The 57,246-nt window shown below is 63.1% G+C and carries 50 protein-coding genes and 1 pseudogene (1 of these 51 only partly in view); 16 read left to right on the top strand and 35 right to left on the bottom strand.

Annotation, left to right across the window (positions count from 1 at the left end):
• Positions 1-891, bottom strand: partial view of an EamA family transporter gene (locus tag HGO92_RS20550; RefSeq protein ID WP_169998173.1) — the 5' portion only. It extends 57 nt beyond the left edge of the window; the window shows 891 of its 948 coding nt (coding positions 1-891); the start codon lies at positions 889-891; the stop codon falls past the left edge of the window.
• Positions 892-959: 68 nt separating this feature from the next.
• Here HGO92_RS20550 and HGO92_RS20545 point away from each other — a divergent pair, with 68 nt between their 5' ends.
• Positions 960-1,844 carry a LysR family transcriptional regulator gene (locus HGO92_RS20545; RefSeq protein ID WP_169998171.1) on the top strand — a complete coding sequence of 295 codons (885 nt, stop codon included), beginning with the start codon at positions 960-962 and terminating at the stop codon, positions 1,842-1,844.
• Here HGO92_RS20545 and HGO92_RS20540 read toward each other — a convergent pair.
• Positions 1,816-2,271: an Lrp/AsnC ligand binding domain-containing protein gene (locus HGO92_RS20540; RefSeq protein ID WP_169998170.1), complete on the bottom strand. Its 456-nt coding sequence runs from the start codon at positions 2,269-2,271 to the stop codon at positions 1,816-1,818. The genes HGO92_RS20545 and HGO92_RS20540 overlap by 29 nt on opposite strands.
• A 115-nt stretch (positions 2,272-2,386) precedes the next feature.
• On the opposite strand from HGO92_RS20540, the gene HGO92_RS20535 reads away from it, so the two are divergent.
• Positions 2,387-3,037 carry a LysE family translocator gene (locus HGO92_RS20535; protein ID WP_169998168.1) on the top strand — a complete coding sequence of 217 codons (651 nt, stop codon included), beginning with the start codon at positions 2,387-2,389 and terminating at the stop codon, positions 3,035-3,037.
• Positions 3,038-3,162: 125 nt separating this feature from the next.
• Positions 3,163-4,776, top strand: coding sequence for an AMP-binding protein (locus tag HGO92_RS20530; protein WP_169998166.1), 1,614 nt, complete (start codon positions 3,163-3,165; stop codon positions 4,774-4,776).
• Positions 4,777-4,824: 48 nt separating this feature from the next.
• Here HGO92_RS20530 and HGO92_RS20525 read toward each other — a convergent pair whose 3' ends face one another.
• Positions 4,825-5,373 (bottom strand): acyl-CoA thioesterase, encoded by a 549-nt coding sequence (locus HGO92_RS20525; protein WP_169998165.1) that lies wholly within the window; start codon positions 5,371-5,373, stop codon positions 4,825-4,827.
• A 112-nt stretch (positions 5,374-5,485) separates the two neighbouring features.
• On the opposite strand from HGO92_RS20525, the gene HGO92_RS20520 reads away from it, so the two are divergent.
• The gene (locus HGO92_RS20520; RefSeq protein ID WP_169998163.1) at positions 5,486-6,520 is read left to right on the top strand and encodes an NAD-dependent epimerase/dehydratase family protein; all 1,035 of its coding nucleotides are present in this window, start codon (positions 5,486-5,488) and stop codon (positions 6,518-6,520) included.
• Between the two features lie 44 nt (positions 6,521-6,564).
• Here the strand turns inward: HGO92_RS20520 and HGO92_RS20515 are convergent, their stop codons facing one another.
• Positions 6,565-8,259, bottom strand: coding sequence for a BCCT family transporter (locus HGO92_RS20515; protein WP_169998162.1), 1,695 nt, complete (start codon positions 8,257-8,259; stop codon positions 6,565-6,567).
• Between the two features lie 107 nt (positions 8,260-8,366).
• Between HGO92_RS20515 and HGO92_RS20510 the strand changes: the two genes are divergently transcribed.
• Complete coding sequence (locus tag HGO92_RS20510) at positions 8,367-8,975, top strand: cob(I)yrinic acid a,c-diamide adenosyltransferase (protein ID WP_169998160.1); 609 nt, start codon at positions 8,367-8,369, stop codon at positions 8,973-8,975.
• Here HGO92_RS20510 and HGO92_RS20505 read toward each other — a convergent pair.
• Genes HGO92_RS20505 through HGO92_RS20490 form a run of 4 tightly spaced genes read right to left on the bottom strand, consistent with a single transcriptional unit; the run spans position 8,972 to position 15,370 of the window.
• Positions 8,972-12,094 carry an alpha-mannosidase gene (locus tag HGO92_RS20505; protein ID WP_169998159.1) on the bottom strand — a complete coding sequence of 1,041 codons (3,123 nt, stop codon included), beginning with the start codon at positions 12,092-12,094 and terminating at the stop codon, positions 8,972-8,974. The genes HGO92_RS20510 and HGO92_RS20505 overlap by 4 nt on opposite strands.
• A 29-nt stretch (positions 12,095-12,123) precedes the next feature.
• On the bottom strand, positions 12,124-13,050 hold the full coding sequence (locus HGO92_RS20500) for a carbohydrate ABC transporter permease (RefSeq protein ID WP_169998157.1): 927 nt from the start codon (positions 13,048-13,050) through the stop codon (positions 12,124-12,126).
• Between the two features lie 3 nt (positions 13,051-13,053).
• Complete coding sequence (locus HGO92_RS20495) at positions 13,054-13,986, bottom strand: carbohydrate ABC transporter permease (protein ID WP_169998156.1); 933 nt, start codon at positions 13,984-13,986, stop codon at positions 13,054-13,056.
• Between the two features lie 4 nt (positions 13,987-13,990).
• Positions 13,991-15,370: an extracellular solute-binding protein gene (locus HGO92_RS20490; protein WP_169998154.1), complete on the bottom strand. Its 1,380-nt coding sequence runs from the start codon at positions 15,368-15,370 to the stop codon at positions 13,991-13,993.
• Positions 15,371-15,577: 207 nt separating this feature from the next.
• On the opposite strand from HGO92_RS20490, the gene HGO92_RS20485 reads away from it, so the two are divergent.
• The 6 genes from HGO92_RS20485 to HGO92_RS20460 all read left to right on the top strand — a co-directional run bounded on the left by HGO92_RS20485 (position 15,578) and on the right by HGO92_RS20460 (position 25,352).
• Positions 15,578-17,020, top strand: a complete 1,443-nt coding sequence (locus tag HGO92_RS20485) for a DUF3375 domain-containing protein (RefSeq protein ID WP_169998152.1) — start codon at positions 15,578-15,580, stop codon at positions 17,018-17,020.
• Positions 17,017-17,637, top strand: a complete 621-nt coding sequence (locus HGO92_RS20480; protein ID WP_169998151.1) for a DUF4194 domain-containing protein — start codon at positions 17,017-17,019, stop codon at positions 17,635-17,637. The genes HGO92_RS20485 and HGO92_RS20480 overlap by 4 nt, the downstream gene beginning before the upstream one ends.
• Positions 17,634-21,035 (top strand): ATP-binding protein, encoded by a 3,402-nt coding sequence (locus HGO92_RS20475; protein WP_169998149.1) that lies wholly within the window; start codon positions 17,634-17,636, stop codon positions 21,033-21,035. Before HGO92_RS20480 ends, HGO92_RS20475 begins: the two co-directional genes overlap by 4 nt.
• Positions 21,025-22,224: a Wadjet anti-phage system protein JetD domain-containing protein gene (locus tag HGO92_RS20470; RefSeq protein WP_169998148.1), complete on the top strand. Its 1,200-nt coding sequence runs from the start codon at positions 21,025-21,027 to the stop codon at positions 22,222-22,224. The genes HGO92_RS20475 and HGO92_RS20470 overlap by 11 nt, the downstream gene beginning before the upstream one ends.
• A gap of 143 nt (positions 22,225-22,367) precedes the next feature.
• Positions 22,368-23,882, top strand: coding sequence for a sodium/proline symporter PutP (putP, locus tag HGO92_RS20465; protein ID WP_169998147.1), 1,515 nt, complete (start codon positions 22,368-22,370; stop codon positions 23,880-23,882).
• 186 nt (positions 23,883-24,068) lie between these two features.
• On the top strand, positions 24,069-25,352 hold the full coding sequence (locus HGO92_RS20460; RefSeq protein ID WP_169998145.1) for an MFS transporter: 1,284 nt from the start codon (positions 24,069-24,071) through the stop codon (positions 25,350-25,352).
• 102 nt (positions 25,353-25,454) lie between these two features.
• Here HGO92_RS20460 and HGO92_RS20455 read toward each other — a convergent pair whose 3' ends face one another.
• The 3 genes from HGO92_RS20455 to HGO92_RS20445 all read right to left on the bottom strand — a co-directional run bounded on the left by HGO92_RS20455 (position 25,455) and on the right by HGO92_RS20445 (position 29,009).
• Positions 25,455-26,801, bottom strand: a complete 1,347-nt coding sequence (locus HGO92_RS20455) for an MFS transporter (protein WP_169998143.1) — start codon at positions 26,799-26,801, stop codon at positions 25,455-25,457.
• Between the two features lie 66 nt (positions 26,802-26,867).
• The gene (locus HGO92_RS20450; RefSeq protein WP_169998141.1) at positions 26,868-27,881 is read right to left on the bottom strand and encodes a PDR/VanB family oxidoreductase; all 1,014 of its coding nucleotides are present in this window, start codon (positions 27,879-27,881) and stop codon (positions 26,868-26,870) included.
• Between the two features lie 33 nt (positions 27,882-27,914).
• Positions 27,915-29,009: an aromatic ring-hydroxylating oxygenase subunit alpha gene (locus HGO92_RS20445; RefSeq protein ID WP_346769041.1), complete on the bottom strand. Its 1,095-nt coding sequence runs from the start codon at positions 29,007-29,009 to the stop codon at positions 27,915-27,917.
• Between the two features lie 197 nt (positions 29,010-29,206).
• On the opposite strand from HGO92_RS20445, the gene HGO92_RS20440 reads away from it, so the two are divergent.
• On the top strand, positions 29,207-29,818 hold the full coding sequence (locus tag HGO92_RS20440; RefSeq protein ID WP_169998139.1) for a helix-turn-helix transcriptional regulator: 612 nt from the start codon (positions 29,207-29,209) through the stop codon (positions 29,816-29,818).
• Between the two features lie 48 nt (positions 29,819-29,866).
• Here the strand turns inward: HGO92_RS20440 and HGO92_RS20435 are convergent, their stop codons facing one another.
• The 21 genes from HGO92_RS20435 to HGO92_RS20335 form a co-directional block, all read right to left on the bottom strand.
• Positions 29,867-31,423: an acyl-CoA synthetase gene (locus HGO92_RS20435; protein WP_169998137.1), complete on the bottom strand. Its 1,557-nt coding sequence runs from the start codon at positions 31,421-31,423 to the stop codon at positions 29,867-29,869.
• A gap of 233 nt (positions 31,424-31,656) precedes the next feature.
• Positions 31,657-32,652 carry a dihydroxyacetone kinase subunit DhaK gene (gene dhaK / locus HGO92_RS20430; protein ID WP_169998135.1) on the bottom strand — a complete coding sequence of 332 codons (996 nt, stop codon included), beginning with the start codon at positions 32,650-32,652 and terminating at the stop codon, positions 31,657-31,659.
• Between the two features lie 32 nt (positions 32,653-32,684).
• Positions 32,685-33,323, bottom strand: coding sequence for a dihydroxyacetone kinase subunit DhaL (gene dhaL / locus HGO92_RS20425; protein WP_169998133.1), 639 nt, complete (start codon positions 33,321-33,323; stop codon positions 32,685-32,687).
• Positions 33,320-34,105, bottom strand: a complete 786-nt coding sequence (locus HGO92_RS20420) for an HAD-IA family hydrolase (protein ID WP_169998131.1) — start codon at positions 34,103-34,105, stop codon at positions 33,320-33,322. Before HGO92_RS20420 ends, dhaL begins: the two co-directional genes overlap by 4 nt.
• A gap of 2 nt (positions 34,106-34,107) precedes the next feature.
• A complete protein-coding gene (locus HGO92_RS20415; RefSeq protein ID WP_169998129.1) occupies positions 34,108-34,968 on the bottom strand; it encodes a class II fructose-bisphosphate aldolase in 861 nt (286 codons plus the stop codon).
• A 59-nt stretch (positions 34,969-35,027) separates the two neighbouring features.
• Positions 35,028-35,969, bottom strand: coding sequence for an SDR family NAD(P)-dependent oxidoreductase (locus HGO92_RS20410; protein ID WP_169998127.1), 942 nt, complete (start codon positions 35,967-35,969; stop codon positions 35,028-35,030).
• Positions 35,970-35,979: 10 nt separating this feature from the next.
• Entirely contained in the window at positions 35,980-36,414 is a 435-nt protein-coding gene (locus HGO92_RS20405; protein WP_169998125.1) for an ester cyclase, read from the bottom strand.
• 36 nt (positions 36,415-36,450) lie between these two features.
• Entirely contained in the window at positions 36,451-36,993 is a 543-nt protein-coding gene (locus HGO92_RS20400) for a flavin reductase family protein (RefSeq protein ID WP_169998123.1), read from the bottom strand.
• Entirely contained in the window at positions 36,990-37,832 is an 843-nt protein-coding gene (locus HGO92_RS20395) for an SDR family oxidoreductase (RefSeq protein WP_169998122.1), read from the bottom strand. Before HGO92_RS20395 ends, HGO92_RS20400 begins: the two co-directional genes overlap by 4 nt.
• 84 nt (positions 37,833-37,916) lie before the next feature.
• A complete protein-coding gene (locus HGO92_RS20390; protein ID WP_169998120.1) occupies positions 37,917-39,626 on the bottom strand; it encodes an AAA-type ATPase lid domain-containing protein in 1,710 nt (569 codons plus the stop codon).
• A 183-nt stretch (positions 39,627-39,809) separates the two neighbouring features.
• Positions 39,810-40,901 carry an LLM class flavin-dependent oxidoreductase gene (locus tag HGO92_RS20385; protein ID WP_169998118.1) on the bottom strand — a complete coding sequence of 364 codons (1,092 nt, stop codon included), beginning with the start codon at positions 40,899-40,901 and terminating at the stop codon, positions 39,810-39,812.
• A gap of 229 nt (positions 40,902-41,130) precedes the next feature.
• A complete protein-coding gene (locus HGO92_RS20380) occupies positions 41,131-42,294 on the bottom strand; it encodes a branched-chain amino acid ABC transporter permease (RefSeq protein ID WP_169998116.1) in 1,164 nt (387 codons plus the stop codon).
• A 5-nt stretch (positions 42,295-42,299) separates the two neighbouring features.
• On the bottom strand, positions 42,300-43,205 hold the full coding sequence (locus tag HGO92_RS20375; protein WP_169998114.1) for an ABC transporter permease subunit: 906 nt from the start codon (positions 43,203-43,205) through the stop codon (positions 42,300-42,302).
• Positions 43,198-44,001: an ABC transporter ATP-binding protein gene (locus HGO92_RS20370; protein ID WP_169998113.1), complete on the bottom strand. Its 804-nt coding sequence runs from the start codon at positions 43,999-44,001 to the stop codon at positions 43,198-43,200. Before HGO92_RS20370 ends, HGO92_RS20375 begins: the two co-directional genes overlap by 8 nt.
• A complete protein-coding gene (locus tag HGO92_RS20365; RefSeq protein ID WP_240974818.1) occupies positions 44,001-44,828 on the bottom strand; it encodes an ABC transporter ATP-binding protein in 828 nt (275 codons plus the stop codon). Before HGO92_RS20365 ends, HGO92_RS20370 begins: the two co-directional genes overlap by 1 nt.
• Positions 44,829-44,865: 37 nt before the next feature.
• Positions 44,866-46,170 (bottom strand): ABC transporter substrate-binding protein, encoded by a 1,305-nt coding sequence (locus HGO92_RS20360; RefSeq protein ID WP_169998111.1) that lies wholly within the window; start codon positions 46,168-46,170, stop codon positions 44,866-44,868.
• 12 nt (positions 46,171-46,182) lie between these two features.
• The gene (locus HGO92_RS20355) at positions 46,183-47,901 is read right to left on the bottom strand and encodes a CocE/NonD family hydrolase (RefSeq protein ID WP_169998109.1); all 1,719 of its coding nucleotides are present in this window, start codon (positions 47,899-47,901) and stop codon (positions 46,183-46,185) included.
• 815 nt (positions 47,902-48,716) lie between these two features.
• Positions 48,717-49,697, bottom strand: coding sequence for an ABC transporter substrate-binding protein (locus HGO92_RS20350; protein WP_346769039.1), 981 nt, complete (start codon positions 49,695-49,697; stop codon positions 48,717-48,719).
• A gap of 154 nt (positions 49,698-49,851) precedes the next feature.
• Positions 49,852-51,492, bottom strand: a complete 1,641-nt coding sequence (locus HGO92_RS20345) for a thiamine pyrophosphate-binding protein (RefSeq protein WP_169998107.1) — start codon at positions 51,490-51,492, stop codon at positions 49,852-49,854.
• 26 nt (positions 51,493-51,518) lie between these two features.
• The gene (locus tag HGO92_RS20340) at positions 51,519-52,502 is read right to left on the bottom strand and encodes an ABC transporter substrate-binding protein (RefSeq protein ID WP_346769038.1); all 984 of its coding nucleotides are present in this window, start codon (positions 52,500-52,502) and stop codon (positions 51,519-51,521) included.
• 118 nt (positions 52,503-52,620) lie between these two features.
• On the bottom strand, positions 52,621-53,499 hold the full coding sequence (locus HGO92_RS20335; RefSeq protein WP_169998105.1) for a LysR family transcriptional regulator: 879 nt from the start codon (positions 53,497-53,499) through the stop codon (positions 52,621-52,623).
• A gap of 65 nt (positions 53,500-53,564) precedes the next feature.
• Between HGO92_RS20335 and HGO92_RS20330 the strand changes: the two genes are divergently transcribed.
• Positions 53,565-54,170 carry a flavin reductase family protein gene (locus HGO92_RS20330; protein WP_169998103.1) on the top strand — a complete coding sequence of 202 codons (606 nt, stop codon included), beginning with the start codon at positions 53,565-53,567 and terminating at the stop codon, positions 54,168-54,170.
• On the opposite strand, the gene HGO92_RS20325 is transcribed toward HGO92_RS20330, so the two are convergent.
• On the bottom strand, positions 54,167-54,388 hold the full coding sequence (locus HGO92_RS20325; protein WP_169998101.1) for a PLD nuclease N-terminal domain-containing protein: 222 nt from the start codon (positions 54,386-54,388) through the stop codon (positions 54,167-54,169). The two genes, HGO92_RS20330 and HGO92_RS20325, sit on opposite strands and share 4 nt — an antisense overlap.
• A gap of 79 nt (positions 54,389-54,467) precedes the next feature.
• Here HGO92_RS20325 and HGO92_RS20320 point away from each other — a divergent pair, with 79 nt between their 5' ends.
• Positions 54,468-54,806: an antibiotic biosynthesis monooxygenase family protein gene (locus HGO92_RS20320; protein ID WP_169998099.1), complete on the top strand. Its 339-nt coding sequence runs from the start codon at positions 54,468-54,470 to the stop codon at positions 54,804-54,806.
• A 20-nt stretch (positions 54,807-54,826) separates the two neighbouring features.
• On the opposite strand, the gene HGO92_RS20315 is transcribed toward HGO92_RS20320, so the two are convergent.
• Positions 54,827-55,540 (bottom strand): NUDIX hydrolase, encoded by a 714-nt coding sequence (locus HGO92_RS20315; protein WP_169998097.1) that lies wholly within the window; start codon positions 55,538-55,540, stop codon positions 54,827-54,829.
• Positions 55,541-55,645: 105 nt separating this feature from the next.
• On the opposite strand from HGO92_RS20315, the gene HGO92_RS20310 reads away from it, so the two are divergent.
• The gene (locus tag HGO92_RS20310) at positions 55,646-55,798 is read left to right on the top strand and encodes a hypothetical protein (protein ID WP_169998095.1); all 153 of its coding nucleotides are present in this window, start codon (positions 55,646-55,648) and stop codon (positions 55,796-55,798) included.
• Positions 55,799-55,860: 62 nt separating this feature from the next.
• On the opposite strand, the gene catA is transcribed toward HGO92_RS20310, so the two are convergent.
• The gene (gene catA / locus HGO92_RS20305) at positions 55,861-56,709 is read right to left on the bottom strand and encodes a catechol 1,2-dioxygenase (protein ID WP_169998093.1); all 849 of its coding nucleotides are present in this window, start codon (positions 56,707-56,709) and stop codon (positions 55,861-55,863) included.
• Positions 56,710-57,029: 320 nt separating this feature from the next.
• Here catA and HGO92_RS20300 point away from each other — a divergent pair.
• Positions 57,030-57,246, top strand: a pseudogene (locus HGO92_RS20300) (benzoate 1,2-dioxygenase large subunit); the annotation flags it as partial.

The following is a 57,246-nucleotide window of genomic DNA, read 5'->3' as shown; positions in this document are numbered from 1 at the left end:
GCCCTCCGCCTGCCTTACCGGAGCCGGATCATCTTTATCAGGACCACCGAGCAGCAGGACACTGACGTTGGCACAGACGATCAGCACGGTGCCGAGCCATTCGGTGGCTCCGAATGCCTGGCCCAGCAGGAGCATCCCGATCACCGCGGCGAAGACGGGGTTCACACTCATCAGCAGCCCGAAGACGTGGGCGGATATGTGACGCAAGGCGATGAGGTCGGCTACGTAGGGCACCGCGGATGCCATGACGCCGGCGCAGGCTGCACAGGCAATGGCGAAGAAGCTCGGCGGATTGTTCAGGAAGAGGACGATGCCCACCGGAACGAACAGCATCGCCGAGACTCCCGTCGCGGCCGCGGTTCCTTCGATGCCCGGAATGCGGTGTCCAATTGACCGATTCAGCAAAATGTACGATGCCCAGCTGCACGCGGCGACGAGCGCGAGCCCGATCCCAAGATAGTCGGTTGAGGGCTCGGGCCAGGTAATGATGACAACCCCGGCCCCGGCGAAAAGTGCGGCGATTGCGGTGCCAAAGTTCCGCGAGCTGAAGAGGGCAACAGCAAGCGGGCCGAGGAATTCGAGCGTAACGGCCAGGCCCAGGCCAATGCGCTCAATAGCGGAGTACAGGCTGAGGTTCATCGTCGCAAAAACCAGAGCCAGCAGCAGCACTGGCCACCATTGATGGCGCGTGAAACTCCGCAGGCGCGGCCGGACTGTGGGAAGCAGTATCGCCGCGGCGACAAACTGGCGGACCGCGACAACCCCAACCGCGCCGATCAGCGGAAAGCCGAAGGAGGCGACTGCCGCGCCGGTCTGGTTCGACAACGTGCTTCCGAGCAGGGTGAGCACGCCGGCCCACCCGCGCTTCCTCGTCCTGCCGTTTGCTTCCATGCGGCCATCGTGCCGCTACGGATGCGGATCAAGAAATGCACGACCCGGACGACTTATACACTGAGCGCATGAATGTTGAGATCCGGCACTTGCGCTGCCTGGTTGCGCTCGCCGAGACGGGTAGCTTTACCGATGCAGCCATCGAGCTCGGCGTCTCGCAAGCGTCCATCTCCCGCAATCTCGCCGGCCTCGAAGATGCGCTCGGCGTCCGGCTTGTCGACCGCACAACGCGTTCGCTGGAGCTGACTCCGGCCGGCGAGAAGACGCTGAATCAGGCACGCCGTCTCCTCTTGGTCCTCGACGACCTGGGACGGGACGCCCGGTCTGAAAATGCGGTGGTCCGGCTGGGTTATGCCTGGTCTGCCCTCGGGAAGCACACCGTCGAGTTTCAACGCAGGTGGGCGGATGCACATCCCCATACAGAGCTCCGGCTCATCCGCACCAACACTTCAACTGCAGGTCTGGCCGAAGGAGTCGCCGACCTGGCCATTCTCCGGCGGGAGCCCGACCCCGAGGCTTTCGGCATGGAGCGCATCGGCTTCGAGAAGCGCTATTGCGCGATGGCTTCGGACGACCCTTTGGTTTCACGCCGGACGGTTACCCTCGCCCAGATCGCCGAGGGCACCGTTGCGCTCGATACACGCACCGGCAGCACGAACCTTGCACTATGGCCGGCAGACGGGCAGCCCAAGTCCACTATCAGCATCCGCAACATCGATGACTGGCTGACGGTTATCAGCAGCGGCAAAGCGCGCGGCATCACCGCCGAGGCCACCATGCACCAGTACCGGCGGCCGGGGCTGGCCTATCGGCTGGTACGGGACGCCTCTGCGCTTCCGGTCTACGCCGCCTGGCCGAAGTCCCGCCCGCCCGGGGAAATGGCGGCCATCGTCAAGCTGCTGACCGAGCTGTACAGCCGCCCCGTCAGAGCGGCAGCCCCGCGCCGGCCTTGAGGTTTTTCATGACGATGGTGGAGGTCAGCTGCTCCAGAGCAGGCAGCGCGGAGAGCTCTTCATCGTAGAAGTGCTGGTAAGCGGACAGGTCCGCCGCGACTACCTTGAGCAGGTAATCGATGTCGCCAAACAGCCGCTCCGCTTCAATGATGTGCGGATTGTCGATAACCTGGCGCTCGAACTCCGCCAGCGTGGCACGGTCCACCTGGCGCAAAGTGACAAACACGATGGCTTCAAAACCCAGGCCGACGGCGGACGGCTCAATGTCCGCACGGTAGCCGCGGATCACCCCGGAAGACTCCAGCTCGCGCAGCCTACGGTGGCAGGGCGCCACCGTCAGCCCGATGTCACTGGCGAGCGCAGTGGCAGTCCTTCGCCCATCCTGCTGGAGACTGCGCAAAATACTTCTATCAATCTTGTCAACCACGCAAGAATCTTACTCCAGACCTGCAGTTCGGCAATAAAAAGGTGAGCACTTCTCACCGGATTTTTCATACGGTTATTCCAGTTAATCGGCCACCGCTTCGAGCAGGAGTTTCCCCATGGATCAGCAGCTGTTTTTCGGCTTCGCCGTTGTTGCCTTTACGCTGGCCTGCACCCCGGGAGCCGACTGGGCTTATTCGATTGCGGCCGGCCTTGGCCAGCGCAGTTTCGCCCCGGCAGTTGCGGGGCTGTGCAGCGGCTACGTGCTGCACACCATTCTGGTCGCCGCCGGGCTCGCTGCCCTCATCGCCAGCCAGCCGTCCCTCCTTGGCTGGCTGACGGTCGCCGGCGCCGTCTATCTCCTCTGGCTGGGAATCAGCACGGCCCGGAGTTGGCGCGCCGCCAGCTTCAGCAGCGGAGAGGCGGACAACCGGTCCAGCGCCACAGGCAGGGTGGCAACTTTCTTCCGCGGGATGGGGACCAGCGGGATCAATCCCAAAGGGCTGCTGCTCTATGTGGCGCTGGTGCCGCAGTTCGTCAGCCCGCAAGCGTCCCTGCCCGCATCGGTCCAGTCCGGCATCTTGGGGCTGTCCTTTGTCGCGGCTGCCGCACTCGTTTACACCCTGGTCGCCTTGGCGGCCAGGAAGCTGCTCGCCTCGCGTCCGGCCGCCGCCGGCCGGGTTACCTTGGCCAGCGGCACCATCATGATCGTCCTGGGCGCGGTCTTGCTGTGGGAGCAGGCCGGGCCCTTGCTGGCTTTCTTCGCCTAGCCGACGGCGCCTGCGCCGTGGCTGCGGCCACAAACGGACAGCCAGAGTCGCTAGCATGGAGCAAACCGGGTAACCAGCCCGTCTTGATCCCGATCAGGCCAAAGTCGTTCCGAACGGAGTCCTCCATGCCAGAGCCCGCCGCTGTGCCCCAGTTGACCGAACCGGTGAAACCAGCCGAGCTGCTCTGCGACCGGCACCCGGCGGCCGACACCGCGTTCACCGTGATCGAACCGGATTTGAGCTCGACGGACCTAAGCTACGGCTGGCTGAAGGACCGTTCGGAGCAGGCCGCGGCTGCCTTCGCCGCCCTGGGCGTGCAGCCGGGAGACCGGGTGGCGACGCTGATGGGCAAGAGTGCGGATCTGGTTGCCGTCCTCCTTGGCCTCTGGCGGCTGGGCGCCGTGCACGTTCCGCTGTTCACCGCGTTCGCCACGCCTGCCATCGAAGTGCGGCTGGCCCGCAGCGGTGCCGCCGTCGTCGTCGCCGACGCAGCGCAGTTGCAGAAGCTCGATGGCCTGCGGGACAAGCTCGGATTGCAGGTGATCGTGGCCGGCGCCGATCCCGAGACCGCAAATAACGACGGCGGCGCGGCGCACCTGGGCGCGTTGCTCGACGCCCAAGGCACGGGCTTCCCCGCCGTCGAACGCTCGCTCGATGATCCTCTGGTGGAGATCTTCACGTCCGGGACCACGGGCGAGCCCAAGGGCGTCCCGGTTCCGGTCAAGGCGTTGGAGACCTTCCACGCCTACCTGCATTACGGGCTGGACGTGCGCGAGGACGATGTCTTCTGGAACGTGGCCGATCCGGGCTGGGCCTACGGGTTGTACTACGGACTGCTGGCGCCGCTGTATGCCGGCCGGCGCAACCTCCTGCTCCGCAGTGGCTTCGACCCGGAACTGTGCTGGCAGATCCTGAGGGACTTCCGGGTGACCAACTTCGCTGCCGCCCCCACCATCTTCCGGTCCATGCGCGCCGCCCGGCCCGAGGGCATCGACGGCCTCGCCGTCCGCCGGGCCTCCAGCGCCGGCGAACCGCTGGATGCGGACACGATTGCCTGGTCCGCGAAATACTTCGGTGCGCCGGTCCGCGACCACTACGGGCAGACCGAGATGGGCATGTGCATCATCAACTGCTGGGAGGAATCAGCCGCGCGCGAGGTCCGGCCGGGGTCCATGGGCTTTGCCATGCCCGGCTACACGAGCACTGTGCTGGAGATGGACTCCGACGAGGCCGCGGCTCCCGGCGTGAAGGGTCGGGTGGCGCTGGATGTTCCGGCCAGCCCGTTGTTCTGGTTCAACGGCTACACCAACGATCCGGCCAAAACCGCTGGGCGGTTCAGCCCGGACGGCCGCTGGTACTACACCGGGGACACCGGGCAGCTGGACGAGGACGGCTACACCTATTTCTCCTCGCGCGACGACGACGTGATCATCATGGCCGGCTACCGGATCGGCCCGTTCGAGGTGGAATCCGTCCTCGCCACGCACCCGCTCGTGCAGGAAAGCGCCGTCATCGGCGTGCCGGACGAGCTCCGGGGCGAACGGCTGGAGGCCTACGTGGTGCTCCGGGATCCTTCGCGCGCCTCGGACGAACTGGAGGCCGAGCTGCAGCAGCTGGTCAAGCAGCAGTACGCTGCGCACGCCTACCCGCGGACAATCCACTTCGTCGATGAGCTGCCGAAAACCCCCAGCGGCAAGCTGCAGCGGTTCGTGCTCCGGGCCCAGCACGCCAAGGAATAGCAGCTGGCAGATTCCAAAGGTGCGCCCCGGCGTCGTCGTTAGCGGTCTTCACTTGAGCCAGGCGTGCGGCGCGGGGCGGCGGGTGCTGGGCAGTGAGTTGTTCAGCCGCCACTGGTGGATCCATTCGGGCAGGACCAGTTCCGACGGCGGCCGGCCGGTCTCGGCGAAGATTTCTTCGTTGCTGACCGGGCCCTGTTTGGAGACCAGGCGGGCACAGATGTAGGCGCGGGCGTAGATTTCGCCGCTGCTGACCATGCGCTGCTCGAAGAAGATGGCCCGCTCGTCGAAACCGATGATTTTCGATTCGATGGTGTATTTGGCGCCGAGGTTCAGGGGCTTGCGGAAGCTGATGGTCTCCCCGCCGACAATGGGGTTCCAGCCGTTGCGGCGCATTACGGCCCACATTCCGCTGCGGACCATCAGGTCGAACCGGCCCAGATCCATCAGCGAGAAGTACATCCCGTTGTTGATGTGCAGGGCCATGTCCACGTCAGTGGGGAGCACGCGCAGCGGCAGCGACGACGTGTCCCAGATGCCGAGTTTCGGCCGGCGGCGGGAGCGGAACAAATGGAAGAGGGTGCGCAGAATCAGATGCATGGACCACATGCTACCCGCTGGTAACTTAGCTGGCGCGGACGTGGCTGCGGCCCTGTTGCGCCGGCCGCGCTCCGCGTAGGGTAAGGGCATCTGATTCCAGAGGAGGGCCGCCATGCGCGTTGCCGTGATCGGGGCTACCGGGAACGTGGGAACCGCGCTGCTGCGCCGCATGCAGCGGGCGAGGGCAGCGGATCCGGACGGGCTGGAGATCGTGGGGATCGCCCGCCGCCTGCCGGAGCTGCCACGGGAACCGTACGACGGCGTGACCTGGCATTCCGTCGACGTCGCCTCGGACACGGCGCGCGAACGGCTGGCCGAGGCACTGACCGGCTGTGACGCCGTCGTGCATTTGGCCTGGGTGCTCCAGCCAAACCACGATGAACCGTTCATGCGCCGGATCAACGTGCACGGCACCGCCAACGCTCTGGCCGCGGCGGCTGAGGCAGGAGTGCGGCACTTTGTCTGCGCCTCGTCGCTCGCTGCCTACAGGCCCGCGGACAAGAGCCGGCCCGTGGATGAAAGCTGGCCGGCTCGCGGCATAGCCTCCTCGCACTACAGCCGGTTCAAGGGCGAGCAGGAGCTGCTGCTGGACGAATTCGAACGCCGGCACCTGGAGATGCTGGTGGCGCGGCTGCGGCCCGGCCTCATTTTCCAGCAAGACGCCGGAGCCCAGATCGGACGCTACTTCCTCGGCCCGCTGATCCCGAAGTTCTTCCTGGACAAGCTCCGGCTTCCGCTGCTGCCCATCCCCAAGGCGTTCAAGTTCCAGGTGGTCCATGCCGACGATATTGCCGATGCCTACTGGCGGGTGGTTGACCAGCGCGCCGGCGGCGCGTTCAATGTCGCGGCGGATCCGGTGTTTACGTCCGAACTGCTCGGCGGAATGCTCGGTGCCCGGCGGGTGCTGAACGTCCCGGTGGGACTGATCCGTGCCGCCGTCGGCCTCTCCTGGGCTGTGCGGCTGCAGGCCTCCGACCCAGGCTGGATCGACATGGCCCGGAACGCTCCCATCATGAAGACGGACCGGATCAGAACCGAGCTCGGTTGGACCCCGCGGTACAGCTCCATCGAAGCGCTGCAGTCGGTGCTCGACGGGCTTGCAGCCGGCCAGGGCGTTGCCGGTTCCCCGCCGCTGCACCCGCGGTAGGCACCCGCGGGTTCGGATGCCTACCGTTGCGCTGCCTTGCGAGGTTACTTGTCTGGTTCCCTCTTCGGCGGGCTGCCAACGGTGTCGATGGAGCCGGTGTCTACGGGCTGGGCAAACGGAACCGTACTCGGGACGGCAGTCGCACCGCGGACCGGGCCCATCCGGCGTTGCCGCAACGGGTCCTTTCGAAGGTCCGCATAGAGGGCGACGCACAGACCGATAATGATCAGCACAAACGGCGTGGCCGCCAAAATGGTGAAGGTCTGCAACGCACCCAGCCCGCCGACAAAGAGCAGGACCGCTGCCACGGCGCCGGTGAGGACCGCCCACATGATGACCAGCGGTTTCCAAGGTTCCTTCTTGCCCCGCGAGGACAACGTGCCAAGCACCAGGGAGCCGGCATCGGCGCCGCTGACGAAGAAGACTGCGGTCAGGACCATGACCACAATCGCCGCGCCGATAAAGAACGGGTACTGCTGCAGCAGCGCGAAGAATCCGGCGGCCTCGCTGCCGGTACCGGCAATATCCAGCCCGTTCAGCTGGGCGTTAATGCCGGCGCCGCCGAAGATGGTGAACCAGATGATGCTGACGGCGGTGGGAACCAGCAACACACCGAGGACAAATTCCTTGATGGTGCGGCCACGCGAGATCCGGGCGATGAAGGTGCCAACGAACGGCGTCCACGAAATCCACCAGGCCCAGTAGAAGATGGTCCAGCTGGCCAGCCAATCCCCGCCACCAAAGACAGCCGAATGGAAGCTCATCGACACCAGGCTGGATAGGTAGGTGCCAATGGAGTTAGGCAACAGGTCGAGAATGAACACCGTAGGCCCGACAACGAAAACGAACACCAGCAGGACGGCGGCAAGGATCATGTTGGTGTTACTCAGCCACTTGATGCCCCTGGACACCCCGCTGGCCGCGGAGAAGACCACGCCGACGGTCAGGACACAGATGATGATGATGGGCAGCGCGGCCCCGGGGTTTTCGTCGAACTCGCCCGTCCGCAGCAGCGTCAGTCCCGCGGCAATTTGCAGGGCGCCCAGCCCCAGCGAGGTGGCCGAACCGAATTTTGTGCAGATGATGGCGAGGATATCGATCGGCTTGCCCCAGCCCTTCTCAATCCGTTCCTTGCCCAGCAAGGAGTGGAACGGCGCGCTCATCAGGTTGCCGCGGCCCATCCGGTACGTGGAGTAGGCCAGCGCGAGTCCCACCACGGAATAGATGGCCCAGGGGTGCAGTCCCCAGTGGAACAAGGTGTAGGCCATGGCCGAGCTCGCGGCGCCCTCGGTGCCTGCTTCCGCCCCGACAAACGGCGGTGGCGAGGCGAGGTGGGTGACCGGTTCGTAGACACCGAAGAACATCAGGCCGATGCCCATGCCGGCGCTGAACATCATGGCGATCCAGGACAGCGTCGAGAATTCCGTTTCCTCGCCTTCGCGGGAGAGCGGTATGTTCCCGTACCGGCCGAACGCCAGGACCAGGGAGAAAGCGACAAATCCGGTGGCGCCCAAAATAAAGAGCCAGCCGAAGGTACTGGTGATCCAGCCGAGGGCCGCGCCGGCGGCCGCCTCAATGGCCTCTGTAAAAAAGATGCCGAGAATACAGACGGCGACGACGATCACCAGGGAGACGCCGAAAACAGTTTTGTCTATGCTGGCCCATCCATGGGCCGGAGTGTCGGAGACCGCATCACCTAATTGCGCTTCCGGCGATTTACCCGCTTGATGTTCACTCATGGAAACCCTCGCTGGTCCGTGTTGTTCTGCTTTGCTGCAACGGGACTAAGCCCTGTTCTACGCGTGCCACTTCTGCCCCGGAATCTATCGTTAGTATAGTTGCAGCCATGAACGAGCTAGGCTACATGCACAGCGGCGACTCCGGCCAAACGGACTTCGGCGGACATGGCACCATTCCCAAGACGGATTCGAGGGTCGTAGCGTACGCGGAGTGCGACGCGGCAAATGCGTCAATCGCCGTTGCTTTGGCGGGAGGTGCCCTGCCTCCGCACCTGGTGGCAACGCTGGTCAGCGTGCAGAATGACCTGTTTGATCTCGCCACGGACCTCAGCATCCCTACCGACAGCCCCACACCGGCCAAAGCCCGGATCATCCCCGGCCACATTGAGCGGATCGAGCGCGCAGTGGAACACTTCGAGCAGGAAGCCGCGGATTTGAGCGGCATGCTCCTGCCCGGCGGGACCCTGGCCGGGGCACTGCTGTACCAGGCCCGCTCGGTTGTCCGGCGCGCGGAGGTTGCCGTCTGGCGCGCCGTCGAGGAACACCCGGACACCGTTAACATCGACTGCGCCCGCTACATGAACCGCGTTTCCGGCCTGTTATTCGTGATGGCGCGCGGGGCCAACGCCGAACACGGCGACGTGATGTGGGTGCCGGAATCCTCCGTCTCGATGGCAGCCGAACCCACGGAAGAAACCGGCGGAGAAAGCCACTAGCGGCTGAACCGGAGAGTGGCCAGCTGGAAGGGCCGGAGCCGCACCTGGACTGCGGAGCCCAGGTCCTGGAGCCAGTCAGCCGGCACCCCGCGCTCCAGCAGATCCGTGGCGGCCACGCCGTCGTAATCGAAATCGGGCCGCAGCACTGCGTCGGCCCGGCCGCCGTGCGCCTCGTACAAGCGCACCACCACGTCGCCGCTGCGGTCTTCGGCCAGCTTGACCGCTTCGATGACCGCCGCCGGATTATCGACCGCGAACAGCGGCTCGATCCCGGCGTCCCCGGCATCGACATCCGCATCCGCATCCGCGCCGGACCCTAATCCGCCGGCGGTGCGCAGCGGCAGGTTCAGCCGGTACCCCTCCGCCACGGCTTCGGGTATCCCGGCGTTGGGCCGCAGCGACAACCGGAAGGACTGCCGTCCCTGGTCGGCCCCCGGATCGGGAAACAGCGGCGCGCGCAGCAGCGACGCGCGGACGGAGGTGTACGTCCCGGCACCGTCCGCGAGCGCGGCGCGGCCGATGTCATAGCCGTAGGTGGCGTCATTGGCGAGGGCCACGCCGTAACCGGGCTCGGTGACGTGGACCCAGCGGTGTGCCACCGTTTCAAAGCGGGCCGCGTCCCAGGACGTGTTGCTGTGGGTCGGCCGGTAGATATGGCCGAACTGGACTTCCGAGGCAGCACGCTCCGCGTGCACGTCCAGCGGGAACGCCAGTTTGAGCAGTTTCTGCTGCTCGTGCCAGTCCACTTCAATGCCAAGCTCGACGGCGGTTCCGTCCTGGCTCAGGCGGATTTGCTCGGTCAGGACGGAGTCCCCGAACGAATGCCTGATCCGCAACCCGGGCGTCCCGTCCGTCTCCAGCGGTTCCACGAAGTCCGCCTTGCGCAGCTCGGCCACGGTTGATTTGTAGTGCTCGTCGAGGTCCCACGCATCCCACTGGTTGGGCATGTCGCGGAAGACCTGGAACAGGTTGCCCGCCAGTCCGGCCGGCACCAGCTGCCGTCCGGCGCCGCGGTCCAGCAGCGAGGTGAGCAGTCCGGCGTCGTCGATTGTCAGTTCCAGCGTTTCACTGCGAAACGTCCACCCGCCCTCGCCGTGTTCCAACTGGACCGGCACAGGTTCTGTTGGTGTACCGCCGCCCAGCCCGGGCACCCCTGCCACCGCGTAAGGACCCGCGTTGACGCTGAGCGGGCCGCTGTCCGGATTGACGACGGCGGCGAGGGCCTCCGCGATCAGTCTTTCGAGCGTTTCGTCCACCTGGGCATAGTTGCGCTCGGCCTCCTGATGGACCCAGGCGATTGATGAGCCGGGCAGGATGTCATGGAACTGCTGCAACAGCACCGTCCGCCAGGCACGCTCCAGCTCGTCATAGGGGTACGGCATACCTTTGCGGATGGCGGCGGTGGTGGCCCAGAGCTCGGCCTCGCGCAGCAGATGCTCGCTGCGCCGGTTGCCCCGCTTGGTCCGCGCCTGCGACGTATAGGTCCCGCGATGGAATTCCAGATACAGCTCGCCCGAAAAGACTGGCGGCTCCGGGTACTCTGCCTCGGCCGCGCGGAAGAACGTTTCCGGACCGGAGAGCTGCACCCGCGGTGAACCCTCGAGATTTGCCGTCCGGTAGGCCGCCGCCAGCATCTCGCGGGTGGGCCCGCCGCCGCCATCGCCCCAGCCGAAGGGCAGCAGCGAGGTGTTGGCTGGGCCCTTTTCACGGTAATTCCGCTGGGCATGGGCCAATTGTGCCGCGGAGATGTCCGAGCTGTACGTGTCCGCAGGTGGAAAGTGTGTGAAGACCCGCGTGCCGTCGATCCCTTCCCACTGGAATGTGTGGTGCGGGAAGCGGTTGGTGTCGTTCCAGGAGATCTTCTGTGTCAGGAACCAGCGGGAGCCGGCGGCCTTGACGATCTGCGGCAGTGCGCCGGAGTAGCCGAAGGAATCCGGCAGCCACACGTCCAGCGGTTCCACCTCGAAGTTCTCCAGAAAGAAGCGCTTGCCGGCCACGAACTGCCGGGCCAGCGCCTCCCCGCCGGACATGTTGGTGTCCGGTTCTACCCACATGCCGCCGGCCGGCACAAAGCGGCCGCCACGCACCGCTGCGGCAACCCGCTCGAACAATTCCGGATAGTGCTCCTTCAGCCAGGCGTACTGCTGGGCCGACGAGGCGGTGAAGACGAAGCCCGGGTGCTCCTCGATCAGGTCCAGCACGTTGGAAAATGTCCGGGCCACTTTGCGCACGGTCTCCCGCACAGGCCAGAGCCAGGCGCAGTCGATGTGGGCATGGCCGACCGCATGGACCCGGTGCGCGCTGGCATACGCCGGGGCCTTGAGCGCTTCGGCCAGGCAAGCCCTCGCTGCCGGGGCGGTCGAGGCGAGGTCCTGCGGATCGGCGGCATTGAGCGCCCGTTCCAATGCCCGCAGGATCTCATGCCGGCGCGGCAGGTCCTCGGGCAGTTCGCGCATCAGGCCGTCCAGCGTCCGGAAGTCCTGCATCAGTTCCCATACCTGCACATCCAGCAGTGCCAGATCCGCCCGGGCCAGCACGTTCTGCGGCTCGCTCCCGGCGGTGGCCTTGTCCCCCAGCGGCGTGGGTGCGAAGAGGAATCCGTCCGCGACGTTGGGATTGGACGCCGCCTCCACATAAAACTCGATCCTGCCATCAGATCCAGGGGCCAGCGGGACATGCATGTTCAGCGGTTCAACGCCCTTGATGATGCTGCCGTCCGGGCGATAGGCCATCCCTTCGGCCTGGAAGCCGGGCAGCAGGGAGGTACAGCCGAGGTCGATCACCGCCTCCAGCCGCGCGGCGCCATCGCCCTCTCCCGCCGGCAACCCAACGGAACCTTCCTCGCCGAGGCGGGCGCCGCCGTCGTACTTTCCGGTCCAATCCGCGGGAACCTCGCCGGTGAACCGGAACCAGGTGGTCCCCCACGGCAGCCCCCAGTGCCGGCCCACGGCAAAGGGCTCGAACTCCTGCAGCATCGCCTCCGTGCAGGGGACCGGCTCGTCCGGGCAGGCCCACGCCTCGACCAGCAGCGGCACAGCCTCCCGGTAGAGCTGCGCTGCGAGCCGCTCCGTCATGAACCGTTGGATCCGCGCCTCGACCAGTAACCGGTTGTCGTGCATGAATGCTCCTTAAGGACTATTGCGACGAACTACCCCTTCATCGCACCGGCCATGGCGAACGAGCCGCCGATGCCGCGCGCGACCAGCACGTAAAGCAGGATCACGGGAATCGAATAAAGAATGGAAAATGCGGCAAGCTGTCCGTACGCCACGGTGCCATACTGGCCGAAGAAGCGGAAGATGCTCACGGCGGCGGGCTGCTTGCCGGAGGAGAGCAGCAGAATGAACGGCACAAAGAAGTTCCCCCAGGCCTGGATGAAGACGAAAATGAACACCACGGCCAGTCCCGGTCGCATCAGTGGCACCACCACATGGGCGAGCGCCTTCATCGAGGACGCGCCGTCCATCCAGGCGGCTTCCTCCAGGCTGATGGGGACCGAATCCATGAAATTCTTGGTCATCCAGATGGCCATCGGCAGGAATGTTGCGGCCATAAAAAACGTGGTGGCCGGCAACGAGTCCAGCAGGTTCAGCTGCACAAACAGGCTGTAGACCGGAACCATGATCGCGGTGATGGGCAGACAGGTGCCGAACAGCACCGCATAGAGGAACGGTTTGTTGAAGCGCAACTGGTACCGGGACAGCGGGTATGCCGCCAGCACGGCCGCAACCACGGTGAGGGCGGCGGCCCCGGCCGAGAGCAGCAGACTGTTCAGCAGCGGCACAAACGCCAGTTCCGGGGTCAGCACCGCCGCGAAGTTATCCAGTGTGAAGGTCTTCGGCAGCTCGGTGGTGTAGCCGGCCTCGGGGTCCAGCGACGCCAGCACCAGCCAGCTCAGCGGGATCAGGAAACACAGCCCCAGCAGGATCAGCACCGCATTGGCCAGAGTTTTTGACGCTGACCTGCGGGCGGAGGAAACGGACAAGCCGGGGCGCGGCCGCCGTCCCGGGGCAGGGACGGACGAAGTAGCGGCCGCAGTTGCGGGCGCAGGTGTTGCTGCTGGTGTCGGGGACATTGCTCACTTCTCCTTCAGCAGACGGATGTACACCACGGAGAACACCGCACCGATCAGGATCATCACGACGGCGATTGCCGTGCCGTAGCCGATGTTGCTGTACCGGAAGGCTTCCTCGTAGGCCATGACCGGCAGCGTGGCACTGCGCCGGGACGGCCCGCCCGCGGTCATCACGTAGATCAGGGTGAAGACCGCCAGGGTCTGCAGGGTGATCAGCATCAGGTTCGTGGCGATGCTGCGCCGGATCATCGGCAGCGTAATGTACCAGAGCCGCAGCGCCCCGCCGGCGCCGTCGATCATCGCCGACTCGCTGATTTCCTGCGGCACATCGTTCAGCGCCGCCTGGTAGACCATCATGGAGAACGCGGTTCCCCGCCAGATATTGGCCAGGATAATTGCCAGCATGGGGTGTTCGAAGAGCCAGTCCACCGGTGCGATTCCGACGGTGGCCGTCAACTGGTTGAGGGTGCCTTCGCGGAAGAAAAAGGCGTAGGCAACGAAGGCGGCTACGATTTCCGGCAGCACCCACGCCGCCACCACGCAGACGCCGACGACGGCGGCAATCGCCTTGGTTGCCTTGTTCATCAGCAGGGCGGTTCCGAGGCCGAGAAGGTTCTGCCCCACGATGGCCGAGGCAAACACAAACAGCACGGTCAGCCACAGGGACTGCGGAAAGTTCGGGTCGCGGAACAGGTCGGCGTAGTTTTCGAACCCGATGAACTGCGGGTCCTTGGCATTTTTGCCCGTCAGCGCGGCATTGGTGAACGACCCGTAGATGGAGAAGATGATCGGCCCAGCCAGGAAAATCCCCAGCAGTGCGATCGCCGGGGCCAGGGGCAGCAGCTTCAGCCATAGCGCACCGGTCCTGCCGCTGTTCCCGTGCCCCGGTCCGGCGCCCGGCCGGAGCGCGGGCCGGGTGCTGGTCCCGGCGGTCATGCGGTCACTCTTCGACGACGTTTTCAGCTCCAACGATGTCCCGCACGGCAGCGTCATAGTCCGCCGCGGCTTCCTCCGGCGTGCGCTCCCCGGTGATGACTGCTTCCGTCGCCTGCTGCGCCGCCGTCGAAATTTCCGGGTAGTCGCTGGTGGCGGGGCGGTAATGCGTCACGTCCACCACTTCGGAGACGTCAGCCACGAACGGGTTCGACTCCAGGTACGTTGGGTCGTCGGCGATGTCGGAACGGACGGCGATCTGTGAGTTGTCCACCGTATACTTCAACAGGTTTTCCTGGTTCATCGCCGTCTTGAGGAACTCAAAAGCCAGGTCCGGGTTCTGGGAGTTGGCTCCGATGGCCAGTGTCCAACCGCCTGACATGCTGACCGCGCCGGGCTCCTGGCCGTTCTGTGTGGGGAACGGCGCCACACCCATCACGTCACCGTAGTCGGCCCATTCAAACATGCCTCCCTCCTGCCAGAAACTCGGCGAATAGGAGCCCTCGACCACACCGCCCATCCTGTCCTCGGGCAGGTACTCGCCAAACACCGCCTGCCAGATGTTCGGATCCAGCGCCTGTGCCGGGGTCAGAGCCAGTTCCTCGTCATAGAGCGTCTTCAGGAAGGCCAGCGAATCCACAAAGCCCTGCGAACCGACCACCCATTTCTGCTGGTCCTCGTTGTAAAGCTGGCTGTCCGTGCCGTACAACAGTTCGTAGAAACTCTGCATGACAGTGCCCTCGCCGGTGCCCGTCCCGGCATACATGTTGAAGGGGACAACGTCCGGCTGGGACACCTTGATCTGGCGTGCGGCCGCCAGGATGTCCTCCCAGGTCTTCGGCGCCCATGGCACTTCCACCCCTGCGGCCTCCAAGACCTTCTTGTTGTACCAGATCACCCGGGTGTCGGTGCCGAGCGGGACTGCGTAAGTGGCGCCGTCGTCTGCCACGCCCGCCGCTTTCGCGCCCTCGTTGAAGCGCTCCCAGTCCGGCCATTCAGCGAGGTAGGGATCAAGGTTGAGCAGATACCCGGCGTCGACGTCGGATCGCACCTTGAACGTATCTTCGTAGAACACGTCCGGTGCGGTATCCGGCGAGCGCTGCGAGAGCGCCAGCCGGGTAGCGTAATCCTCATCGCTGCCCTCAACAGGCTCCAGTTGGACAGTGACGTTTTCGTTTCCGGCTTCGAATTGGGTCTTGACGTCCTGCATCAAAGTGTCCAGGGGCGAACCTTCACCCGACTTCTGGTACACGATGCGCAACGTGGCCTCATCGCCAGCGCCCGCATCCCCTCCCCCGCCACCGGCAGAACAGCCGGTCAACACCAGCAGGCCGGCTGCAATCAGTGACAGCGATGATTTTACGGAGGTGCTCCTGGTGCCACGCATGGTTCTCCTTTGATCCGCAGGCTCGATGCCGGTCACGATCTCAAGGGCAGCGAAGCCTGATGCGCACGATGGCTCGATGCTACCTCCATCGAATGGAGTAACCAATGGCTGGGTCCGAAACGTGATCTGGGCTGGCGGACGGGCAAAGTGTCGGCGGCAGCACGTAGCATTGTCCCAGCACTCAACGCTTCGAACCCTGGGGACCGCATGGACTACTACGCGCTCAACTCGCTGCGTGAAAACCACGCAGGCTGGGCCCTGCTGCGCGCCCAGAATGCCCCGCTGGCCCTGGCCTTTTTCATCGCCGCCTTCACTGGACCGAACCAGCGCAACATCGGCCGCCAGGCACTGATCGATACCTTGGACGACGTCCTTTTCGGGCTCCGCGATTCCCTGGGCGAGGACAAGTTTCCCCGCCCGGCGGCCGAGTACCTGGACGACTGGGCCGCGCCGGAAAAAGCCTGGCTGCGAAAGTACTATATCGCTGGCCAGGATGAGCCGGTCTATGATCTGACCGCCACCGCCGAGGATGTTGTCCGCTGGGTGGAGAACCTCCGCGGCCGCGATTTTGTGGCCACGCAGTCCCGGCTGACCGGCATCTTCCAGCTGCTCAAGACTCTGGTCCAGGAATCCGAAACGGATCCGGAAGTGCGGCTGGCGGAACTGCAGAAGCAGCGGGACGGGATCGACGCCGAAATGCAGCGGATCCGGGATGGCCACATCAAGGTGATGAGCGGCCCCGAGGCGCTGGACCACTTCCAGCAGCTGACCGCCCTGGCCAAGGATCTGCTCGCCGACTTCCGCGAGGTAGAGCAGAACTTCCGCTCGCTGGACCGGCAGGTCCGCGAACAGATCGCAACCTGGGACGGCACCCAGGGCGAACTGCTGGAGTCCATCTTCGCCAACCAACAGGACATTTCCGGGTCCATCCAGGGCCGGACTTTCCAAGGTTTCTGGGACTACCTCATGTCGCCCCAGCTCCGGACCGAGCTGCAGGACCTGCTGGAACGTGCCATGCAGATCGAGGCGCTCGCCCGGCTGGACAATATCGACACGGTCGCTAATCTGCACCGCGACTGGCTCCCCGCCGTCGAGCAGACCCAGGCGACAGTCCGCCAGCTCTCGCAGCAGATGCGCCGCCTGCTCGATGACAAGGTGTTCCTCGAAAACAAGCGGATCATGCAGCTGATCCGCAGCATCGAGGGCAATGCGCTGGCCGTGCGCAACCAGCCGCCGTCCGGCACCTTTATCGAGGTCGATGCGCAAGCCGTTGATGTGGTGCTGCCGTTCGAGCGCCCGCTCTACGAACCGAGCACGCGAGTGCAACTGGACGACGAGGTTTTCACGGCCGAGGATGCCGAGGTGGATTCCGGCGCGCTCTTCGAGCAGTTCCACGTGGACAAGGAGCGGCTGCAGGACAATATCGCCATGGTGCTGGAAGAGTCGGGGCAGGCCACCTTGGCGGATGTTGCCGATGCCTTCCCGCTCAGCCAGGGCCTGGCCGAAATCGTCGCCTACTTCCAGCTGGCCTCGGATTCCCCGTGGGCGAGCATCAACCCGGAAACCAGTCAGCAATTGTCCTGGACGTTGCCCGACGGCAGCATCCGCGAGGCAACAGTTGAACAGATCATCTTTGTGAGGCCTACATGACCGCTGAATCCAACGAAACGGGCCGGACCCACCCGGAGGAACTTCCCGCCGTCGTCAGCAAACTCTTCAAGGGCGTGGTGTACGCCGAATCGGATGAGAAGATCTGGCAGTCGCTGCTGCCGCTGGCCTCCCATGTCCGGGACTACGTGGCGGTGCTGGGCCTGGATCTGGTCCTGGACGAGTCCGAAGGCTATGCCTTTCTGACCTCGCGCCAGGACGTGGATGCGGCCCTTCCGCGGCTGGTTCCGCGCCGCCAGCTGACCTTCAACGTCAGCCTGCTGCTGGCCCTGCTGCGGGCGCGGCTGGCCGAGTTCGACCAGCAGACCGGCGAAACGCGCCTCATCATGACGGACCAGGACATTGCGGACATGGTCTCGGTGTTCCTGCCCGAGTCCAGCAACGAGGCCCGCATCCTGGACCAGCTGGCCTCGAACATCAAGAAAGTGGTGGATCTGGGCTTCCTGCGCAAACTCCGCGGCCAGAACGGCACGTACGAAGTGGCGCGCATCCTCAAGGCCTACGTGGACGCCCAGTGGCTGGAGGAATTCGACGCCCGGCTAGCGGACTACCGCGCCTCGTTGGACGGCTCGCCCCACGCCGAAAGGAACAGCGCATGACCGCCGAACTGCAGACCAGCCTGTTCAATCTCGAAGACCTCAACAACGACGGCGGCAAGCCGGCCCCGGGGTTCCGCCTGCACCGCTTGGAACTGCTCAACTGGGGCACGTTCCACCAGGGCGTGCGCACTTTCCGGTTGGGCGGAGAGAACAGCCTGCTGACCGGCGACATCGGCTCGGGCAAGTCCACGGTGGTGGATGCGATCACTACCCTGTTGCTGCCGGCGAACCGGATCGAATACAACAAGGCCGCCGGCGCGCAGAAGAAAGAGCGCAGCCTGATGTCCTATGTCCGCGGCTTCCACAAGAGCGCTCGCAGCGGCACGGGAGATCATTCCAAACCCGTAGCACTGCGCGGGCCGGGCTCCTATTCGGTGGTGCTCGGCGTCTTCCACAACGAGTTCCTGGGCAAGTCCGTCACGCTGGCCATCACTCTCTGGGCCACGCAGGAGGCAGGCCAGCCCAACCGTTTCTATTCCTTGGCCGAAGGTGAGCAGACCATCGTCGCGGACTTCGCGGACTTCGGCAAGGATCCGGCCAAGCTCAAGAAGAAGCTGCGTGCCGCCGGCGTCACCGTCCACGATTCCTTCGACCCCTACGCGGCTGCCTTCAAACGGCAGTTCGGCATCACGAGTAGCCAGGCCATGGATCTGTTCCACCGGACGGTCTCCATGAAGCAGGTGGAGAACATCACGCATTTCGTCCGCACCAACATGCTGGAAGAAGACAATGTAGGCTCCCGGATCAAGAATCTGATCCACCACTTCGATGACCTGAAGAAGGCCCATGACGCGGTGCTGCGGGCCAAGGACCAGATCCTGCTGCTCACCCCCATCCGCGACGGTGCCGCCAAACATGCCGAACTCGAAGAACGGGACCGGCGCGGCCGGGCGCAGCGGGACCAGCTGCACCCATGGTTCACCGCGCAGAAACTCGACCTGAGCCTGGAGCACCAGCAGGAGCTGGCCCGCACGGGCACCCGGCTTGAGGAAGAGGGACATAAGCTCGCCGCCGAGGTGACCCGGCTCCGGCACGAGCTGGCCGGAATCCAGGAGGACATCCGTACCAACGGCGGTGGCCGGCTCGCAGCGATCGACGCCGAAATCACGCGGCTGGAAGCGGAGTCCCGGGCGCAGCGGGCACGCTTCGAGAACTACTCGCGTGCCGCCGAAGCGCTCGGGCTCAAGGTCCCCGAAGACCGGGTCCTGTTCGACGGCAACGCGGCGCAGCTGGACGGCGTCGAGCGGCAGCTGGCCACGCGGGCCGGCGAACTGCAGGAACAGCGCACGGATCTGTCCAAAAAGCGGGACGCCGGCATGGTCCGCGCCGAGGACCTGAGGGCGGAACTCAAGAGCCTGCAGTCACGGCAGAACCTCCTGCCCCGGCCGCAGCTTGAGCTCCGGCGCCGACTTTGCGAAGGCACCGGCATTCCCGATTCGGCCCTGCCCTTCGCTGGGGAACTACTTCGGCTGCGCGACGGTGAGTCGGCGTGGGAGGGTGCCGCGGAGCGGACCCTGCACGGCTTCGCACTGTCCCTGCTGGTACCTGCGGAACACTACGCTGCCGTGAGCGGCTGGGTGGACGCGAACAATCTGCGGGCCCGGCTGGTGTACCTCAAAGTTGGCCAAGCACCTGTGATCCAGACCGCAGAGCCGGGCACCCTGGCGTCGAAAATCAGCATCAAGCCAGGCACACCGTTCCGCGAGTTCCTGCTCAACGACCTGAATCACCGCTACAACCACATGTGCTGCGAATCGCTGGAGGATTTCCGCCGCTTCCCGAAGGCGCTGACCATCAACGGCCAGCTCAAGGGTGGCCGCGGCCGGCACGAGAAGGATGACAGGCGGGACCTGCAGGATCGGCGGAACTACGTGCTGGGCTGGGACAACCACGCCAAGATCAGCCGGTTCCACACCGAGCTGGAGGAAGCCCAGGGGCAGATCCGCAGCGCCGACACCGGGCTCACCAAAGTCGACGCGGCGCTCGGAGAGCTGGGCCAGCAACAGCAGCAGCTCGGCACTGTCCGCGGCGTCAAGGAATTCGCCGAGCTCAGCTGGCAGCTCACGGCACGCCGGATCGAAGAGCTTAAGACGGAAAAAGCTGCACTCGAGGCCGCCAACGATGTGCTCCAGCAGCTTGCTGCCCGCGAGCGGGAAACCAGCGAACGGCTGGAGAAGCAGGACAAGAAGTCCAACGACCTGAAAGAGCGCATCGGGGCCAACAAGCACGCCGCCAAAGACATAGCCGAGGCGATCACCGAATGCCGGTCCATCCTGGCCGAGACACCGCTGACCAACGACGCCGGTCTGCTGGCCGAGTTGGAAAAGCTCGCCTCCGCTGCCCTCGGCGGCGAGGCAACACTGACTTACAAAAACACCGACCGCACCGAAAGCACCGTGCGTTCCGGCCTCACCGATACCATCGACGCCCTAAACAAACAGATCGCCCGTTCCGCCGAACGCACGGTTGGGCTGATGCAGGCGTTCCGCAACAAGTATCCGAACGAAACCACGGAGATCGACGCCGCCCTGGATGCCGCGGGCGAGTACAACCGGCTGCTGGACCAACTGGTCAGCAATGACCTGCCGCGGTTCGAGGAGCATTTCAAGGAATCGCTGAACCAGAACACCATCCATGAGGTGGTCGCCTTCAACGCCTTTCTCGAATCCCGGCGGCAGGACATCATGAGCCGCATCGGGGAGATCAACCGCTCCCTGGCCACCATCGAGTACAACCCGGGCCGGCACATCCAGCTGGAACACCAGAACACCACGGACGCGGACGTGCGCGAATTCGGCATCGACCTGCGTGCCTGTTCCGAAGGCACGCTCGGCAATGATGACCAGTACTCGGAGCAGAAGTTCCTGCAGGTGGAAAAGCTGGTGAACCGCTTCCGCGGCCGGGAGGGGCTGACCAGCCTGGACGAACGCTGGACCGCGAAGGTGACCGACGTGCGGAACTGGTTCACCTTCTCCGCCTCCGAGAAATGGACCGAGACCGGCGAAGAGCACGAGCATTTCACGGACTCCGGCGGCAAATCCGGCGGCCAGAAGGAAAAGCTGGCCTACACCATCCTTGCGGCGGCACTGGCCTTCCAGTTCGGGCTTGGCTCCGCGCTCAAGGCCGGCGCGCAGTCGGGGAGCAACCGGAGTTTCCGCTTCGTGGTCATCGACGAAGCATTCGGCCGCGGCTCGGACGAGTCCGCCCGCTACGGCCTGGAACTGTTCCGGCGGATGCAGCTCCAGCTGCTCATCGTCACGCCATTGCAGAAGATCCATGTCATCGAACCGCACGTCTCCAATGTGGGTTTTGTGGCCAACCCGAACGGGGACGATTCCCAGCTGCGGAACATGACCATCCAGGAGTACCGCGAGGAACGCGAGCGCCGTGCCGGCTGATGCCTCTGCCCGTTGGACATCGCTCGATGATCTGCGGGCTGCTTCGCAAAAGGCCTGGCACAAAGGTTCCCTGCTGCGGGAGTTGCTGCTGCCCACGGAAGCCTATCCCCGCCGTCGTGCATTGAAACACCCCAGCGCCACCGAACTGCGGGACGAGTACACTGCCGCACGCGGCTGGGCTGCCGCACTGTATGCCGGCCTGTCCGGCTTGGCCGTGGAAACGGCCACAGTGGGCCGGACTACCGTTGGCGCCAACAGTGTTCCGGCCGCCGTGGTGTTCGAGACGGCGCAGGACGAGATCGATTTCATCGGCAAGCGGCGCCAAGCCGGCCGTTTTCTGGGACTCGCGGCGCAGCTCGCCGACCTGGAACCAGCCCTCCAGCAGTGGGCAGCCAAACGGCCGATTGCGCTGCTCGAGCTCGACACGGCGGCGCTGACGGCGGCGAAAGTTGCCCTCTGGCTCCGCGATCATCCGCAGCCGGGCATCTACCTACGCCAGCTCAGCCTGCCCGGAGTCCACACGAAGTTCATCGAGAACCACCGGCGGACCATTGACGAGATGGTGTCCGTTCTTCGTCCCGCTGCTGTTCCCGGCGGCGATGCTGCGGATCCCGCCGGCCCCGTCCCGGGAGCCCGGTTCGCCGCGCGGCACGGCTTCCTGTCCGCACCGGAGCTGGTGCGCTTCCGGATGCTTGACCCGCACCTGCCCCTGCTCGGCGCCGCCCGGGATCTGACCGTCACCGCTGCCGCGTTCGCCACGCTCAACCTTCCCGTCCGGACCGTGATCGTGACCGAAAACCAGGTCAACTTCCTCGCGCTGCCCGAGCGGCCCGGTACCTTGGCGCTGTTTGGCGGCGGCTACGGTTTCTCCTCCCTCAGCGAGGCCGGCTGGCTCCGGGATTGCGAAGTGCTCTACTGGGGAGACCTGGATACCCACGGCTTCCGGATCCTGGACCAGCTGCGGTCCAACCATCCGCATGTCCGCAGCGTCATGATGGATTTGGAGACGCTGCTGGCACACAAGGAATTCTGGGGCACCGAAACCAAGCCCTCGCGGGCGGTCTTGACCCGGTTGTCCCCTGACGAGGCTGAGGTTTACGCCGCGCTGGGCAACCACACGTATGGGACCGCAATGCGGCTGGAACAGGAGCACATCCAGTGGGAATGGGCGCGGGACCGGCTGACCTGACGAAACTTTCGGCGTAGGGTGGCACGTATTGGGAGCGGACGCTGGACAAGCTGCCGGGTCATCGTTATTGGCGTCACATGCAGGTCGCTGGAATACTGGACAGGCTCACTCAACCCCACCCGGTCACCCCGGAAGGACACCTCGTGAACGACCAGATATATCAGATCATCGCCATGGCGCTGTACATGGCAGGGATGCTTGCGATCGGGTGGTGGGCCTTCCGGCGCACCGACGACCTGGACGACTACATGCTCGCGGGCCGCGGCCTGCATCCGGGGGTGGCGGCCCTGAGCGCCGGTGCTTCCGATATGTCCGGCTGGCTCCTGATGGGTCTGCCCGGCGCCCTCTACGTGGGCGGCCTGTTCGAGGCCTGGATCGCCATCGGCCTGACCATCGGAGCCTGGCTGAACTGGAAGTTCGTCGCTCCGCGGCTGCGCGCCTACACCGAGGTCTCCAACAACTCGATCACGGTGCCGAGCTTCTTTGATAACCGGCTCAAAGACAAGACCCACATCCTCCGGGTCGCCTCCGGCGTCATCATCCTGGCGTTCTTCACCTTCTACGTCTCCTCGGGCATGGTGGCCGGCGGCGTGTTCTTCGAGGCGTCCTTCGGCTCCAGCTACCTGACCGGCATGCTGCTTGTCGGCGGCGTCACCGTGCTGTACACGCTCTTCGGCGGCTTCATGGGCGCAACGTTCACGGATGTTGCGCAGGGCATCCTGATGTTCCTGGCCCTACTGATCGTCCCGATTGTGGGTGTTTTCGCCACCGGCGGCATCGGCGCAACCTTCGACTCGATCCGCGAGGTGGATCCGTCCTTCCTGAGCCTGTTCGCCGGCGGTACGCTCGTGGCCGGCATCTCGGCTGCCGCATGGGGGCTGGGCTACTTCGGCCAGCCGCACATCATTGTCCGCTTCATGGCGATGCGCTCGGCCGCCGATGCCAAGGCCGGCCGCCGCATCGGCATCGGCTGGATGATCCTCACCGTACTTGGCGCCGTCGCAACGGCCCTCGTCGGCATCGCCTACTTCCAGCAGAACCCGGACGCTACGCTGGCGGATCCGGAATCCGTGTTCCTGGATCTGGCCCAGATCCTCTTCCACCCATTCATCGCCGGCATGGTGCTCGCTGCCGTCCTGGCCGCGGTCATGAGTACCCTCTCGTCCCAGCTGATTGTCTGCTCGTCTGCGCTGGTCGAGGATCTGTACAAGATCATCAGCAAGAAGCAGGCCTCGGCCAAAGCACAGGTGATGCTGGGCCGGATGGGCGTGCTGGTCGTCTCCCTCATCGCCATGGCCCTGGCCTGGAGCCAGAACGATACGATCCTTGGATTGGTGGCCTTCGCCTGGGCCGGCTTCGGCGCATCCTTCGGCCCGACCGTCATCCTCTCGCTCTACTGGCGCAAGCTCACCATGCCCGGCGCCCTTGCCGGTATGGTCGCCGGTGCGGTTACAGTCTTCTGGTGGGGCAATTCGGCGCTGACGGAGACCATGTATGAGATCGTTCCAGGATTCATCCTGAACGTGATCGTTGCGGTGGTGGTCAGCCTGATGACCTACAAGCCCAATGCCGAGATCGAAGCGGAATTCGACGAAGCCGTGGTCCGCGCCAATGCGCCGGCGCCGGCGCCCGCGCCCGTGACCGCTACAGAGAGATAACCGTGGCGGCCGGCCGCTCCCGCTGAAACGGCTGCCGGCGTCTGAACCACAGCAAATGTCCGACGGCGGCACTCACCAAAGTGCCGCCGTCGGACGTTGTTTTCCACCAAACGACCAAAAGTGATTTGATTTTCCCAATCACTTAGGCGGATACTGGTACTTCCGCTCAACCATCCGAGGAACACCATGTCCGTGCCGCGCGCGCTGCGCCCCTTTGCACACCACAACTACCGCGTGCTGATCGCCGCCCTGGCGATCTCCATTTTCGGCACCGGCATGTGGGCCGTCGCCATGGTGTACCAGGTCATCCACCTGGGCGGCGGACCGGCCGAGCTGTCCATCGTGGCCACCTGTTCCAGCGTCGGTTTGCTGGCTTTTGTGCTGCTGGGCGGCATCGCGGCCGACCGGCTGCCGCGGCGCCGGCTCATCCTGGCCGTGGAGGCGGCCAACCTCACCGCCATCGGCGCGGTCAGCTTTTTGGCGCTCACAGACCAGCTGCAGCTGTGGCATCTGGCTGCCGCCGCCTTCCTGCTGGGTGTTGGCGCGGCGTTCTACTTCCCGGCCTACTCGGCGATCCTGCCGCGGATCCTGCCAGCGGAGGACCTGCTGGCAGCCAACGGTATGGAAGGAACCATCCGCCCGCTGCTGCAGCAGGCCGCCGGTCCGGCCGCCGCGGGCATGGTGGTGGCGGCATTCTCGCCTGCGGCCGCGATCGGTTGGATCAGCTTCTGCCACCTCGCGGCCCTGGTGATCCTGTGCTTCCTCGGCGCCGAACCCGTGCCGGAGGGCGGAGCCGTCACGCCGGCGAAGGGTTCCGTCCTGTCGGACCTGCGGGAAGGGGTCGCCTACACGGTCAAGACACCCTGGCTGCTGTGGACACTGCTGTGGGCCGTGGTCGCGACGCTCATTTTCATCGGGCCGATCGAGGTGCTGCTGCCCTTCGCCGTGGCCGCGCAACTCGACGGCGACGCCAGCACCTTCGGCTTCCTCCTGGGCATCTTCGGAGCAGGCGGGGCTGCTGGCGCCATCGTGACGGCCTCCCTGCCGCTCCCCCGCCGCTACCTGAGCGTGATGATCATGATGTGGGGTGCCGGCATCATGCCGCTGGCCATCCTCGGCTTGACCGACAGCTTCTGGGTCATGGCCGCCGCGTTGTTCGTCATGGGTGCCACCGGCAGCGCGGGCATGGTGATCTGGGGAACCCTGCTCCAGCGCCGCGTCCCGTCCCACCTGCTCGGCCGCATCTCCAGCCTGGACTTCTTCGTCTCGCTGGCGCTGATGCCGGTGTCCATGGCGCTGGCCGGCCCGCTGGGCGAGATCATTCCGATCTGGCTGATCTTCCTGCTGGTCGGGCTGGCGTCGCCGGTGCTGTCCGTGATCGCGATTGCCTGCGGCCGGCTGCTGCGGAACGAGATCGAGCACCCGCTGGAACGGACGCTGGCAACGGCAGACCAAGCGGCGGAAGCCTAGCCGGCCCGCCCACTACCAATAACGACGACGGCGGCCCCTTACCTGGGGTGCGGAGAAGCCTGGACTTCGCGCGCCAAGGTGGGGACCGCCGTCGTTGTTTGCCTATTTGGCGGAGGCATCCGTCAGTACTGAACTGGTAGCGCTGCTCTCGCGGACCGGCCCGAGCATGCGGACCGCGACGGCGGCAACGAGGACCACCGCGCCGACGCCCAGGTACAGCTGGACTGGGCTCCAGTCGGCGTCCAGCAGGGATCCGGTGATCATCGGGGCAACGATGGCGCCGATGCGCCCGATGCCGATCGCCCAGCCCACGCCGGTGCTGCGGGTTTCGGTGGCGTAGAGTGCCGGCGTGACCGTGTAGAGGCCGGCGATGCAGCCGTTGATGAGCATGCCGACGCCCACACCGGTAATGAACGCGAGCATCAGGATGCCTGCGGAGCTGATGAACAGCACCATCGACACCGCCGAGAGCACGGCGAAGCAGATGAACACGCCGCGGCTGCTCCATTTGGTAGCCAGCACACCGTACAGGATGGAGCCGAAGGTGCCGCCGAGGGTCAGCATCAGGCCGCCCACCACGCCCTGCTCGGTGGTCATGCCGGCTTCGACCAGCAGGCGCGGTGTCCAGCTGTTCACGAAGTAGAAACCGAACATCGTGGCGAAGAATGCCAGCCAGATCAGCAGCGTGGTGCGGCGGTGCGCCGGGGCCAGCAGGTCGCCGACCTTGTTGCGTCCCTTCGCCTGTCCCGCGGCTCCGTGGGCATCGCCGAGGCCCGTGACCGCAGGTTGGCCGATGCGGCGGGCGATCCGGTTCAGCCGCTCCACCACCTTGCGTGGGCGCCGGGTCAGCAGGAAGTCCACGGACTCCGGCAGCAGAACGGCCAGCAGCACCAGCGCGGCCGCGGTGGCAATGCCGCCGAAAACAAAGACCGAACGCCAACCGTAGCTGCCTTGCAGCGACACTGCAGCCATGCCGCCCAGCGTTGCGCCGACGCCGTAGCCAGCGGTATAGATGCCGATGCCCAAACCGCGCCACCGGTCCGAGGAGTATTCGCTCGCAATGACGTTGGTGCAGGCCAGGATGCCGCCGACGCCAAGGCCCGTGACCACCCGCCACAGCGCCAGTTCGACGGCGGAGTTCGCCAGCGCTGACAGGAACATGCCGGCCGCCGCCAGGGCCAGCGAAACCAGGATCATCGGACGGCGACCTACGACGTCGGCAAACGGTGCCAGCACCAGGGAGCCGATGGCCATGCCTACCAGCCCCGCACTCAGCAGCAGGCCAAGTTCGGTGCCGCTGAGGCCGAAATCGTTGGTCACGCTGGTGGCGGTGAAGGCCATGGCCATGACGTCGAAGCCGTCGAGTGCGTTCAGCAGGACGCACAGTCCGATGATCAGCCACTGGTAAGGAGACATGGCTGATTTATTGATCCGCTCGCGCAGTTCCATTTAATACTGTCTTTCTCGAAATAGTCCCGAAATTGAGGGGCGTCCCGCTGTTGCCAGCGGCTTGGGTCAGGAGACTTCGATGGTCACGACTGCCGGTCCCCGGTGCGGGTCGGCGTCCGATTTGGCGCCGGTCTTGGAGGTGACGGCGCGGGAGACGCAGCAGCACATCTTTGCCGCTGCGTGCTGCTGGCGTTCGGAGTAGAACACGTCGCGGTGGTCCACGGCGCCGTCCAGTTCCAGGATCCTCACCTCGCACAATCCGCATTCGCCCTTGCGGCAGTCGAACATCATGTCCACGCCGGCGTCTTCCAGGGTCTCCAGCATGGAGCGGCCCTGGCCGACCTTGGCTTCGACGCCGAGCCGCGGGATCCGGACGATGAACTCTTCCGGGTCGTACCAGCCGGAGTTGCCGAAGGTTTCGTAGCGCAGGTCCGGCAGGTTCAGCTCCCGCTCGGTCCAGGCGCGGCGGACAACGTCCATCAGCCGGATGGGACCGCACATGTACAGTTCGGTCTCCAGATCTGCCGAGGCGACCAGTTCGTCCACCTTGAGCGAGGTGCCTTCGTCATCGACGTGGACCACCAGGTTGTCGCCGTGCAGCTCCTGCAGCTCGGGCAGGTACGCCATCGCTGCGCGGTTCCGCCCGGCGTAGACGAATGTGTAGTCGGCCTTCAGGTTCTTCAGCACGCGGGCCATGTTGATCATGGCCGTGATGCCGATGCCGCCGGCCAGCAGGATGTAGCGTTCGGCGCCCACGCGGAGCGGGAAGTTCTGCAGCGGCTGGGTGATCTCCAGGGTGTCGCCCGGCTTCAGCGTGTGCATGAAGAGCGACCCCCCGCGGGACTGCGGGGCCTTCATCACGCTGATGGCCAGGCGTTTGCCGTCTTCGCTGGACTCGACAACGGAGTAGGATCGCTTGTCCTGTTCGCCGTCGATCATGACCTTCAGATCCACGTGCGAACCCGGCTCCGCCTTCTTCGGCGCGGAGGGCTCCAGTACGATGCGCTGGATGTCGGTAGCGATGGACTGGGTCTCGATAACTGTTGCCTGCTGCCAGACCTCGACGTTTGTTGCTGCCATTAGTTCATAACCTGTCTCACGTGTGGCTGGCCCCTACGCGGTGGGAACCAGGCGTCCTTCGGCTTCCAGCATGCGTTCGATCAGGCGGCGCACCCACATGCCACCGGCGTCGATGTTGAGGTTGTAGAACTCGTAGTCCGGGTTGGCATCGATGGCCGCCTGCTGGGCCTTGAGCATTTCCTCGTCTTCGCCGAAGACCCCGTGGACGCCGTTGCGCAGCTGGGTGGTGATCAGCTGGCTCTCCAGCCGGTAGTTGCGCATGAACGCCCAGAAGTAGTGGCAGGAGCGGTCCGTCTCCGGCGTGATGGTGTTCATGACAAAGCCGTTGACGCCCTGGCTGCGGTCGCCTTCCGGCGCGCCGGTGCCGGCCTTGGCCACGCCGACGTCGATGTTAATGGTGGACGGGGCTTGGAACGTGATGATCTGCCAGCGGTCCACCTTGCCCTCGAACCCGGGGAACTTGTCCCGCATGTTCTTCAGCCAGAACGGCGGCGCATCGATATTGTGCATCCAGCGGGAGACCGTAACGGTGCTGCCGTCGTGGGTGACCTCGAAGTCGGATTCGCTGAGCTCTTCCTGGCCGATCGAGGAGGAGTGCACAAACTCCTCGTGCGTCAGGTCCATGAGGTTGTCCAGCACCAGTTGGTAGTTGCAGTCGGCGTGGATGGTTTCGCCGTCGCCGGCCCACTCTTCGGAGGACATCTGGTGCATGTCCGGCACCAGATCCGGATCGGCCTTGGTGGGATCGCCCAACCAGACCCAGACATAGCGGTAGCGCTCCACCACCGGGAAGGACGGCACGGTGGCGCTGGGGTTGATAGTTTCCTGGGCGGGCATGGACACGCAGCGGCCAGCCGAGTTGTAGACGATACCGTGGTACGGGCACTGGATCCCGTCCTTGCCCATGGTCTTGCCCATGGACAGCGGGGCCAGGCGATGCCAGCAGGCGTCGGCCAGCGCTACAGCCTTGCCGTCTTCGGTGCGGTACAGCGCAAGCGGACGGTTGGCGACGCGGCGGGACATGGGCTTGCGGGTCACTTCGTGGTCCCAGGCCGCAACGTACCAGGCGTTGAGCGGATGGCCCAGGACTTTGTTGGTCGTGGAACTGGTGGACTGCACTGCGGTCACGGTGATTCCTTCCGGTCACCGGACACTTCCATCTGCTATGACAGAAGGTACCCGGAATTGAGTAAGTACAAGTTGAGTAAGAGTGGGGCGGCGCTACCTGGCTGATTCATCTATCTATGCGCATAGGTAGTGCCGTGGCACACAGCATATCTATGGATATAGTGGTTTGCAACACACCGACGAGAAAAGGTTGATGCGTGAGTCTTCGCTACGCCCTGCTGGCGCTGCTGACAGTTGAGCCGATGACCGGCTACGACCTATACAAGGAATTCGAATCGTCGGTCGGCCATGTCTGGCATGCACCGGATTCGCAGATCTACCCGGAACTGCGGCGGATGGAGAAGGACGGGCTGCTCGAAGGCGAGGAAATCACCTGGGGCCAGCGCGGCAAGAAGCGGCAGTACCACATCACCGAAGCTGGCGTGGAGGCTTTCCGGACCTGGATGAACGGAACTCTGGACTATGCGCGGGTCCGGGATCCCGCGCACCTTAAGGCCGCGTATCTGGAGTGGGCGGCGCCGGAGGCGGCCCGGGAGCAGATGCTGGCGCACATCCGGCACCACACGGAGTTGCTGCGGCAGTGGCACGACAAAGTGCGCGAAATCGAAGAAGGTGGAAGCCCCATGCTCAACCGGCGCCTGGCCAAGGCCCCGGTGGAGCAGCGCCGCAAGACAGCGGCCTTCAAGAAGTTCACCTACGAGGGCTTGATAGCGCGAGCCGAGCAGGAAATCGCCTGGGCCAACCGCGGCCTGGCCCTGATCGACGAGCTGTACGCGGAGCCGGAGACAGCGGACTCAGGGAAAAGCTGACCCTGCCGCCCGGCAGGATCAGCATTCCCTACTGCGCCCCGGATGGAATCAGCCAGAGAACTGCTTGCGCAGGTCCGCCTTGCGGATCTTGCCGCTGGCCGTGCGCGGCAGGTCCTCCACGATCACCACCCTCTTGGGAATCTTATAGCGGGCCAGCCGGTCCCGCAGATGATTCTGGACATCCTCTTCCGACAGGGTGAAACCGTCGCGGACCGTCACGATGGCCTTGGGCACCTCGCCCCACTTCGGATCCGGAACGCCGATCACCGCGACACTGCTGACCGCCTCGAGCTCGACAATGATCTGCTCAACCTCAGCGGGGTAGATGTTCTCGCCGCCGGAAATGATCATGTCCTTCAGCCGGTCCGAAATGAACAGGTACCCCTCGTCATCCACATAGCCCATGTCCCCGGACTTAAACCAGACGTCATCGGCATAGCTCTCCGCCGTGGCATCCGGCCGGTTCCAGTACTCCTTAATCACGTTCGGTCCGGAAATCTGGATCTCGCCGACCTCGCGGGCGGGCAGGACTGCACCGACCGGATCCACAATGCGGATGTCGCTGAAGAAGTGCGGCAGACCTGCGGATCCGGCTTTTTCTCGTGACTTGTTGGGCGCGAGGCTCGTGGCTCCCGGCGCGGTCTCCGTCATGCCGTAGCCACCGGAGAAGGACAGGCCGCGGGATTCATAGGCCTCCAGCACCCGCATCGGCACCGCGGAGCCGCCGCAGGTCAGCTTCTGCAGCGAACTGATGTCCGTCTTGTCCCAGTCCGGATGCTCGCAGAGCAGCTGGTAGGTGGTGGGTACACCGCTGATGCTCGTCGCCTTGTATTTTTCGATCAGCTGCAGGGTCCGGCCCGGTTCGAACTTGGGCTCCAGGACCACCGTGGCCCCCTTGAGCAGCGCCGGCAGCACTCCCATGCCGAGCGAGGCCACGTGGAACATCGGGGCGATCATCAGGGCCACATCCGTGCTGGCCATGTCGTAGTCCACCAGAACATTGAAGCTGTTCCACGTCATGTTGCCGTGCGTCAGCAGGGCGCCCTTGGGCCGGCCCGTTGTCCCCGAGGTGTAAAGAATCATCGCCGCGTCATCCAGCGAGACGTCCACATCGCGGTGCTCATCGGAGCCCGAAGCAATGGCGTCTTCAAAAAGCTCGACGGCGTCACCAGACTCGATCTCGTCGTCCGGCGACACGGCGGCCCGCCCGTCATCGACGACCAGCCGGTGCGTCACTGCCGTTTCCCTGCCTCCGCGGACGGCAAGACCCTCAAGCGTGCACGCGTGGACCAGGATCCTGCTGCCGGAATCCTGCAGGGCAAACTGGATCTCCGGCGGTGCCAGGCGCGTGTTCAGCGGGACGAAAATCGCTCCCAGGGTTCCGCAGGCGAAGAACGTCTCGAGGAAGGCCGCATGGTTTTCGCCCAGGTAGGCCACCCGGTCACCCTTCGTAATACCTCGGTCGGCGAAGGCACTGGCAAGGCGGTCCACGCGAAGCGCAAAGTCGTCATACGTCAGCTGGCCCGCACTGCTGATGATGGCGGTTTTACCCGCGGACTTAACGCGGCGCTTGTGAATCCATGAACCCAACCCTTGGTTGTGCATCCTTACACGTACCCTTCGTGATGTTCCGGCACCCGGAAGACTTCCCTCAGCCAACAGATCCCGTGAGCACAGCCGCAGGGAACACTCTAAGGTAGATACATTTAGTTGAAAAAGTCAATAGTTGCAAAAGCGATGGGTGAGGCAGTCCGGGTGTGCCGGACTGCCGGTCCACAAGAGAAGCGGACCGGCACCAACGCACCTCAGATTGCGAGCGCGGCAGCCATCCGGGGCTGCTACAAGATCCGCGCCGCGATCTCAGCCGGGGCCGCAAGCAATTCCTGGATCTCGTCGTCAAGCTGGACCAGAGTGACAGATGCGCCGGCCATATCCAGGGAAGTGCAGTACTCGCCCACATAGCTGCGCGCAACGGTAATGCCCCGGGCAGCCAGCCGCTCATGGGCCCGGCCGTACAGGACGTAGAGTTCACTGATCGGGGTCCCTCCGAGGCCATTGATCATCAATGCCACTCGGTCTCCGCGGGAGAAAGGCAGGTCCATGACCACGCTGTCCAGCAGCTCGTCCACAATCTCGTTGGCGGACGTGAGCGGCGCCCGCCGACGGCCTGGTTCACCGTGAATTCCGACGCCCATCTCAATTTCCGATTCGCCGAGCTCGAACAACGGCGTCCCCTTGGCCGGGGGCGTGCAGGCGGTGAGTGCGGCGCCCATGGTGCGGGTGCGTGCGTTGACCTTTTCGCCGATGCGGATCAGCTCGTCCAAGTCTGCACCGGCCTCGGCAGCGGCACCTACAGCCTTCATGACGAAGAAATTTCCGGCGACACCGCGGCGCCCTACAGTGAACGTCGAATCCTCAACGGCGACGTCGTCGTTGATGAACAATGTCTTCACCTTGATGCCGTCCGCTTCGGCCATTTCCTGCGCCATCTCGAATGCCATCTTGTCGCCGGTGTAATTATTGACCAGCAGCAGCACACCTTTCGATGAGGCCAGGGTCTTGGTCGTTTCGTAAACATAGTGTGCGGGAGGTGCCGCGAAGACGTCACCCGGGCATGCGCCGTCGAGCATGCCCTTCCCCACCGTCATCACGTGGGCGGGCTCATGGCCGGAGCCGGAGCCCTGGATGATAGTGACCTTGTCCTCCCGCGGTGCATCCTTGCGCATGATGAGGTTGTACTCCGGTATATAGGCGAGCGTCTCGGGATTGGCTAGCGCGATGCCTTTGAGCATCTCAGGAACGAAATCTTTGGGGTCATTGACAAACCTTTTCATGCTTGCTCCACTTCCTTGTGATGGTTGCTTACCTAACGTGCAGGCAACTCGGCGTTGATGCGTTCGAGGATGATCGCCACGGCCATGGCGCCGGCGTCGGGGGAACCGATGCTGCGTTCTCCGCTGTAGCTCGCCCGTCCGCGCCTGGCCACCATCGAGCTGGTCGCTTCAGCGGCACTGCGGGCCGTCTTCGCTGCTTTTTCGATGGCTGCTGCTATTCCGGCACCTTCTGCGTTAGCCTGCTCCAGCGCGTCGGCCAGGGGCACCAGGGCGTCCAGCAGCGTTTTCTCCCCGACCTCCGCACCGCCCCGTGCCTTAATTCCCTCCACCGCGGCGCGGAGCATGGCAACAGCATCAGCGCCGTTGACTGCTTCTTTACCCTTGACCACGGAGGCTGCCCGCAGGAACGCGGTTCCCCAGATCGGACCGGAGGTACCTCCGATACGTGCTGAAATCACCATGGCGACCCGCTGCACGAATGTTCCAATGTCGGTGCGGTCATAGCTCTCCCAGTCCTGCAGCACAATTTCGAAACCGCGGGCCAGTGAGTAGCCGAAATCCCCATCCCCGACAACGGCGTCAAGGTCACAGAATTCCTGTTCGCTGTCGACAGCGGTCTGGGCAATGGTTTTGACGATGAATTCGGTGTCGATGAAACTCTGGGTTGTCATGGTGCTTTCACCTCCGAGGCGGCCAGGATTGACCTAAAGTTTTCAAGGGTTACTTCGCCGTGTGGCTGAAGGCGAAGCGGGTCATGCAGGGCTTCGGCAGGTTCATCCCGGTCGCCAAGGGACGAGACCACCAGGGCTGCGCCGTCGAAATTTTCAGCGGCCGTGTAGCTGCTGACGGTCACCACGGTCTTCAGGCCGGCGGCCAGTGCCGCGCGGAGACCGTTTCCACTGTCTTCGACCACAATCACCTCATCAGGGGCCACATCCAGATCCGAAAGGGCGTGTTCGTAGATGTCCGGAGCAGGCTTCTTCCGCGGCACAATATCCCCCGCGTAGACTTTGAAATTCGCTGCCCGCTCGGTGCCAACTACATGTGCCAGCACGGCACGGACCGACGCTTCTGCAGATGTCGAAGCGACAGCCAACTGCCATCCCGCGGCGAGCGCTTCATCGATTACCCGCACAACGCCCGGCCGCCCCGGCATCAGTCCGTCCTGAACGGCACGAGTGTAATGGGACGTTTTGGATTTGTGCCAGGCAGCCAGCACTTCCTTCTGCCCTGCGTCGTCCGCTGGTAGTCCGTTGGCTGCGACAAACTCTTCGGTGAGCAGGCTGGCCATTCGCTCCTTGCCGCCCCCAATGCGCAGCTTGAGTGCATAGTCCGCTTCGCTCCATCTGACTGGCAGCTCGAACTCCTCGAACGTCCGGTTGAACGCCGGCAGGTGGCCGAAGCGTTCCGTATCGGCTAGAACACCGTCGCAGTCGAAGATTAGAGCAGGCACGGTCACCACGCCTTTCCGGCGCTGCCGAACTGTTTGGCCAGTCCGATGGTCATGTCCCTGACATCGCCACTGACCTTTTTGAACAACGACGGAGGATCCCACTTATCCGCTTGTTCGGCAGCTTTGAGGAACTCCAGGTTCGAACGCATGTACTCTACCTTCAGGGCCGTAGAGATGTTGACCTTTGCGCAGCCGCGGGAGATGAGGTCGTTGAAATGCTCATCGGACAGGCCGCTGCCGCCATGCAGGGCGATCGGCACCGGCTGCGCGTGCACGATGTCACTCACCCGCTCGAAATCCAGCACCGGTTCCCGCTTGTACTTGCCATGAGCGTTGCCGATGGCTGGCGCGAAGACATCCACGCCAGTCCGGCGGATGAAGTCCAGCGCTACCTCCAGCGGCTGCCTTGCCGCCTCATCATCGGAGCCGATGCCGTCTTCAACACCAGTGATGGACTCGATCTCCCCCTCTACATGGGCGCCGAACTTTCGCGCCTCTGCGACAACTTCGATGGTCTGCCGCAGATTCTCCTCCACGGGCAGTTCGGAAGCATCAAAAAGCACGGAATTCCAGCCCCGCTCCAGGCACTCGGTAATGACCGCGCGGTCCGGGCAATGGTCCAGGTGCAGCGTCACTGGTACCTCAATCCCGGCGGTCATCGCTTCCCACATCTTGAACAGCACCGCGGAACCGATCGATTTGACGGTTTTCACTGAGGTCTGGACGATCACCGGCGAGTTCGCCTCAACCGCACCGGCCAGCACCGCTTCCAGCGTGAGGTCATTGAAAATGTTGATCGCGGGGACGCCGTAGCGTTCCTCGAACGCTACGGCCACGATTTCTTTGAGTGGCACAACAGCCATGAAAACTCCCTTGATTGGTCAAATGGCACAGCGGCGGGGCGAGTTGCATCCCTTTCACCTCAGTTGGCTAGAGCCGCGCTCCCTGTTGAGGCAGCTTCGTGGGCTGCCTTGCTCCGGGCAGCCTTTGCCCGGTACTCCGCAAAGGCCCGGGCGCGTTGGTCGGCGCCTTCCCTGTCACTGTCCAGATCAGCAAAGGCATCCAAGATCGTGTTGAAGTGCGCCTGGATGCCCTCCTTCGTCTCGGGATAGGGAAGGACATACAGCTCGTCATTCTCGATAGCACGCTTGACATGCTGGGCAAGCACCACGGGATCCATACCGCCGCTGTACAGCTGATGCTGCAGTTCAATGAATTCCTCGTCTGAACGGAATCCGCTGTTTTTGGCCAGATGCTCTGGGCGGGTCTGCTGCGCATGGGCAATATTGGAGCGGATGCTCGCCGGACACAGGACGGACGCGCCTATGCCGTATTTGGGTAGCGCCAGGGCGTAGCTTTCCATCAGGTTGAAAACCGCCGCCTTCGTCGCTGCGTATATTGCCGCCGTCGGGCTTCCCTCGAAACCGGCCATGGAGGACGTTGTTACGATGTGCCCGTCCCGGCCGCTGGCGATCATCCGTGGCAGGAAAGTCTGGATGCCGTTGATGACTCCGTTGAGGTTAACCCCGAAGATCCAGTCGAAGTCCTCGTAAGTGGCATTTTCCAACGGACCGAAGCTGTTAACTCCGGCGGTGTTGAACAGCAGTTGCGGCGGGCCGCCGAAAACCGAGTCCACCTCGTCAGCCGCTTCCGCGTAGGCTGCACGGTCCGAGATATCCAACCGGATGGTGTGGGCTTCAATGCCTTCCTCGCGCAGCCTGACTGCAGCGTCGTCGAGTGCGTCCTGCCTTATATCCGCTATGGCGATTCGGCACCCTGCTTGTCCGAAGACCTGCGCTTGGCCAAAGCCTGCGCCGGAAGCGCCGCCGGTAATGAACGCAACTTTCCCCTTGAATTCTTTCAACAGAATGCTCCTATCGGTCCAACGGAATGATGCCAAGGTCGTGCAGCAGGCTCGCCTTGTTCCACGATGCCCACTCTTCGGCGACCATGCCGTCCTGAAAGCGGCACATCACCATGCCTCGGGCGATGACCGGCCGCTTGGTGGCGCGCACGCCGAGGTATTCACCCAGATGTGTTCCGGTGGCTTCCCACCGGTAAGCCACTTTGTCCCCTTGCGCGATGATGTCGAACTGCATGCGTTTCAGATCAGGAAATCCGATGTACAAACGGCGTAGCCCTTCGCGCAACCGCTCTTTGTCGTAGTCGCCCTTGTCACCGTGGCGCACGAAGTCTGAGGTGTAGTACTTATCCAGGGACTCCAGCGCGCCCTCCGGTCCGTTGTGGTCTAGAACCAGCAGCAGCTGCTCCCGGTTGCTGTCTTCGATGCTGTTCTGGGTAATGCTCATGGGTAAACTCCTCGTTGATTCCGCTTCGATGAGAGGCTAGAGAACTGGCTCCAGCAGGGCGCCGTCAAAGAACTTCCCTGCCTGATAGACCAGCGGGGCCTTCTGTGCTGAAGCAGCTTCTACAACCTGGCCGATAAAGATCGTGTGCGAGTAGGCCGGAATCTTGTACTTGACTTCAAGTTCGAAATGCCCGGCCACGCCGTTGAGAACAGGCACAGCCAACTCGCTCAGCGTCCAGTCCAGTTCAGCGAATTTGTCACCACCGGATTTGGCGAAGGTAGCAGCCACATTCATCTGGTCAGCCGCAAGGATATTGATGCCGATGTACTCGCTCTCGAAGACCGCCGGATAGGACCGAGATGACTCGTTGACGCAGACCAGAACCAGAGGCGGCTCCAGCGAAATGCTGGAAAAGGCGTTCACGGCCAGACCGTACGGTTTTCCCCCGACGGCAGCGGTCACCACCGTGACACCGGTGGGATACTGGCGGTGCACTGCCCGGACCCGGTTGCTGAGTTCCATGGCGGCATCAGTCGCGGTCTGGGCTTGCGTCTGCGGTTCGCTGGTCGCGTTCGTCATGGTTTGTTTCCTTCCGTGGAAAACTGTTCAGGCGTTTTGCAGGGCGGGAAACCCTGCTGGATGCGGGTGTGCCGGTCAGCTACCTGGGGCAGCCACTCGGCGTGCGTTGCAGTGAAGGTTGCGTTGCTTCGAATGGCGTCGAGGACGATCTGACCAACAGCCTCTGGTTCCAGAAACCGGAAGTTTTTGCCGTTGTCTGCTATGTCGACGTCGTAGAGCGAGCTGTTCCCGGCCGCCGGCCTGGTCCGCAGGCTATTCATGATGTTGGTCCGCACCGGACCCGGAATAAGTGCGGTTGCACGTACGACGGAATTCCTCTGTTCCAACTCTTTGTCGAGCACTTCGGTAAGGCCCAGCACGCCGGCCTTGGCCGCCACGTAGGCGCCTAGGTTCGGCGGCGGCGCAACTACCGACATCGAGGAGGTGTTGACGATGTGTCCCCAGTCCGTGTTCTTTTCAAGTACCGGCAGGAAGGCGTGCACGCCGTAGATGACGCCATATAGATTGACGTCGATCATCCATTTCCAGTCCTCCAGGGTAAGGCTGGACATCGCAGACATCGGACCTACACCGGCGTTGTTGCAGATCACGTGCACTTCGCCGTATTCCCCGACCGCCCTGTCGGCGAGCGATTGGACGCTTTCGGGATCCGTGACGTCTGTCCGTAGGCCCAGCACACCCAATTCCTTGGCTGTCCTCGCAAGGGATGCTTCATCGATGTCGGCGATGACGACGTTGGAGCCGCGGGCCAAGAAGCTTTTGGCAATTCCTTTCCCGATGCCCGAGGCACCCCCGGTAATCACCGCCGTCGTTCCGGCGAAATCCACAGTCCTGTTCATCTCTGTCCCATTTCTTTGCTGACTGCATGCGCAGTACGGCTGTTGTGCTGTTGTTGTTCCCGTTTGCCTGCTGGTGTTGCGGGATCAGTGCAGCTCGTAGCGCTTGAGCTTGCGGTAAATGGTGGCGCGGGAGATCCCGAGTTTCTCTGCTGCAATGTTTCTGTTGCCGCCGGCTTCCCTCAGGGCCACGATGAGAGTTTGCCGCTCCACCCGTTCCATCTCCCCCAGGTATCTTCCGCTCTGCCCGTTTCCATAGCGCGGTGGCAAGTCGCCTAACCTTATTTCGTGGCCGGTGGCCCGTACACGTGACGTGGCAAGGACCTGCCGCAACTGGCGGATGTTACCGGGCCAGTCACCTGCGACCAACGCCGCCAAGGCTTTCGTGGCAAGGGTGCCGGTCCTGCCGTCCGCTGCCTCGAGGTCAGCCAGAATGCTGCGGCACAGCGCCGCAAATTCATCCGCACGATCCCTTAACGGCGGTACCGGGACCACGACAGGAAAACTCTCATGCACGAAAACCGTCGGGCTATCTTCATCCGCTTCTTCCGAGGTCGTCCCGATAAGTGTGCATGAGGCCCTCGCGACGAGATCCGCGACGGTCGTCACTAGGTCCAGTGGGATTTCCTCGATATGGCTCAGAATGACCGGTCGCTCCAGAACTTCTACCACTGACCGCAGTGCCCTCAGCCATTCGGCGGGACCCAGATTTACCACGGAACCATCAATTTCCACTGGTTCAATGCTCGACTGCTGCCGTAAAGCGTCCATAGCAGTGAAGCGCTTGCCTGTTCCCCTTTCACCCGTCAGCAGCACTGCATGGCCGGCGTTCAGGCCCTGAGTGAGCTGTGTACGGAAATCGGGGCGGTCTGCAGTGCCGCCCTCCAGCTGAAGACCGCCGAAGTGAACGCTTTTTCGTTCGAGTTCAGGCTCCAGAGTAAGGACAGCTGCAAAATCACCTCTCACCTGCTCTACAGGCACTATCTGGATGGTCACTGCGTGTCCCGAGCTCAATCGCCGCCGCACGGTCCTCGGACGGGACCGAACACTCGCTTCTTCGGCCAGCCTGCGCAGCAGGTCTTCGTCCGCTTCCCGAACGATTTCACGTGCCTGCGTGTTGGCAAGGTAGAGGGATCTGGTAATACCTACCGCCGGTCCTCTGAAGCGTCGCTGCGTTCGGAGGAAAACATCGAAGAAAACACGTTCACCGTCCGCACGGCTGGCCAGTAACTGCGTTTCCATAGAACGGGCGATTTCGGTCACCAACGGGAGCAATGCGGCGGAACCGTACTCACGGCGGCAGTGGACACCCAGGGTTCCCACGTAGCGCTTGGTATAGGGATCTCGAATCATGACACCGGTTGTAGTGAGAATTTCCGTGTTCATCCGGAAATGCTCGGTACCGGAAACGATGAAGGCTTTTTGCTCTTCGTGAGCGCAGCCGATGCCGTTGGTTCCGATCGCGTCTTCGGCGAAGCACAGACCCGGCCGTAGGTCGACCTGGCGCAGCCTTTTGGCCTGTGGAGAGTCCCCGACGACAACTGTTAGCAACCTGCAGGCCCGGTCGGTGATGAATCCCCAGGAACTCAGGTCCGAGATCTGGTCTTCCAAGCGGTTCAGGATGGGTTGGGCCACCTGGGCCAGCCGGCTCTTGGGGGTGAAGTCTTGGTCAAAGGGAATCTCTGCGTCCCAGGGGTCCACCCCGGCCAGCATGGAGCGCTTCCAGGACATGACGACTTCGCTGCGGACATCAGGAAAATCGGCCGGGTCAATCCTCCGCGCGTCCTGTTTCAGCACCTCAAGTTTACTCTCGTGTACCCGGCCCCATTCAGCTGCAGTGGAGGGGACCTGACGCCCGGAATTGAGTAACTGGACATTCATGCCTTATCCCTCCGCGTCAACAAAATCGCTTTCCTTCCCTCGATTGATCCCTAAAGGTTCACCGGGAACCGGCGATTTTGGCCGCCGGTTCCCGAAACCCTACGCCGCGACGCTGGCCCTCTTCCCGTTCAGGCTGCGCGCCTTTGGCATGACTTCACGTGCGAACAGCTCAAGACTGTCGCGGGCCTGGTCGTATGGCATGCCCCCGAAGCACGGGGCAACAATGATTTCAAAGTCTCCGAGAACGTCGCGAATCTCTTCGATCTGACCAAGGATGCGCTCGGGGTTGCCCCAGAGGGCCGTCTCGGCGTATTTGTCGGCAGCGCCCTGGAGCCCGGCTTCCCTGATCCGCTTCGCGCCATCGGCATAGCGTTCGTATCCCTTGGTGGTGGCGAAGTGGTCGCCGGCCATTTCGTAGTGATCCACATTCGAGTGGAAGAACCGGGAGATGTATTCGAAATGACGTTCCTGGGCCAGTCCATCGTCTTCATGGCAGTACATGTTGACGTTAAGGCAGATAGGAGGAGCAACCTCACCATGCTGTTCCTCGTACTTCTCGCGATAGGTGTTGAAATTGCCCATTAGGTCCGGAACCGGTCGAACAATAAATGACATGAGACGTGCACGCAGGTTTACTGCCGAGGTGATGGAATCCGGCGATCCGGCGACGCAGTAGCGGCGGTCCACGAATGACCCTCTAGGTCCCGGACGGAGCTCGGTGCGCGGCTGCGGGTAGTACGGCCCCTCACCCTCGATAGTGCCTGATTCAACAGCTTCGAAAATCATGGCAGACGCCTCGTCGAAGCGATCCCGCGTTTCCTCCAGCGGAATACGGAACGGCACATATTCTTTGCGGGACAGGCCTCGGCCGACACCTAGCAGCAGACGGCCCTTGGAAATGGCGTCCACCATCAGGGCTTTCTCTGCGACACGCAGCGGATCATTCCAGGGAACAATCACGGCACCGGTGCCGAGCTTAATTTCCTTCGTTTGCCCTGCGATATTCGCCATCATCAGCAGGTTGTCCGGGCACATCGAGTAATCGCTGAAGTGATGCTCTACAGCCCAGACACTGTCATATCCCAGCACCTCGCTGCGGACGGCAAGATCGATCTCGCCGTGGTACATCTCTTCGTCGGTCAGGTTCTCATCAAGCTTCCCGAAGCCCAGATTGATTCCGATGTTCAGCATCGTTCAAGTCCTTTCAGTGTGCTGTCTTTTTCCGTAATCCACATCACTAGGTGATGTATCTGGTTTCACAGTATCGGGGCCAGTCCCGACGTTGCGTCTCACTTTGAGACTGTCAACGATCCGGTCTCTCAACCCTTCAGAAAGTGGAAAAAACCGCAGGTGAGCCCGATCCGACCGCAGGGAATTTACGGTCGATTCGAGCTCACATACGGGCCGAAGCAGAGGGGTTTTATGAAGGCTTGCGGACGTCCACTACTGCCCTATTGCCTGAGCCGAGGGAGCGCAGTTTCTCGCCGCCGATCTTGAACCAGTGCGAGACACCCCGAGGCTCGAAGACCATGACCAGCACGAGGGCGAGACCGTAAATCAGTAGTCCAACCTGGCCAACTGGAATCCCGATTTCACCGGATTGGCTGAAATCCTCCTGCAGGAAGGGGATGTACTCCGCGTATTGGGTGGCCAGGACCGGAATGGCACTGATAATCGCGGCACCGATAACCGGGCCCCAGGTGGTACCCAAACCGCCGACGACGGCGATGATCAATAGTTCCAGCCCCATGTTGATACCGAACTGATGGGTTTGCACATACCGAAGCTGCGCCAGCAACAGCCCGCCGGCCAAGCCGCCGAATGCTCCGGCGATGATGAACGCTTTGACTTTGACGCCGTTGGTGTTGATGCCGGCAATCTGCGCCGCCGTCTCAGCCTCCCGAATGGCGATCATGGACCGCCCGAATCTGGTGCGGTGCATATTGACTACTGCGATCATACTGGCCGCCACGCACAGCCACACCAGGATGAACAGGCCCTGTTGGTAGCCGTAGGCCATGCCGCCGACGACAAGATTGCCAAAGTCCATAAAGCCCAGGGACAACGCGGGAGAAGCAGATATACCGCTGTTGCCACCAGTAAAGACCGTCGAGTTCACGAAGATGTAGGTACCGACGAAAATCAAGCCGAGACTCAAGACAATCTGGAACACACCTTTCAGCCTCAGCGTCAGCGGCGCCACGATGGCCGCGGCCAAGCCCCCGATGATAAAGGTGGCCGGAAGCCAGACCAGCAGCGGCAGTTCAGCCAGGCCAGCCAACGCGACGCCAGCAAACGCTCCGACGCCCACAAAAACACTCTGCGCCAGCGAAATTTGCCCGGCATAGCCGGAGAGCACGTTGAGCCCGATGGCAGCAATTGCATAGATTCCGATGGTCACGCCAAGGGAAATCAGGAAGGGGTTTCCGACGCTAAGCGGCACCGCAAAGATCAACAGGAAACCGACGGCCAGCCCGATTCGCTGCCCCTTGGAGACACAGAGCTGCGATTCGTCCTTCGTCCGACTTCTTTCCCGTTGGACATGGGCTGTCCTGACCGGCTTAACCGTTTCTGTAATGGCCATGGCGCTCACGCCCTCCTTGTTTCAAGTGTTTTGGCGAATCCGCTGGGCTTGACCACGAGCAGCAGGATGAGCACAACCCAGGGCAAGGCCGATGCGAAGCCCTGGCCGAAGCTTTCGGGAACATAACCGGAGGCATAAGTCTGCACAAGGCCCAGGGCCAGTCCACCGTAAATGCAGCCGGGAAGTGACGAGAGGCCGCCGAGGATCAGGGCCGGCAGGGCAGTGAAAGCGACTTGGTCCAGCGTCGGCACAAGTCCCCCGCCGATTTCGGTAGCCAACATCATGCCAGCCAGCACCGAGGCCGCACCGCACATTGCCCAGGCTGTAGCTGAAATAACGTGCGGATTGATGCCTTGGGCACGCGCGGCCTCCGGATCGTTGGCCGCGGCGCGCATACCAACGCCGACCCTAGTGTGCTGGATGATGTAGTAAAAAATTCCAAGCAAGCCGAGGCTGAGGACAACGGCCCAAATATCGCGGACAGCGATGGCCACTCCGCCCAGCCGGACAACGTCGAGGCCCCATGGATCATTGATCAGGTAATTCAACGGACCCCAAATGCTGACCACGGCGGCTTGCGCGATCGAGATCAATCCCAGGCTGACCAACAGAACGGAAAGGTGCTCGATAGACTTGTGCCCCTTGCCGCTGAGCTTGGAAAACAGATATCGCTCGCCCAATATGCCTAACGCCGTGCAGACAACCGCAGCCAGAGCCACGGCAAGGATGAATCCCAGCGACCACAGGACGTGAAACTGGTAGGTCAGGTAGGCACCGAGCAGAACGAGCGCCCCCGGCAGCATATTGAAGTGGCCGGTTGCCTTCAGCAGTACTGCAAATCCGATGGCCACCAGGGCGTAGAGAATGCCTAGCGAGATGCCGGACGCGGTCAGTTGGATGAAGTTATTCACTGATCGCCCCTTCCATGAGCAACTCTGTCTGCGCGTCGGATTCGTCTGTTGCGCCGAGATAGGCAGCAATGACACGTTCGTTTTGTTGGATTTCGGCAGGTGTCCCCAATCCGATGACTTCTCCGAAATCAAGTGCAAGGATCCGGTCCGCGATCCGCATAACCATCGCCACATCATGTTCGATCAGGACGATCGTCAATCCCAACTGTTTCTTCAGTTCCAGCACATACTCAACGAAAGTTTCGGTCTCTTCATGGTTCATACCGGCCACGGGTTCATCCAGCAGAAGCAATGAAGGCTTGGACGCGACGGCTTTGGCGATTTCCACCCGCTTGCGAATGCCGTACGGCAGCGTGTCCACCACGGAATCGCGGACTTCCAGCAGGTTCATCAACTCCATCAACTCATCCGCGTTCCGGCGAGCCTGCCGCTCAGAGCGGAACACGCTGGGCCAACGGATGGCGGCAGTGAACGCACCGCCCTGGATCTGCAGGTGGCTGCCGACAAGGATGTTTTCCGCAACGGTCATAGAGCCGAACAATCCAAGGTTCTGAAAGGTCCGCGCAATGCCCATATCCGCGATTTCGTGCGGTTTCTTTCCAATGACTTCATTGCCATTGACCTGGATGCTGCCTTTGGGCTTCACTAGGCCGCTGAGGCAGTTGAACAGAGAGGTCTTCCCAGCTCCGTTGGGACCAAGGATGGCGAAGAGTTCGCCCATTTCGACCGAAAAGTCCACGTCTTTCAGGGCAACGACGCCCCCGAACTCCAGCCTGAGGGATTCAACGTTCAGCATCAGCGCACCGCTTCCTTGTTCAGCTTCCGGCCTGCCGCCGGGGCAGCGATACCGAGGTATAGATCTCGCAAGGTATCATCCGCAAGCATTTCCTGTGCCGTGCCATGGTGCTCAACCCTGCGGCTGTCCAGCACATAGGCGTAATCGGCAATGGACAGAGCCGTTCCCACATTCTGTTCAATCAGCAATACGCTGCATCCCTGACCGTTGATTTCCACAATGATGTCCCTGATCTGATTGACGATCAAGGGGGCAAGACCCAATGACGGCTCGTCCAGCAGCAACAATTTCGGCCCCTGCATGAGTGCGCGGCCGACGGCGAGCATCTGCTGCTCTCCACCGGACAATAACCCGGCCGCCAGATCCCGCTTCCGCGCCAAGACCGGGAACAGCTCGACTACGTTCTGATAGGCCTTGGCAGCAGCTGACTTCGACTGTGTGTATCCGCCCGCCTTGAGATTGTCCTGGACACTCAAATCAGTGAAGACGCGCCGTCCTTCCAGGGAAATGGAGATTCCTTTGCGTACCCTCCCCCACGGGCTTTCATCGCCCAGGTTCTTCCTCTGATAGCTGATTGACCCGCTTCGTACGGCGCCTCCGTGCAGGCCTAACAGACCCGATACGGCGCGAAGCAAGGTCGTCTTACCTGCTCCGTTCACTCCCAGGAGTGCCACGATCTCGCCTTCATGCACATCAAGGTTGATGCCTTCGAGCGCCGAAATCGAACCGCCGCTGTAGGCCACGGATAAGTTTTCAACTGACAAAAGCTTCGAAGCGCTTAAGCGATCTGGACTCTGTCTGATGTGCCGTCTCTGGGCGTTCATCATGTCTCCTTTAGTGAGAGCCGTACCGGGTCCGGCGGTTTTACTTACCGACTTCGGTAGCGTTGAATTGCTTGGCAACGGCCGAATCGTAGTTGTATTCCTCCAGCTTTAGGCCTGTGGCAGCGTCCTCGTTGACTGTGAAGACGGAGATGAAGTGACCTGACTTGCGCTTCGCGGGGTCGCCTCCATAGGTGTAGTCGCCGCCGCCCATTCCATAGTCCGGGACCGTATCGAGGGTTTTTGCAACCTCCATCAGGTGCTCGCGAGACAGGTCGCCGTCGGCGATGGCCTGTTCGAGAATTGCAGTAGCCACCATGCCGCTCAAGTAACCCGTCTGATAGCTGTTGGCCATCGGCTTATGGTCCGGGTCTATCTCGGCCAGATCCTCTTCCAACATCTTCTGACCTTCAACCGATGTATCGCCCCATTCGGTGCCCGTGACGAAGAACTTTACGTTCTCTTTGATGTAGTCAGCGGCGGGCCCGGTGGCGAGGCTCTCGTTGTAGGCGGTGTTGCCCGCGATCCACTTTGCATCGAAGTTCAGCTGCACGGCGCGGACAGCGGCGTTTTGGATTACGGCACCGGCCCCGCCGAGATCAACCACTTCGCAGCCTGCACTCTTCAGGCGGGAAATCTGCGGAGTGAAGTCCTGATGCGCCGTCGGGAACCGAACGGCAACACCCTTCTTGAGGCCCAGCTCTTCAACGGCGTAGTCAAAGCCGTGCTCCACTTGGTCTCCGAAGTCGTCATCCTGCAACAGCGCGCAGTACGTAGCCTCCTGCAGACCCTGCTCGTCAGCAAAGTACTGGACCGCCGCCGAATGGTAGGTCGCGTAAACCGGGCCGAACGGGGCAATGTTGGGGTGCTGAAGCAAATCCTCAACCGCAACTGCGGGGATTGCCATCATGTTATCGGTCTCGAGCTGAGGGAGGAGCGCCTGGACAATGGCGGTGCCCAGCACATTCGTGAGCATCAGTACGTCGTTCTTCATCGAGTTGTACAGCGGGACGGCAACCGAAGGGTTGTATTCGGTGTCGTAGTTTTCCACCTCCACGGTGAAGCCCTCCAAAGGGCCGCCGGGCTGCGTTGCCCGATGGAACCACGCTTCCTGACCGGTGACATTGGTAACCGCCGGAGCGAATACTCCGGAGGTCGGCACCAAATTCCCCACTGTAATGGTCTTGGTTTCCGCGTCGAAACCCGGAACGCTGACCAAGGCTTCGGGACCGGCACCTCCGTCGGCACCGGCGCTGCCGCCGCTGTTAGAGACAGCGGTGCCGGCACAACCGGTCATCAAAAGTGCGGCTGTAGCCGCAAGAGCAAGTGCGCGTCGTCGAGCATGCATAGATAGTTCTCCTTATGAAGGAATTACAGGCAATTGGATGTAGCTGGGCTGACTTGCCGTGCAGGAAATCTGTTGTACCGCCGTGACGAAGTCTTCTTCGGTGACGTCGCCGGCTGGTTTCCTGATCCCGGAATTCCGGTCGTAGCATGGAAAATTGGAACTCGCGATATCCACGCGGATCCGATGGCCTTTCTTGAAGACCTGACTGGTTGCAACCAGATCAATCGTGTATTCGTAAACCTCCCCTGGTTCGACAATCACGGCGTCATCCATCCCGTTGCGATAACGGGCCCGAACGATGCCGTCGGCCACCCCCATGGCCCTGCCATCCGGCCAGACATCCACCAACTTCGCGGTGAAGTCAGCATCGTGTGCTGATGTCGACGCGTGCAGCGTGACGGTTAACGGACCGGTGACTTCCAACTCGTCTGCAAGGACATGGCTGGTAAATCTTGCAATATCGCTACGGCCATCCAAGACTCTCTGATCGCGCGCGCCAGGCATATATTCCATACCGCCATCAGGCCCGCCGTTGATCAGTGTGCCGCCGCCTACGGTCGGTACCGGGTTGTGCGGATCATGGACAAATTCAACGATGGCATTCTTTCCGCCCGGCTCTTGCCCCAGCCCGCCGTCGGCCTGTAGGTACCACTTCTGCCACTGCGTTCGGGCCAACGGCCATTCCTCCTCCGCACGCCACCGGTTTGCCCCCATGACGAAGATCTGGACCGGAGGCAAAGACGTAGCATCGCCGTCGACGCTCTCGCGCAGGAAGCGCAGCTGCTGTTCCTCAAGCCGGATGGCCTGGGCCGCGCCGGCCGCGAAATGCAGTTCACCCGCGGCACCACTCTGGTCTGTATGGGTCCAGGGACCAACAATCAGATGCTGGTTCCTACGGGCTTCGGGGGACTCCGCCTTCTGCGCGATCGTCGTGTAATTGTCGAGTGTTCCGCCGAGGAACAGATCGAACCAGCCGCCGACGTGCAGGGCCGGCACTTCAGTCCTGGCCCGATGTTGGGTGTAGCCGATTTGCTTCCAGTAATCGGCATCCGTTTCCTTATGCAGCCAGTCCTTCCAGCTGGGCAGGACATCAGTGATGGCGTTTAAGTCCGTCAAAGGCAGTGTGCGATAAGTGGCTTCCATGTCGCGCGTCATGCTAATGAAGGCACCCATTTTTGCCGCGATATCTTCGCCCCGTGCGGCACGTTCTCCTAAGGTCTGCGCTGTTTTCAACGTGTGCCAGCCGAGTCCCTGTCCGAGCTGCAGCGCACCCTGCTTGTAGACCAGACCGTCCCGGTAGCTGTTGGTGGCAACGATTGGAACGATGGCGGTGAGGCCCTCCGGACGGTGGCCGCTAACTGCCAGTTGCGACATGCCGAGGTAGGAGGCACCGAACATGCAGATCTGCCCCGACGACCACCGCTGGTCCACCAGCCAGGCGATGGAATCGAGGCCGTCGTTGGTTTCGTTCTCAAACGCCCGTAGTTCCCCCTCGGAGGAACCGGTGCCCCGGCAATTTTCAACAACGACGGCGAAACCTGCCTCAAGCGCCGGCAGAATAGGCAAGGAGCGAGACATCTGCTCGTTGTAAGGCGTACGGACCAAAAGGACTGGTTGCCCCTGATCCGAGGAAGCGCGGTAAACAACAGCAGACAGGTGTACGCCGTCCCGCATGGGAATGCGCACGGTCTCTAGGGACCTCGTACTCAGACTCTCGATCGTTTGCGTCATAGCGTAGCTCGCCGGTGTCCTTCCTTCGGTTGCATTTATCTCTCCCGTCACGATTTGTGAACTGACACACATGACGCTACTGGAGTGTCCACGGCGAGACTGTCTCAATTTGAGACTGTCTGCGCATGGCTCCGAATGCCTGGGGACGCTAGGAGTTCCGCGACTGCTAGCGTTCAATTCCATTGAATTAATCCATAGTTGGATTGTTCATAATCAACGGTCGGTCAACATCGCCGAGCTGGCCCGTACCCGGCCGAGGGATACCCAGAACCCGAAACGGCGCTCGGGCGCACGCCGGAGTCCGGGCAGCATGTCGAACATCAACGCCAATGCCTACTACACCGCTGCGGCGGCTTTTACCCCTGTCAGGCCCGCTACACGCGGCATGACCTCAGCGGCGACGAGCCGCACGCTCTGCCGTGCCAAGCCATAAGGCATGGCGCCATAGGTTGGTGCCAAACCAGTTCGAATCCCCCAGTGTTTCCCTGAACCCCGCGATGCGCTCGACCAACTCATCCGGCGTCCCGGGGAGAGCAGCATTGGAGCACCCCCGGTCGGCCCCCTCCAAGCCAACGCCCCTTATGAACATTGCCGAATCCCAAGGTAATACCGAATTACATTGCCTCAAGCTCGCTGCTGACCAGATCCACGGGCATGTAAGGGCCCACTGTGATCATTTACAACCTCTACCGCGATTGTTCTACGTGTCACTTTGAGATCAAGCTGCTGTTGGTCCGACACTCCCAGTCCTGCTTGCGCCACAAGGGGGACCCCTCCCGTAATACTGTGGAGGGGCCCTTCGTCGGAATCTCCGCTTAGCGCGGAAGCAGTGCTTCCATGTCCGGAATCTCCTCGATCAAACCGCCCTTGAGGGATATGTCGGCGATCTCCTGGATGGATTCCGCGTTTACTTCCTGCGCGAACTTCGGCAGCGTGAGCTCCTCGATGATGGCGGGATCGAGCTGGGTGTACTCGGGGAGGATTGCCCGCACCTTGTCCGGGTTCTCTTCGGCGAAAGCCTGGGACTTCTTCATCGCGCTGACGAAAGCCTCGGTGACTTCCGGTTTCTGCTCGGCGATCTCGTCCGAAGTGAAGTAGACGGCCACGGTCAGGTCCTCCACCGGATGCGCGTAGTTGGAGAAGACCGGGACTGCCCCGTCCTGCCGGGCGAGAGTCAGGAACGGCTCCACCGCGGCGATCGCATCGACGTTGTCCTGCTCCAGGGCCGCCCGCATATCCGGGAACGCCATCTCCACGTAGTCCACCTTGGAAGGGTCACCGCCAGCCTCTTCGACGGCGGCGCTGATGGTGGAGTCAGAGATATTGTTCAGCGTGTTGACGGCGATCTTCTTGCCCTCAAGATCCTTGATCTCCTCGATACCGCTGTCCGGCTTGACCATCACGGCCGCGAAGTCTTCATTTTCATCCCCGGTGGTGGACGAGCCGCTCGCGACCATCTGCATGGGCAGCCCCTTGGACCGCGCGATGATCAGCGACGTGACGTTGCTGAAGCCGAAATCCATTTGGCCACTGGTGATAGCCGGAACAATCGCCGCACCGCCCTGCGCCTGGGTCAGCTCAAGATCCAACCCGGCCTCCTCGAAGAAACCTTCCTTCTCACCCAGGTAGATCGGGGCGACGTCGACAATGGGGATGACGCCGACATTGACCGGAGTCAGTTCCCCGCCGGCACCGGGCGATCCACCGCCGCCTTCCTCGCCAGAGGGACTGCCGCCACCGCAGGCGGTCACGGCCAGCACGGCCGTCAGAGCAAAGGCTGCACGAAGTTTCTTCACTTGCTTCTCCAAATCCCGGTTCCCAACAAAGCAAAGGCACGAACAAAGACCCCAAAGCGTGCCCCGCATCACAATACCTATGGCCATAGTGCCGGTCAACGGTTCGAGTCGGATCTTGTCCACATCGTGACGCACCGCCTCGGACAGAAAGCCCCTACTCGTCGTCGAACGTATGGGCCAGCACCCACGACGGGAAGGAACTGATCTTCGCGTCAATCACCAGAGGCGTGGTCCGCTCCCCCTCCAGCCAGTCCCGCACACCCTGCAGGTCCTGGACCGAACGCACGGTGACCCCCGTGCAGCCGAAACCGCGTGCGACGGCGGCAATGTCCGTTTCCGGGAACTCCACCGCCTCCATCGACGCGCCCTCGTGGACAAAGTGGTGGACCTCGGCGCCGTAAGCGTTGTCGTTGTAGACCACCGCGACCATCGGCAGCTTCAGCCGTACCGCAGTATCGAGTTCGGTCAAGCTCATCATGAAGCCGCCGTCGCCGATCCCGGCCACCGCCATCCGGCCGGGAGTTGCCAGGGCGGCACCGATGGCGGACGGCAGCGCCAAGCCGATCGACTGGAATGCCAGCGGCACGCAGTAACCGCGTTCATCCGGAATCTGGAAAAACATGGCCGGGTAGCCGTTGAAGTTTCCGCCGTCCGGAACCACCACGCGCTCCATCGGCAGCAAGTCATCCAGCGCGATAGTCAGCGTCCGGGGATCGATGGTCTCCGCCGTGGCAATCTCCTCGAACGGGACATCGCGCCAGCGCCGGCCGGACTTGATCTGCACCGCCACGTCCTCGGTCCGGTAGCCCGTTTTGCTGACCGCCCGCCGCTCGAGTTCGGCGTCCACGGCCGCGGCCACCAGGGCCGAGTCTCCGATGACCCCCAACTCGACGGGCCGGTGGAAGCCGATGGCTTCGGCCGTATCGTCCACCTGCACCACGGTGGCCGTCTCTAGCAAGGAACCGCTGCGCGAAGTCCAGCGGTTCAGGCTGGCACCGAAGGCAACAACGACGTCGGCCCCTTGGACCAGCTCGGCCGTCACCGGGCTGGCGAAGCCACCCATCACGTCCAGGTGCCACGGGTCCTCGTTGAACAATCCACGGCCCACGGCAGAGGTGGTCAGCAGCGCGCCGGTCCGTGCCGCGAGCGCGCGGATTTCCCCCTTCGCGCCGAAAGCCCCGCGGCCTCCCACGAGGACCGGCCGTTCGGCCTCCTCCAGCAGGTCTGCCAGCCGGGAAATCGCCTCCGGCGAGGGGCCGGCCGCCAGCCGGGGCGCAATGTCCGGCACCAGCTCCGGGGACCAGTCGATCTGCTCTTCCTGCACATCCAGCGGCAGGTTCAACAGGACAGTCCGCCGCTCATCCCGGGCCAGCCGGTAGGCCCGGACCGCGTCCGCAACCGCCGTCCGGGCAGAATGGATCCGCTCCACCTTGGCCCCCAATGCGCCAACGGCACCCGCCTGGTCGATCCAGAAGTTGGAGGCCTTGTCCGTGGGCGGCGTCTCGCCGGAAAGCACCAGCAGAGGCGTCCGGCTCTTGGCCGCTTCCCCGATCCCGGTCATGGCGTTGGTCAGCCCGCAGCCCTGGTGCACGCTGAGCACCGAAACCTGGCCGCTGGCACGGGAGTAGGCATCGGCCATGCAGGCCGCCCCATTCTCGTGCCGCGCCGCCGTGAACTTCACGCCGGCATCCATCAGGGCGTTGGTTACGTGGAAGTTGCCGCTTCCGGTGACCCCGAAAGCGTGTCCAATACCCAACTGGGCCAAAGTGCGTCCAACAGCTTCTGCGACTCTCATATCAATCCTTTTCTATGGTTTGTTGGCTATGGCAGCAGCGCGTCCAGGTCCGGCGCCTTGTCGATGGTGCCGTACTTCAGGGCCGCTTCGCCCAGGGTCTGGGCTGCGTCCCGGTGGAACTCCGGGGTAAAGCGCGGCAGGGCGATCTCGTCCAGCAGTTCCTTGTCGATCTGCGTGTAGGTGCCGATAATCTCGCGGACTTCTTCCGGGTTCTCCTGCGCGTACTCCATGGACTTCTTCATGGAGGCGGTGAACTTCTCCACCATCCCGGGGTCCTGCTCGATCTTCTGCTCAGTGGTGAAGTACCCGCCGATGTCCAGGTTCGGATGGCTCTCAGCGTACGGCCAGGACACCACGCGGGCACCACTCTGGATCGCCGGCGTCAGGAACGGCTCCAGAATCAGCGCCGCATCGACCTGCCCGTTCTCCACTGCAGCGAGCGCGTCCGGGAACGCCACTTCGACAAAGGTCGGCTTGGAACCGTCCCCGCCGGCCTTGTCCACCGCGGTCCGGACCGCGGTGTCGCCAATGTTGGCGAGGTTGTTGGACGACACCGTCTTGCCCTCCAGGTCGGCGACCGTCCGGATGTCCGAATCCGCTGCAACAACGACGCCGGCAAAGTCGCCTTCGTCTCCACCCGCCGTCGTAGTTCCGTTGGCGACGTATTTCAGGTCCAGCCCCTGGTCACGGGCGACCATCAACGAGACGGTGTTACCGAAGGCGAAGTCGAAGCTGCCGCTGACCACGCCGGGCACGGCGACCGCGCCGCCGGTGGTGTTTTCGATGGTCAGGTCCAGTCCTTCCTCTTCGAAAAAGCCCTTCGCCTTGCCCAGGTGGATCGGTGCAACATCGCCGATCGGGATGGCGCCGACGGTCACCTCGGTCAGGCCCGCCGCCGCATCGCCGTTGGCGGGCCCGCTGCCCGCTCCCGACGGCGTGCCGGAACCGCACGAGCTCAGGAGGACCAGTGAGGCCCCGGCGAAAATTGTAGTGACCAGTCGTTTCATCATGCACTTCCTTGTGTTGAAGCTGAAGGTCCGCAGTCGGCTCCAGTCTAGGAAGCTGTGATCCATGAGACCACTGAATAATATGACTAGTTGAAATAGATACAGCTAATAGTCACGGGAGTCAGGTGAGGGCTTCAAGCAGCGCCTGATGGAACCAGGCCAACGCCGCCGACTCCCGGTCCGCCGCGCGCCGGTGTAGCGTCACCTCAAGGGGCAGTACGTCGAAGGGCAGATCCTCGATCTTCAGCGGCCACTGCTGCAGCCATCCGGCCGCCATGGACTCCGGGACAATAGCGGCCAGATTGCACTCCGAGACAATGGCGGGCAGCACCGCAAAATGGTGGACCATGACGGTGGAACGCCGGACGATGCCCAGAGCGTCCATTGCCTGCTCTGCGAGCTGGTGTCCCGTGCTGCGCGCCACGATGGCATGCCCGGCGGCGAGGAACTCCGCCATGTTGAGGTGTTCACCGGCCAGCGGGAAGTCTTTGCGCAGCAGGCAGACATACTTTTCCCTCTTCAGCAGCACGCTCTCGAAGCTGCCGCTGATGGGCCAGGACGCTATGGCCGCGTCCACCGACCCCTTGGCCAGCCACTCGGCAAGGTACTCGATTTCCATCGGCACCACTTCGACTTCCACCTCCGGCGCCTCGGCAGAGATCCGGCGCAGGATCTGCGGCAGGAAACCCAGCTCCCCCAGGTCCGAAAGGCAGAGCCGGAACCGGTACGCCGACGTCGCAGGGTCAAAGGTCCTGACGCTGTCGACGGCGAGGTCGATCCTGCTGACCGATTCTTGGAACACCGGGTAGAGTTCGCGCGCCAACGGTGTCGGTTCCATCCGCCGGCCGCCGCGGACAAAAAGCTCGTCCCCGAGTTCCTGCCGCAGCCGGGCCAAGGTGTGGCTGACCGAGGGCTGCGTGACGAACAGCGCCCGCGCGGTCAGGGTCAGGCTGCCCGTTTCGTAGACGGAGAGGAACGTGCGCAGCAGGTTCAGGTCCATCGTCGCAGCCTCCAGCCCTCGCGGATCACTCCGCCGGATGCGGGTAGCTATGGTGTTATGAAACCATGCGAGTGGACTTTTCCCCTGACGACATGGGCTCCCGGGACTTCTACAAGTTCCTGACATCCGTGGTCATCCCGCGCCCGATCGCCTGGGTCTCGACGCTCAGCGCCGAGGGCATTCCCAATCTCGCCCCGCATTCCTTCTTCACGGTCGCCTCCACCGATCCGCCGATCGTCCAGTTCACCCCGACCGCACGGAAGGACTCGCTGAACAACGTGGAGGCCACCGGCGAATTCGTGGTCAACTTCGCCTCCGAAGACCTGTTCGCGGAGATCAATGGCACGGGCACCAATTTTCCCGCCGATATCAGCGAGTTCGACGCCGTGGGACTGGCGATGGAGTCGAGCTTCACCGTGCGTCCGGCGAGGGTCGCGGAATCGCCGGCGGCGCTGGAATGCAAGCTGCACCGGATCGTGCCGGTGGGCAATTCGTGGCTGGTCCTCGGGGAGGTGAGCCACGCCGTCGTCAATCACGAGATGCTGGACGGCAAGCATCCGGAGGCGCGCAGGCTAAAGCCACTGGCCCGGCTGGGGCTCAACGAGTGGAGCCGGCTGGGACAGATCGTCACGATCGACCGAATCCCCTACCGCGACTGGCCGAAAAGCTAAACCTTCCTGCGGCCGAAAAGGAAGTAGGCGATGGGGCCCAGGAAGTTGACGAACGTGCCGGCCACCCAGGCCGCCTTCGGTCCATTGACCTCCGCGGCGGAGCGGCGCTTCAGGTCCTTCAGCGCCACGGCCTGCAGTCCCAACTGGACGCCGATCATCAGCGCGCCCCGGGCCTTCTGGCCGTTGTTGAGTTCCTTCCAATTTTTCTTCCGTGCCATCGTGCGCTCCTGTCATAAAAGGGCCGTCATATAGGGCTGGACCCAGTCTATGGTCAGTGAGTCCGAGCATAATAGGCCCATGAGCATCGTGAAAATCAACGCCATTACCGTACCCGCCGACTCCGGAGACGAGCTGGCCAAGCGCTTCGCGGCGCGCGCCGGCGCCGTGGACAACCAGGACGGCTTCGAGGGTTTCGAACTGCTGCAGCCCACTGACGAGCGCAACACCTGGCTGGTCATCACCCGCTGGCGGGACGAGGAGTCCTTCGAGGCGTGGAAGAGCTCGAAGGCTTTCGGCCACGGCCACTCGCAGGAAGGCGGCGAGGGCGCGCCGCCGCAGAAGCCTGTGGGCATGTCCGCGGAGCTGTGGAGCTACAAGGTATCCGGCGGCAGCGCGGGCAACACCGCCAACGCCTGATTATTCGGTCAGCGGGCTGGCTAGCTGCGCTCGTAGATCCAGTTCAAGCCATTCATCGTCAGCCGGTGCTTGCCAGTGGCCTGCGCCGCGAGACTGCTTTGCTCGTAGTCGACGTCGCCGGCCCAGACGATCACCTGGCTGCCACCGCTCGTCGCCAGCCGGCGGCTCTGGAAGGTCTCCGGTTCGCCCGAAGCCGCCCGCTCCAGAGCCCCGGCCACGGTCGAATCCTGCAGCAGCAAGTGCAGCGTCACCCAGGTTGGCGTGACCAGCTGCATGATTGCTTCCTGATGGCGGCGCAGTGCTTCCGCAGGTGTCAGCCAGGCATAGTCCATCAGCTCGCCCTCGTTCAGCTGTATCTCCTGCGCCGGGGCAGATGCGAGGAAGAACCAGGTCTTTAGCCGCTTCGAGGCCTCAGCCGGCGGGATCCAGCAGGACAGGTGGGTCAGGCTCTCCGGCGGAACCACTACGCCCGTCTCCTCCACGGTTTCCCGCACCCCGGCACGGCGGGCGGCGGCCAGCTCGTGCGCCTCATCCCCGGACCTGTCCGCACCGCCGTCGTTATTGGTATCCGCGGAAGCGCCGGCATAGTCCTCCGGATCCACCCGGCCGCCCGGAAAAACCCACGCGCCGGCAAAGGAGCCGGTATGCCGTGGCCGCTCGAGCAGCAGCACTTCCGGTCCGGCCAGGGAATCGCGCAGCAGCACCACTGTCGCCGCAGACCCCACTAAAGTCATTGCCGGCCCCTTCCTCCACTGCCACTGTCCCTGCGGCTACCGCTGCCGCTGCCAGCTTTGACCGTATCGCAGACCGCGCACGATCAGCAGGCGTACTCTCGATCCATGATGGTGCATTCCTGGGATGCTGCGAAGAACGACGACGATTGGCAGGACCGGCTGGCCCGGGGCCGCGACTTCGGCATGCTGATCGCCAATAGTGCCGGTGGCGGATCCAGATCCGCTGTCGAGCCGGACACAACAACTTCGCAGGCTTAAATGCAGCGGCACCGCGAACGGATCCATCTCCGCTCACGGTGCCGCAAAAACCGGTGCCGGTTTTACTTGGCCGGGTCAAGCACGAAGTTATAGGTGACTTCGCGGCCGGTGCCGTCCGCCTTGTCCTGCGGGTCCAGGACCAGTTCAGGCTTTACGGCCGAGGCGATGTCGTCCGAGAGGTGCTCGTCGCCCACGAAGTACAGCTGGGCGGTGATGAGCTGGTGGTCGGCAGCGTGCACCTTGACGTGGATGTGCGCGGGACGCCAGGCGTGCCAGCCGGCGGCGGCGATCAGCTTGCCGCAGGCACCGTCCGTCGGGATCTGGTACGGGGCCGGCTGCATGGTGTTGATCTGGTAGAAACCGTCGGCATCGGCAACCACGGTGCCGCGCAGGTTCCATTCGGGCAGACCCGGTGCGAACTGGGAGTAGAAGCCCTGGTCATCCGCGTGCCAGATCTCCACGATGCCGCCGGCCAGCGGTTCGCCGTCGACGTTGGTGATACGACCCTGGAACAGCAGCGGCGTGCCCGGCTCGTCGTCGCGCATCGGCAGCGTGGCCGGGGTCTGCTGGGACGGGGAATCCGGAACGTAGTACGGGCCTTCGATGGTGCCCTTGCTGCCCTCGCGGTCTTCGCTGGCAACCTCTTCGACGGAGTGCTCGACCCACACGTCGAGGAACAGCGGCCATTCGCCGTCCTCGCCAACCTGGATCAGCCACGCCTTCAGCGCGTTGTACTCGTCGTAGGTGACCTTCTCTTCCAGGATCGTGTCGTTGATCGCCCCGATCACCCGGGACGCCAGCAGGTTAACGCGTTCCTTGCTGGTGTCTGCGGCAAACTTCTTGTTCTCACGGAAGCGCTCGGTTGCGTTGGCACCCGAGGCGGCGGCGGTGGCCTGAATTTCCTGTGTCATGTCGTTTCCTTCTTTTCCTTTGGCGGTACCGCTGCCGGATGCGGCCCTGTTCCCCAAGCCGCGCCCCGCACTGCTGTTTGGTGAGCAGCGATACAGAAAAACGTGTTGCTGTAACCCTAACCACATTGTTTAGGACGGACAAATACGAAAATCAGCCGTATTGATATGTGTGTCGTTTCAATTCCACCCTAGGTCAACCCTAGGGGCGCCCCTAGTGTGAGGTACGCCTCCGGCTGGAAGAGTGGTCGCTAAATGTCAAGACCCCGCGTGACTGCGACCACATGGTTGCGTGGCCGCGGACATAGATGAAGGAGACGAAGATGACCCAGGCACTGAGCGATGTCAGCGCTACGCTGGACGATGCCGTCGTCGAGGATCACGAGAACGGGATCCACCGGACCAAACGCAAGATCTTCACGGACGAGGAGATCTTTGAACTCGAGATGAAGCACATCTTCGAGGGCAACTGGGTCTACCTGGCGCACGAGAGCCAGATCCCGAACGTGGGCGATTACTTCACCACGTACATCGGCCGGA

Origin of the sequence: Crystallibacter degradans, from assembly GCF_012952295.1 — a bacterium.
Taxonomy (GTDB): domain Bacteria; phylum Actinomycetota; class Actinomycetes; order Actinomycetales; family Micrococcaceae; genus Crystallibacter; species Crystallibacter degradans.
This window is presented reverse-complemented; position numbering and strand designations above follow the sequence as displayed.

Coding starts and splice junctions, on each gene's coding strand:
- HGO92_RS20545 (WP_169998171.1), top strand. CDS start 960: ATGAATGTTGAGATCCGGCACTTGCGCTGCCTGGTTGCGCTCGCCGAG.
- HGO92_RS20535 (WP_169998168.1), top strand. CDS start 2,387: ATGGATCAGCAGCTGTTTTTCGGCTTCGCCGTTGTTGCCTTTACGCTG.
- HGO92_RS20530 (WP_169998166.1), top strand. CDS start 3,163: ATGCCAGAGCCCGCCGCTGTGCCCCAGTTGACCGAACCGGTGAAACCA.
- HGO92_RS20525 (WP_169998165.1), bottom strand. CDS start 5,373: ATGCATCTGATTCTGCGCACCCTCTTCCATTTGTTCCGCTCCCGCCGC.
- HGO92_RS20520 (WP_169998163.1), top strand. CDS start 5,486: ATGCGCGTTGCCGTGATCGGGGCTACCGGGAACGTGGGAACCGCGCTG.
- HGO92_RS20515 (WP_169998162.1), bottom strand. CDS start 8,259: ATGAGTGAACATCAAGCGGGTAAATCGCCGGAAGCGCAATTAGGTGAT.
- HGO92_RS20510 (WP_169998160.1), top strand. CDS start 8,367: ATGAACGAGCTAGGCTACATGCACAGCGGCGACTCCGGCCAAACGGAC.
- HGO92_RS20505 (WP_169998159.1), bottom strand. CDS start 12,094: ATGCACGACAACCGGTTACTGGTCGAGGCGCGGATCCAACGGTTCATG.
- HGO92_RS20500 (WP_169998157.1), bottom strand. CDS start 13,050: ATGTCCCCGACACCAGCAGCAACACCTGCGCCCGCAACTGCGGCCGCT.
- HGO92_RS20495 (WP_169998156.1), bottom strand. CDS start 13,986: ATGACCGCCGGGACCAGCACCCGGCCCGCGCTCCGGCCGGGCGCCGGA.
- HGO92_RS20490 (WP_169998154.1), bottom strand. CDS start 15,370: ATGCGTGGCACCAGGAGCACCTCCGTAAAATCATCGCTGTCACTGATT.
- HGO92_RS20485 (WP_169998152.1), top strand. CDS start 15,578: ATGGACTACTACGCGCTCAACTCGCTGCGTGAAAACCACGCAGGCTGG.
- HGO92_RS20480 (WP_169998151.1), top strand. CDS start 17,017: ATGACCGCTGAATCCAACGAAACGGGCCGGACCCACCCGGAGGAACTT.
- HGO92_RS20475 (WP_169998149.1), top strand. CDS start 17,634: ATGACCGCCGAACTGCAGACCAGCCTGTTCAATCTCGAAGACCTCAAC.
- HGO92_RS20460 (WP_169998145.1), top strand. CDS start 24,069: ATGTCCGTGCCGCGCGCGCTGCGCCCCTTTGCACACCACAACTACCGC.
- HGO92_RS20455 (WP_169998143.1), bottom strand. CDS start 26,801: ATGGAACTGCGCGAGCGGATCAATAAATCAGCCATGTCTCCTTACCAG.
- HGO92_RS20450 (WP_169998141.1), bottom strand. CDS start 27,881: ATGGCAGCAACAAACGTCGAGGTCTGGCAGCAGGCAACAGTTATCGAG.
- HGO92_RS20435 (WP_169998137.1), bottom strand. CDS start 31,423: ATGCACAACCAAGGGTTGGGTTCATGGATTCACAAGCGCCGCGTTAAG.
- dhaK (WP_169998135.1), bottom strand. CDS start 32,652: ATGAAAAGGTTTGTCAATGACCCCAAAGATTTCGTTCCTGAGATGCTC.
- dhaL (WP_169998133.1), bottom strand. CDS start 33,323: ATGACAACCCAGAGTTTCATCGACACCGAATTCATCGTCAAAACCATT.
- HGO92_RS20415 (WP_169998129.1), bottom strand. CDS start 34,968: ATGGCTGTTGTGCCACTCAAAGAAATCGTGGCCGTAGCGTTCGAGGAA.
- HGO92_RS20405 (WP_169998125.1), bottom strand. CDS start 36,414: ATGAGCATTACCCAGAACAGCATCGAAGACAGCAACCGGGAGCAGCTG.
- HGO92_RS20400 (WP_169998123.1), bottom strand. CDS start 36,993: ATGACGAACGCGACCAGCGAACCGCAGACGCAAGCCCAGACCGCGACT.
- HGO92_RS20395 (WP_169998122.1), bottom strand. CDS start 37,832: ATGAACAGGACTGTGGATTTCGCCGGAACGACGGCGGTGATTACCGGG.
- HGO92_RS20385 (WP_169998118.1), bottom strand. CDS start 40,901: ATGCTGAACATCGGAATCAATCTGGGCTTCGGGAAGCTTGATGAGAAC.
- HGO92_RS20380 (WP_169998116.1), bottom strand. CDS start 42,294: ATGGCCATTACAGAAACGGTTAAGCCGGTCAGGACAGCCCATGTCCAA.
- HGO92_RS20370 (WP_169998113.1), bottom strand. CDS start 44,001: ATGCTGAACGTTGAATCCCTCAGGCTGGAGTTCGGGGGCGTCGTTGCC.
- HGO92_RS20365 (WP_240974818.1), bottom strand. CDS start 44,828: ATGATGAACGCCCAGAGACGGCACATCAGACAGAGTCCAGATCGCTTA.
- HGO92_RS20360 (WP_169998111.1), bottom strand. CDS start 46,170: ATGCATGCTCGACGACGCGCACTTGCTCTTGCGGCTACAGCCGCACTT.
- HGO92_RS20355 (WP_169998109.1), bottom strand. CDS start 47,901: ATGACGCAAACGATCGAGAGTCTGAGTACGAGGTCCCTAGAGACCGTG.
- HGO92_RS20345 (WP_169998107.1), bottom strand. CDS start 51,492: ATGAGAGTCGCAGAAGCTGTTGGACGCACTTTGGCCCAGTTGGGTATT.
- HGO92_RS20340 (WP_346769038.1), bottom strand. CDS start 52,502: ATGATGAAACGACTGGTCACTACAATTTTCGCCGGGGCCTCACTGGTC.
- HGO92_RS20335 (WP_169998105.1), bottom strand. CDS start 53,499: ATGGACCTGAACCTGCTGCGCACGTTCCTCTCCGTCTACGAAACGGGC.
- HGO92_RS20330 (WP_169998103.1), top strand. CDS start 53,565: ATGCGAGTGGACTTTTCCCCTGACGACATGGGCTCCCGGGACTTCTAC.
- HGO92_RS20325 (WP_169998101.1), bottom strand. CDS start 54,388: ATGGCACGGAAGAAAAATTGGAAGGAACTCAACAACGGCCAGAAGGCC.
- HGO92_RS20320 (WP_169998099.1), top strand. CDS start 54,468: ATGAGCATCGTGAAAATCAACGCCATTACCGTACCCGCCGACTCCGGA.
- HGO92_RS20315 (WP_169998097.1), bottom strand. CDS start 55,540: ATGACTTTAGTGGGGTCTGCGGCGACAGTGGTGCTGCTGCGCGATTCC.
- HGO92_RS20310 (WP_169998095.1), top strand. CDS start 55,646: ATGATGGTGCATTCCTGGGATGCTGCGAAGAACGACGACGATTGGCAG.
- catA (WP_169998093.1), bottom strand. CDS start 56,709: ATGACACAGGAAATTCAGGCCACCGCCGCCGCCTCGGGTGCCAACGCA.